The organism is Nocardia sp. NPDC088792 (genome assembly GCF_044750615.1).
Taxonomy (GTDB): Bacteria; Actinomycetota; Actinomycetes; order Mycobacteriales; family Mycobacteriaceae; genus Nocardia.
In genome coordinates this window covers 794,590-846,296 of sequence record NZ_JBIVKC010000003.1, presented here as the reverse complement: position 1 = coordinate 846,296, position 51,707 = coordinate 794,590, and the positions used below count along the sequence as shown (strand labels likewise).

Below are 51,707 nucleotides of genomic sequence, written 5' to 3'. Positions count from 1 at the left end.
GGGTTATGCGCGTTACGGCGCGCAGGGCGGCGACTTCGGGTCCTTCGTGGCGCCGCAACTGGGCCGGATCGCCCCCGATCGGGTGGCGGGTGTGCACCTGAACGACCCCATCACCACACCCTCCTGGAACGACGACGGTTCCTCCTACAGCGCAAGCGATCAGGAGAAGCTGGCCTACATCCGGGACTGGAGCAGCCGGCAAACCTCCGGGTACGCCGGAATGCAGTCCACTCGCCCGCAGACCCTCGCGCCGGCGGTCTCCGATTCGCCGGCGGGGATGATGGCCTGGGTGCTGGATGTGGTGAACACCTTCAAGAGCCCCGCGAAGGCGACGCCCACCGATGCCATCGATCGCGACATGCTGCTCACCAATCTGTCGGTGCTGTGGTTCACGAACACGACGGGCTCGTCCATGCGGCTGTACAAGGAAACCCGCATGTGGGGTGCGGAGCTGTCGCCGTCCGGGGTGCCCACCGGTATTGCGCTCTTCCCGGGCAATCACACCATTCGCGGCGTCGCCGAACAGCAGCACAAGGTGGTGCACTGGTCGGAATTCGATCGTGGCGGCCACTTCGCCGCGATGGAGGTCCCCGATCTCCTGATCAACGACCTGCGTGATTTCTTCCGCACGCTGCGGTAGTCCGTGGCGCTGCCGGGTTTCGCGGTGGCTCTGCCACGTTGTTTCGTGGTGGCTCTGCCACTATTGGCCGCATGGCGATCGTGCACGACACCACCATGCGGCCGACGAAACTCGAACTGCTGACCCGCTGGCTGCCCACCCGATCCTGGTTCGAGGGTGGGCGGCCGCCGGTCCTGGCCAAGGCGGGCGGGTTCCGCATCGATGATCCGGCGGGGGAGGTCGGGATCGAATTCATGTTTCTCACCGACAGTTCCGGCTACGAGCCGACGGCCTATGCGGTTCCCATGACGTACCGCGGTGCGCGGCTGGACGGTGCGGACGCCGCGTTGATCGGTAAATCGGAGCACGGCGTGCTGGGTACCCGGTGGATCTATGACGCGACGCGTGACCCGGTTTTCCTCGCGCAGGCCGTGGACCTGCTGGCCGGCCGTGCGATCGCGCAGGATCAGAATGCCAGTGATACCCCCGATCCGTCGGTGCGGATCGAGGCCATCGAGATCGATACTCCGCCACCGGCCTTCGAGATCACCCCGGTCGATGATGACCGGCACACGGAGATCGACCTCGGCACCGGCGTGCTGGTGCTGCACCGGGTGCCGAGTCCCGCGGACATCACCGGGCTACCCGGCCACGTGCACGCGAGTTGGACGCTGCCGGATGGTGAGCCGGTCAGCGGCATCGTCCTGCACGCGGTCGCAGTCTGACCCCGGCTGGGCACGGCAAGCTCATTCGAGCTGTGCGGCAATCTCTTTCAGCTCACTGCGGGACGTGATACCGAGCTTCGGGTATGCCTTGTAGAGGTGATAGCCGACGGTGCGGTGGCTAAGGAACATCTGGGCGGCGATATCGCGGTTGGACAGGTTCTGGGCGGCCAGGCGCACGATCTGCAGCTCTTGCGGGGTCAACCCGGCCACAGCGCGGTCCCGGGGCCGTTCGCCGCCGTCGGATACGCCGGTGGCGGTGAGTTCGTTGCGGGCGCGCTGCGCCCATGGGGTCATGCCCAGCTGCTCGAAGATCGTGAGGGCCTCGGTGAGCTGCGTACGGGCCTGGGCCTTGCGTCGCTCCCTGCGCAGCCATTCGCCGAAAAGCAGTGCGGTGCGGGCATATTCGGCGGGGCGGCCGTCGATATCGTGTGCCGCCAGCGCCTCGCTGTACAGCCGTTCGGCCGCTTGGTCGTCGAGCTGTGCGCGGCAGCGCAGGATGAGGGCGTCGGCCCAGGGCTGACGTACGGATTCGGCCCAGCGTTCGAAGCGGGCCAGTGGCGCCGTGGCGCGTGCGGGGGTTCCCGCCCGTACCGCCGCTTCTACCAGGTCCGGGACGGATCGGAGCGCACTGAATTGGTGCTCGAACGGGTCCCGGTTGAGCCGCTCGAATTGCCGCACGGCGGCTTCGCCGTGGCCCAGCCCGAGTTCGAGCAGGCCGAGCGCCCAATGTGCCCACGGCGCACCGGGTGTGCCGAATCCCCGGGAGTGCCCGTCCAATCCGGCGGCGGCGAAGTCCCGGCAGCGCTGCTCTTCGCCGTTCTGGGCATACATGTAGGCGAGCAGGCTGCTCAGCTGGCTGACCCAGTGCTGCTGTCCGGTATCGCGGGCCAGGTCCAGGGCCTCGCTCGCGGTGGTGATCGCGGCCCGGAGACGGCCGGTGACTCCGTCCAGGTCGGCGGCGAAGCCCAGGACGGTGGGTAGCCGGCGGGCCGCGCCGCTGGTCCGGCATCGCTCGATCAGCGTGGTGGCCAGCGCGTAGGCCTCGCCGTCCTGGCCGCGGTTCATTGCCACACCGCACAACATGACCAGCACCTGGTCCGAAACCTCGCCTCGGGCGCGGATTTCCGCGAGCGTATGGGTCAGCGAGAGGGGTTGTGCTCCGGGCCCGGAGTCGAAGAGCTGCGCGATGTAGGCCGCCGCGGGGGCGATCGGATGTTGCTGCGGCAGTTCCAGAATCCGCAGGCGGTCCCGCACCTCGGCCAGTGCGTCGTCTCCCAGATACCACCCGGTGTGGACGGCCTGCAGCAGCTGCACCGCGGCCCGGCCGGGATCCGATTCGGCGATCAGGTCCGAGCCGTTCAGCAGCAGCCGGTGCGCGGCCGGAAAGTCCCGCTGCCAGAAGCTCGCCAGGGCCTGCACGTGAATCAGATTGGCGCGCACGGCATCGTCGTCCGCTCGGCCGGCCGCGCGGTCGGCCAGCCGACGGGCGCGGTCCAGATCGCCTGCTTCCAGCGCGGTTTGGGCGGCCAGCGCCTCGCGGCGGGCCTGGAGATCGGGTTGCGCGCTGAGCCGGGCGGACCGCTCATAGGCCGCGGCCGCCGCCTGATATCCGCTGCGCTCGCGGGCTCGGGCCGCGGTGTGCTCCAGCAATTCGGCCACCTCGGCATCCGGTCCGGCGGCCGCCGCGGCGAGATGCCAGGCCCGCCGGTCGGCGTACTCGGGCGCGGCCAGCGCGTCGGCCAGGGCGCGGTGCACCGCCAGCCGCCGCCCGAGGGGTGCGCGGGCGTAAACCGCGGCACGGATCAGCGGGTGCCGGAAGACAATTGCCGATTCCGCGCTGTCCCCACTACCGACCTGCCGGAGCAGACCCGCGCGTTCGGCCGGCGCCAGATCGTCGATATCGACGCCGAGCACCTTCGCCGCGTGCAATACCACGGCGGGCTCCCCGGTTTCTTCCGCTGCGACGATCAGCAAAAACCCTTGGGTCGCCGTGGGCAGACGACTGACTTGACCATGGAAGGCCAGTTGCAGCCGATCGGTCAGCGGCAGCGCGTTGGCCCGCAGGTCCGCGGCGGGCTCGGCGGCCATCGCGATCGGCAACTCGCGCAGGGCGAGTGGATTGCCATGCGCCTCGGCGAGCAGCCGATAGCGCACGACCGGTGCGAGGTCGTGGCCATCGAGCAGAGCGGCCGACGCGTCGGGCGACAGGCCCGCGAGGCGGCGCTCGGGCAGGCCGTCCGCAGTGAACGCCCCCTCGTTGTCCCGGGCCGCGAAGATCATCACCACGCCCTCGGCATAGAGCCGGCGCGCGGCGAACAACAGCGCATCGCGCGATGCGCGGTCCAGCCAGTGCGCATCGTCGACCAGCACGACCGCACCGGCGTCGCCCGCATATTCCGCGAGCAACGAGAGCACCGCCAGCCCGACCAACATCGGATCCCGGCCGGCCTCGGTGCTGAACCCCAGCGCGGTCTCCAGCGCGGCCCGCTGCGGTTCCGGCAGGCGCGCGAGCCCGCCCGTGCCCGGCTGCGAGCGGGGCGTTCCCAGTGCCGGACGCAACAGCAATTGCAGTCCGGCAAAAGGCAATTCGGCTTCGACCTCGATGCCCGCGCCGCGCAGCACCCGCAGCGATCCCGCGGACGCGGCCGCATGGTCGAGCAACGCCGATTTGCCGATGCCGGGCTCGCCGCGCAGCACCAGCGCGGCGCTGCCGCCCTCGCGAGCGCGGTCCAGTAATGCGCCGATCGCGCCGATCTCCGATTCCCTGCCGCGCAGCTCCACTTCCGCATCATGCACGACCGAACCAGAGTTCACACCCAGCGATCCCACGATCCGAACCGGGGGAGCGTGGCGGCGGCCGGCGGCTTTACGCCCAATCGCTTCAGGAGCCGACGAATTCGCGATCGCCGTACTGCAGGGTGGACGGATCCCATTGTCCGCCGAGGCCGGTGACGAAGTCGCGGACCGTGTCGAGGTCGGCACGGTCGGCCACCAATACGAGAGTCCCGGACTGTGTGACCGAACCGCCACCGAGTCGATCGCGCACGACAGGGTCGGCGACGAGCGCATCGTGGAAGCGGGTGCGGTCGATGCCCGGCACGGACACGGTGAAGCCGTTCGCCTGCGGATCGCCGGCGGGCAGGAGCAGGAAGCTCAGTACCGATTCCTGGTGGTATCGCACGCGCAGGTCATCGGCGATCCAGAAGAGGTTCTTGGCGTCGGTGCAGGCCAGGCGGAATTCGCGGGAGCGCTCGTAGGTGGTCTGCCCGGTGTCGGAGGACCAGAAGATGCCGTCGAGCAGGTCGGAGCCGACCGGCAATCCGAGTTCGGTGAGCGCGGTGGCATCCACCTCGATCTCGAACTGCTGCAATTGGTCTCCGAGCCGGGGATCAGTGGGATCGGTGATGGTGGCGGTGTTGTCGGTCGCGAACAGTTCTGCCGTGGGCTGCAACGGGTTTCCCGGTACGCACGAGGCCGGTCCGTAAGCCTGGGCCGGTGCGGCGGGGCTGATGACGGCGGCACCGGTGAGGGTGAGGGCGAACGCAAGGGCGGCGGTGATCCTGGCTGCGATCATGAATCTGAGTGTGCCTGGCCAACCGGGCCGAGCGCGCGGGAGTTTCGAATTTTTGCCGCTACGGTCAGTGCTCGCGCGGTTCTATGCCCAGGGCCGCGCAGGCGCCGTTCACGGCTGCCCGGCGTAGTTCGTCCTGCGGTACGTCGGCGAATTGGATGGTGCAGTCCTGAAGACCGCCGAAGGCGATCACGGCCCGGGTGGCCTGTGCGAGCGTGGGTTCGGGGCCGTACAGCAAGGTCACCAGCCGCGCGCGCCAGCCCAGTGCGCGGTCGATCAGGCCCAGATCGGCGAGGGTGGTCAGCTCGCCCAGCATGAGCACCATGACGGTGCGGTGGCGGTAGTGGAAGTCGAAATAGCCCTCGAGCAGCGCTTGCGGCTCGACTCGGTCGAGCGCCTCCTGCCCCTGCAGGAAATCCTCTTCCTCGTCCATGACCGGCTCCACGATGCTGCGGACCAGTTCCTCACGTGACGAAAAGTGGTAGTAGAGCGCGGGTTTGGTGATGTTCAGCTGATTCGCGATGTCCTGCAAGCTGGTCCGCTGCACACCCCGCTGAGCGAAGAGGTCGCGCGCGACCTCCTGGATCCGCTGCTTGGTGTCCGAGGGGCGAGGCATAGTGCCACTCTAACTTACTTAACGATCGGTAAGGAGCCATGTTAAGCTTACCTATCGTTAAGTAAGGAGTGATCCCCATGCGGATTCTCATCTCCGGCGCCAGCATCGCCGGTCCCGTACTCGCGTATTGGCTTACCCGACACGGCTTTTCGGTCACCGTCGTCGAGCGCGCCCCGAGTCTGCGCAAGACCGGCGGCCACGCGGTCGACCTCTTCCGTCCCGCAATGGACATCTCGGAAAAGATGGGCGTGCTCCCGCGCGTCGAAGAACGCGCCACCGGCACCAGCCGGATGACCCTCTGCCCGGAGGGCGCCGGGCGTCCTGTCCGAGTGGACCTGTCCAAGATCTTCGACGCCGCCTCCGACCGCCACGTCGAGGTCATGCGCGACGACCTGAGCGAGATCTACTACGACGCCACCCGCGACGACGTCGAATACCTCTTCGGCGACTCGATCACCGACATCTCACCCGACGGCGACGTCCGATTCGAAGTCTCCCCACCCCGCCACTTCGACCTGGTAATCGGCGCCGACGGCCTGCATTCCAACGTCCGCCGCCTCGTCTTCGGCGAAGAGTCCGACTTCACCAACTACATCGGCGCCCACCTCGCCGTCCTGACTCTCCCCGGCACCTTCGGCCGCGACGGCGAACTCCTCATCCACGTAGGAGTAGGCCGCACCGCCGGCATGTACTGGGCCCGCCACCTCGACGAGGCTCGAGCCCTGTTTCTCTTCCGCAGCGACCACGAACTCGACTACGACCACCGCGACATCCCACACCAGAAGTCCCTGCTACGCACCGCATTCGCCGACTTCCACCCCGAAGTGGCCCACTGGCTCACCGAACTCGACCACACCCCCTCCTTCTACTTCGACTCCATCACCCAACTCCGCATGACCACCTGGTCGAAGGGCCGCGTAACCCTCGTAGGCGACGCAGGCTACTGCCCCGGCCCCGCAGTAGGCGGCAGCACCACCCTCGCCATAGTCGGCGCCTACGTCCTCGCCGGCGAACTGTCCCGCGCCGACGGCAACCACGAAGTTGCCTTCCCCGCCTACGAACGCGCAATGGCAAACCACATCCAAGGCAGCCGCGAAGTAGCCCTCAGCGCCGCCAAAACCCTCGTCCCTACCTCCCGCCTGGGCGTATCAGCCCTGGTCCAGGCCACCCGCCTCATCTCCGCCCTCCCCGCCGCCCCCAGCCGAGCCTTCCTCCGCCTCACCACCAAGAGCGCCCGAGTCTTCAACGCCATGACCGTCGACGACTACGCCCAGTCGACAACTCCGGCATCTCCGCGGAGCCGATGAAACGTGGGGGCGTACAGGAATTTCAGCTGACTCGGCGCGCGACTGCCGACCGGTCAGTCCGATCTGCCGGATTTGCCTTTGGTCTGGGGTACCTGCAGGTGAACGAGGCCGTTACATGTATTCATGGTTCGCCCTGTGGCTTTGATTGTTTGAGACGCTCGTCGGTCCGCCAGTCCGATTTCTACGGTGGCGCACTCATATCGAATAGCCAACTATCAAAGTCTCGAGTCGTTCCCCGAAAACTGCAGAAGTCAGGCCGAGTCTTCGCAGTTGCAAAGCCACGAACTCCGGGTTGCGGAGCATCGCGAGCAGAAGGTGATCGAGTCCTGCACTGAACGACCCTGCTGCGGTAGCAATTTCGTCGGCCGATGTCAGCAGCGCGTCCAACTGCAAGGAGACAGCGTAGGTCTTGTCATGCAGGAACACGACCGGACTGACGGACAAACGTTCGTAGGTGGCTTCGGGGCTGAGCGTGATCACATCGACCTGCTCACGGATCGCGCTCGGGATCGTGCCGCCGAGGTGGTCTAGGCTCGGCACTATGAGCGTGCAGGCGCGCAGGCGTGAGAGCTGGACCCGCAGGCGCCGGATCGGACGCTCGACATGCTGGTCGAATGCGATGATCTTGCGCAGGTCCAGGTCCAAATTTATTGCCGCACTGTGTAAATTCGCTCCATCCCACTTCTCGCTCGCACCGGATACATCGGTGCGCATGTATCCGACAGCAGTCCGTTGCATGGTCATGGCGTCCCCTCTGAGGCGCGCCGCAGGGCGGCGTGGAAATGCAGGCGGCCGTCTCGGCCAGGCCACAGTTCGGAGTTGATGGGTGTAGGCCTTGATCGGTGATGTGCGGTGCTCGCCAGGAGTTTTCGGCGACCTGGCGGTTGGGGCTCTCCAACATGCGGGAGCTGATATGACCGTAAGCCCGCTTTAGGCACAACAGGTATCACTGACAGTGATACCTGTGAACAGGATTCTCGGTACGCTCGAAACCAGGGGTATCCCAGCCAAAGGAACCAGAAATGGACGAGACGCTCGGCGCACGCATCAAAGGGCGTCGTGGTAAGGCGATCACTCAGGCGAAGCTCGCCGAACAGGTGGGGGTCAGCAAGTCGATGATCTCCCAGATCGAACAGGGCCTGAAGACACCCTCCATCCCGCTTCTACAGAAGATCGCGACTGCGTTGGATACCGATGTACGTGATCTCCTGGGGACCGAGAAGGCCATGTTCTCCGCCGATCCTGACGCCGGGATCGTCGCGATTCGACGGGCTCTGACGCCTGTCGATGACTTGATGGACATCGCGGACGAGGACCTGCACATCTCATTGGCCGATGCCCAGCGAACAGTCGACAGGGCATGGGGTGCTTACTCGTTCGGGCGATTCGAAGTCCTGGCAGGGCTCCTGCCGTCAGGCATCACCCAGGTTCGTGCCACCGCCCACGCTGCACAAGGCCACGAGATCGCACCTGCCCACGAGCATCTCGCACGAATCAATTGGGTCGCGGGCTGCGCACTGGTGCACTACGGACAGCCGGATCTCTCCTCGCTAGCGATTCGTGACGCGTTGCGCGCGGCGGAGAAAGGTAATGACGAGCTGCTGGTGGCCGCACTGCGCGGCAGCGTCTCGTGGCAACTTCTTGTCTCCGGACGGTTTGAGGAGGCGCACGGCGTCGCGCTGAAGGCCGCCGCGTCGGTCGAGCCTCACGGTGATGTCTCCGAACAGCAGCTCGCCGTTCACGGTGCACTGCTGCTGCAGGGTGCAACGGCGGCTGGTCGCTGGGAACGTATCCATGAGGCGCTGTCATTGGCGGAGGAGGCCGGCGTGGTCGCCGGGCGAATCGGACGCGATACCAAATGGTACGAAAACGACTTCGGGCCAAGCCAGCAAGTGATGCAGACAGTCGATATCAACATCTCGAATGAACGCTTCCCAGAGGCCTTGGCAGTCGCCAGGAAGATGCCCAACCGCGGCACCGGCCTAGCACCCGTCGCTCAGGGCCGGCATCTGGTCGACAAAGCGGCCGCGGCCGCTCAGATGGGTCAGTATCAGCTCGCACTCGATATGTTGCTCACCGCTGAGCGTGTTGTCGGCAAAGAGTGGGTCCGATACCAGACGTTGCTGCGGACGGTGGTTGGCGTGCTGCTGCGTCACGACCGGCAGAACGCGCTGCGGGACTTCGCACAACGAGTTGGAGTCACCGCGTAAGGAGAGCCCTCGAGGAGCTCAATCCGGTCAAAGTAGGAGCCGGGTGAGAATCCGGCGGTTCTCGATCATGACACCAACGCCAAGAACAGCTCAAATGACCAAGAGTGGGCATAGCATGTTGCTATTCTCGGCAATTTCGGGAACTCCTGGCTATCACGCCGAATTCATTGCGCGGCCTGCATATTCGATAAATTCCGAACTGCCCGCGCCTGCCCTACTCAACCCGCTTCCGCCCGCGATTTCCGCCCCCATTTAGGAGGCAATCGTGGAGCGCATTGCCCTGCACTGCCCGAGGGAGTGGGCCTTGATGATCTGAATCAGACCGCCGCGAAGCGCCCGCGTCACACCTTTAGCCTAGCGCTACCGCGGGGGTCTTCAAGCCGTATCGCCGGCTGCCTGGATACCACCCGATCGGCGTGTCGAATCCATGACACGCCAACGGGTTTGCATGCGAAGCAATCTGACAGCTAATGCACTTTGCATCCGAGGAGCAGCATGAAGCTCGATGACCTGATGGACCCTGCACCCCGAGTTCCGCCCCCGAAGTGCCCCAACCTTCGCGAGTGTCAGTGGTGCGGTGACCGTTACCGCGTAAGTCACGCGAACATGCCGCCCTTGTACTGCCGGCGCACCCACAAGACCGCGGCCGAGAAGCAACGAAAACGGGCACGCCAGCGCGGAATCCTGGCGTGCCCGCAGCCACACCTGCCAGCTGAACCGCACCGCGGACACGCCATCGCCGCCGCACGCCGCCTCGGCACCCACTACGACGAATGCGTCTGCGGCAACTACCACTTGGCGCAGGCCCCAGAACCCGAAGGAACAGCAGCATGACTTCCAGCGAGACTGTGCATCTCAGCATCGGCATCCCGAGCGATCCCGAACTGTGTCCACGATGCCACCACGTCACCTCGGTGATCTTCCCGGTCGTCGGATTCGACGAGTCCGGAGTGCGACCCCTCGGCACGATAACAGCTTGCCGCGAATGCGACTCCACACCGAGAGTCGTGCACGAGTTCCTGCGAAGCCGCGGCTGGTTCGACCGCTCAAAGTCTCACGGAGAAAAGGGATCCCCCGCATGAACCAGACCGAGGTTCGCCGCGCGCTTCCTGGCGAGCGCTGCACCTGCGGCCGGCAAGCCGTGGAAGTGTTCATCAGCGATCACGGCGAGACCGGATATTGCGGTCTGGCGGACGGCGGGCAGGAGGGGCCGTGCGTGTTCTGCGGGAGCGAGGAGCGCGATCATGGGCGCTGCCCGCAATACCAGCTCCGGGTCGGTGAGAACGAGGAAGGACCACAGGCACGAGCCCACTAATCCGGCGAGCAGCTCGGTGTCTGGGGGGCGCTCTCCGCACCGTCAACGTCGCGTCGAGGGTTCGACCGTATAGTGTCGAGCCGGGTGAACGATGTCGGGGCGAGGGGGTGTGGTGGGCGATCACCTGAGAGTGGATCCAGAGCGGCTTCGGGAAGCGTCGCGGTTCGTGGCCGGCAAGGCGCAGCTGCTGAGGGAGCGTCTGGACAAGCTGGACGGCACGATCGGCAAGCGCCTACTCGAAGAGGGATGGACGGGGAAGGCCGCGACGGGCTACGACGGGTCGTGGACGGATTGGAAGAAGGGCGCGGACGCGATGATCGCCGCGCTGGACGAGTCCGCGACCAAACTGGCTGACGCTGCGAATACCTATGTTGCGCAGGATGATGCCAACCGTGACACCTTCACGGGGTTGAACCTGCCAGATCCGTTGACCGGGCGGGCATGATGAGTGGCACGGGCGACCGGTACAAGGTCGATCTCGAATTGCTCGATGAAGCGATCACCGCGATGGCCGGCTTCGGTGACGACGCGGACGCCATGATCGCCGAAATCGATGCCCACATCAACGATTTGCACATGTCCTGGGACAGTCAAGCGGCTCAGGCGCAGCGTGAGGCGCATCAGAAGTGGGTGAGCGGGGCGCGCGAGATCCGCGAGAACCTCGACGATCTGCGCGGTGTCGCCAAGCGCGCGCACGCCAACTATTCGGCCACTGTCGAGACGAACACGCGGATGTGGCCGTAGATGGCACCGATCGACGTCGATCCCGACGGGTTCAAAAAAGCCGCTGACGTGTACGCCACTGTCCATGACACGTGGCTGGTGCCGGCGATCACCGCGCTGAGCAATCTGCTGAAGGACTGTGGTGGTTCCGCGGGCTCGGACAACGCCGGGTTGAAGTGGTCCACCGATTACGACCCGGTCGCCTACGACGTCGTGGACTCGCTCGGTGATCTGGCGTTGGCGTGCGGGCAGATGCATGACCTGCTGCAGTACACCGCCGCTAATCACGCCAACGGCAACTCGCAGTCGGTGCCCGATCCCAAGCCCGGTGACCTGATCTACCCGCCGGGGTCGCTGAGCGTGTACAACCCGCCCGAGCCGCCGTTGTTCTTCGGTGGCGACGACCCCGAGCCGACCGGCTGGCATTGGATCAAGGGCTACGTCCAAGGCGAGCTGTGGCCCAATGGCGACCCCGGCAAGCTCCGCTCCGCGGCCGGCGCGTGGCGGTTGATGGCCACGAAACTGCGCATGGCTACCCTGCTGCTGCCCGGCGCACGAACATCGATCCAGGCACAGCAGTCCCCGGAGACCCCGCAAGCGGTCGAGCAGGCTGACAACGTCAAGGGCCAGTTCGACACCCTGGCCGGTGCTTGTGATGAGCTGGCGAAGTCGTGTGATTCCTACGCCGACGCGGTGGAGACCACCAAGAAGGCCATCCTCAAGGCTCTGGTCGAGCTGGTCGCGATCATCGCGGTAGATCAGCTGATGGGCTGGCTGGGCGCCGCGGTGACCGGCGGCGGGTCCGCGGTGGCTGCGCAAGGCGGAATGGCGTTGGCCATCAGCATGTGTGGTGCCCGTGTCGCCACCTTGATCCGCACGTTGATCGGTCTGGCTGAAGTCACCCGTGTCCCGGTCGCGGTCTCGCAGGCTATCGCGCGCGGTAGCGAGGTCTTGATCCCGCTTCTGCGTGCTGAGCCTGCTTTGGCCGCGGCGGACGGCGCGGTCGCACCGGGCGCGTTCACCTCGTGGGCCAAACTGCGTCGCCCTGCCCTGACTCAGGACACCAAGGACGCTATCGTCAAGAACACCGACAGGTGGAAGCGGCCCGGTGACGCCAACGAGGAGTGGTTCATCGTCAAGTCCGAGGACGAGGTCAAGGTCCCGATCAACAAGTCCTACGACGACAAACCGTGGGTGAAAGATCTGCCCAAATCTCCCGACGGCAAGTACTACGTCGACGCGGCCAACAACTCGCTCTACCCGGTCAACCCGAACTGGGAATTCGGGCACAACAGCGGGTTCGAGAACCGCCGCCTGCTCGCGCAAGCCCAGACCGATGGCCTGACCCAGCAGCAGTTCACCCAGCGCGTCAACGACCACCCCGAGTGGTTCCACGTCGAAGACCAATACGGCAACCGCAGCCACAGACGGGAGAAATAGGTGAGCGACACAGACGAATACGGGCGTACCGCACTGCATTACGCCGCCGCCAACGCCGACCTCGCGCAAGTCGAACGACTGCTGGACACCGAAGATGTCAACGCCACCGACCATGAAGGCTGGACCGCGCTGCATTTCGCCGCGCAAGCCGCGGCACCGGCGATCGTCGCCCGCCTCCTCGATGCCGGCGCCGATATCGCCGCCGTCACCGCGAAAGGGCACCCCGCCATCTATTGGGCGACCAAAGCTGACAGCGGCGATGCACCCGCGACCATTCGGCTGCTCCGCTCACGCGGGGCGGATCCGACCCAGGCGACCATCGCCACCTACTTCGGACCACGCAGCACCCTAGACATGGTCAAGCAGGTCTCCAACAAACCGCATATCCGCGCCGAGTTCGAGGACCTGATCAATGACTGACGATCGAGATCTCGACGCCGCCCTCGACGAGATCCACTCCCGCGCAGTAGAAGTGCAGGCCGCTCTCGCACAGGTCCGTGGCACTGGCACGGCCGCGAACGGCACGATCATCGCGACGTCCGACGCCGCAGGCCGGCTCCGAGATCTCAAACTCCCCACCGACGTCGCTCGCCTGGGCGCCGAGCTCGCAGGGCTGATCATTCAAGCCACCACCGCCGCTCAACAGGACGCCCAAACCCAAGCCACCCGTGCTCTGCTGCCATTGACCGGCGATGAACGAGTTCAGGCCGGACTTAATGCGATCCGCGAGGACTTCGACACCCTCACCCGAGCACAAGCCCCGAAACCGATGACGACAGAGGAAACTCAGGCCGCCACCGAAGCCGCCTTTCAGCAGAGGAACCGCACGGGCTGGAACTACTCATTGTGAAACCGGGGCCGACGACAGGCGCGTAGGGGGTCTGCATGAGCTGGGCTGACGAGAGTCCGTGGGATCCTGCGCCCCGGATCGAGGACGGCTTGACCGATGACGACTACGAGCGTGGGCTCATGGAGCGTGATGCCACGCTGAGTGCTGATCTTGCCGGGATCGATGAAGCTCAGCTGAGGTGCGGTACTTCGAGCAGCACGTTGGCAGCCGAGGAGTATGAACGCTTCGTCGCCCGAGTGATCGAATCCGAGTCCGCGCCAGGGAGTCCGTAGCCGGTCCGGCTACTCCATCTCACCGCTCCAGTGAGCGCGGTTGTTCTCCTCGAACTCAATGCGGCATTCAGGGCAGATGATGCCGCCGGGGCCTACCGGGCGTTCGCCGCAACGGCCGCATAGCTTGGATTCGCTGGGTTCGTCTGACACGTCACGAATCCTATTCCGGCAGATTGCCTGAGCCTGCGGTGTCCTCCCGGAACACACGCAGGCCTTCACCGATCTTCCCGGCAGCGATCTGTAATTGCTCGGGCGTGAGCGCGCCGCCGGACGCAGCAGTCCTCAAGAGCTGATCTCGGACCTGAGCCAGGTTCATCGTGGCCCAGTCGCGGCGTGAGAGTTCGGGCATGCCGCAAGCATATCTCGAGTCGAACGCTAGTTCGAACTGATTGGTCTATTTTTGGTGAATATGTTCCTGAACAGCGATTACGCCACCCATTCGCGGGTGATCATCTGAGATAGATGCACTTCATCAAGCGCTCGGAGGTGGTCATCATGGGCCGCAAAGTGCACATGACCGGCAGGGTGAACACCGGCGGCAAAGTCGAAGTCGTCACCGGGAATGGCACCACCGAATGGATTCTCCACTGTGACAAACCCGTCCAGCGCATACAGTCCATCGGCCAGTTCAGCGGAGGCTTCGACTACAGCCTCACCTTCTTCGATGGAACCTCGGACCTCGTTGTGGGCGGCGTCATCGAAGTCCCGGAGTGACCTAATCTGCTGATGTGGACGATGACGACCTCATGTCACCGCGGCAACGCCACCTCATGCGCACCGTCATCGCCGCACTGGAACAAGGCATCGACGTTCACGCGCATGTGGCCGCGCGGATCGCGCCGACACCAGCACGCGAAGACATCGACACCGTGCTGCGCATCCTGCAGCTCGATACGATCGCTTACCGACGTGGTGAGCCGGCCGCCGCGATCATCGGCCGCGTGATGGACCTCCTCGAATCCGTCGCCGAAGGCGAAGCGATCGAGCTGCGCGAGCCGGAACGGGATGGGTACTGACCACCCCGCGCAAGCTGACAGATCCAGCAAATGGCGTTGGCGTCTTCGTCCGCATCGTGGCGTCCGCGGTGACCCGAGGGCGCTTCGTCTTGCACGTGGTCGCCTCGACAGTGCAATTACGCGCATTGGCCGCCGTCGCCACCGGCTTCGACGATCTTCTCCGCGTCGCGAGCTCCGGCGATCATCCCGGCCTGCTCGTCAGGCGATGAGTTCACGAACGCTGGGTTGTTCGGTTCGTCGGCGATCAATGCCTCCAATGCACCGTGCACGGTCCATGTCGGGTCGCCAGCATTGAGTTGGACCGCCGCCGCCAAGAGCGGCACCATCCCTGCGCAGCCGTCATGGCGTGCCTTGATCGCTGCCGGTGAAGCCAGACTGCCACCGGAAACGTCCACCGTCGTCGTAGCCGCAAGGTCCGACGTGGAGGTGGCGGCAGTCGTCGATGGCATCGCTGGCCTGGATGTTGCGACCGCAACGGCAGTGGTGGACGGCACTGACGGCGCCGAGGGCCGCGCGCTACACCCACCGGCAGCCGCCACAGCCACAGATAGCGCGGTCACCCCGAGAAGAGCTTTCACGGACATTGATTGCCGATCCCCCTGAATGAGCTGATTCGATCCGCGGGGAATATTAGCGCCTAGATGGTGAAGTGGTTGGGTAACAACATGTTTCGCTGCGACAGAGCCGAGCCGTCATCAGAGCTCGCCCGGAAGCGAGCTGGACACTGCATCAGGCTGCCACGTCTGGTAGACACCAACAGGTGAAGTTCAGAGTGCTTGCCGCCGTGTCGGTTTCGATTGCAGCGATGTGCGTGGCTGGATGCGAATCCAGCAGCACACCCCCTGCTCCCTCGACGACGCCCCCGCTGATGCCGGACACCACTGTCGAACTCAGCGGCGGCCCGTCCGGCAACGGCCTGGGTTACGAAATCTGCCGATTCAACAACAAGGGCGGCACCTACTACCTCCAGGTGATAAGCCGAACCGACAACAATCTCTCGGCCTGCAACGGCGGCACACCCTACATTGGGGACCTGGACGACCTGTTCAACACAGTCACGGGCTTGGACCGCCGCTGCCTGATGAACAGCCCCGAACAGCTGCAACTGTTCGACGCGAATGTTGCTATCTACAGCTCCTCGGCAAGGAACGACATCGACGCCGCCAAAACGCAGTGTGACGCCTATGGAGGCAACCATGAATAGGAGGGCGCCGCTACATCTCTGCCCGCAGTGGGCGCAGCTGCATTCCTCGACCCAACTCCGAACACGTACCGCGCACCTTGGCTCGGCCAGGGCTACGACGAAGGAGTGGAAAGCGTTGGTTGCCGCTCATTCCATTGGTAACGGTCCCGCCCGATTTTCACACAGTACTTGCTGCTAGATAGTTCCCTCAGCGCTGAGCGCACCTTGTCGCGGGCGTCGCCAACGGGCTTCCATCCGTCAGCTAGGAGCGAATCGGCTATTTCGGCGGTCGTGAAGGTCAAGTCCGGGCACGCCCTCAGAGTCTGCGTAACCAGGGTGACGATGGGGGTTGCGGGGCCGTTAGGGTCGCAGCTGATCCGCCGCGCTCGTTGGGCTCGCTGCCGGGCGGCCGCGATCTCCTTGAGATCGTTCTCAAGGCCGACTACCAGCAATCGACGCGACACGCCGATTAGGCGCTCGCATGCAGCCCGCAGCTCAGGTGCCGGCCCGTTGCTGACGCCGAGGGATTCCAGCGCTTCGTAGTAGCCGCATAGGGCGGTCAGATTGGTGATCACTTGCTGTGTACGTGCGGCTACCGCCTGTTGCGGAGACTGGGGTACAGATGCCAATGCCGTTGTCTCTCTCCGTTTTGCGAGGTCCAGGATCTGCGCAATCGCATCACACCAATCGGTCTGTTTATTGCCGACGCGCCGCCACCAGATCCGTTCAAAGTCCACACCACAGTCAGCGTGAAAACCCGCACGGTTGACCACCATCTACGACGTGATCAACCCTGATCACCCCTGCGCAACGTTTCAAGTTCACCAACCCAGCCAAACATGGGTGCGCGAAAATCCTCGCGCCTCGCGGTCCCGCGAAGTACGACAATCGGCAATCGGGTTCGAGCCATCTATCGGGTACAGGCGGCTCGGCTAGCATCGGCATCCATGGATCGGGCCGCTATCAACATGGCAATCGCGCTGGAACTGCAGGAGCGCCGAAAAGCAGCGGGCCTCACCGCGGAGCAGATGTGGACGGCACTGAAGTGGAAACGCAACACCTACCGGCGCACCGAAGACGGCGTGCGTGATGTGCCAGTGCGGGAGCTCTTCCAGGTAGCGGCCGTCGTGGGAGTCTCGCCGGAGGCCTTGTTCAGTGCAGTGATCAAGCGGATCCAAGCCCACTGACCCCCGACGGCGCCGTGGCGCTCACGCCGCGAACCGTTCCGCGGTGCGCTTGTACGCCCGCAAACCGGCCTCGATCGCGCCCCGCCCAGACAGGTCCGCCGGATATGCGCACACCTCGATCGGGCGCCCGGTCGTACGATGCCGCGTCCACACCCGCGGCGGCTCGCAACGATGCTCGGCGCGCCACACTTTCGCGACCGCCTTACCCGCCGGGCTGCCGTAGGAGTGGATGAACTCCGCGTCGTAGCCGGCGTCTTCGAGGACGTCACCGATGAGGATCAGCTCGTGGTGGCGCAGCTGGCGGTCGGTGGTGGCGCCGTTGCGGACGACGCATTCGATCGGTGCAGCGAGTTTGCGGGCCGCGGCAACGGCCTTGCGGGCGACGGGGATTACGGCGGCCTGGATGGCAGCGAATGCGATTTTGCGCATGGTGAAACCTCGATCAGGGGGGAGTGGTGAAACAGGGTTCGAGCGGTCAACACCGTGACCGGGCAGGCCGGGCGCGATGCAAACAACTCGGACGTTGGCGTTAATCAGCGGCTGGCATCGTCATCCCATCCGACCGGCCGTTTGTCTTCCGGCAGCGCCTCCACGGCTCGCGTGACGCGCCGTGCCGCAAGACACATCAGCTCCTCGGCGTACTCCACCTGCGCGGCCGAATGCGCGTGCTGACGCGGATCGAGCTGCGCTTGCACGTAGCAGAGGGCGGTGTGCGCCAACTCGTCACGTGCGGTGACGAACTCGCCCATCACCTCGGCGTTGTGGAGGTACACCTCCTCGGCGGGAATGAGAACACGATCGTTGTAGGCCAACGTCAGAGCTTCATCCCCGGGCAGCGGCTCACCGTCGTCCAAACGGGCTTGCGCGTCGGCGAACTCCTGCGCGGTGGGTGTAGGTACGGCCGGGTCGGATCGGTCGCGATTGAGCCAGTCGGCGAAGGTCATCGGTTCTCTCCTGCGGTCTGGTGGGCGACGATGGCGTACTCGGCGGCATCGCGGGCGTCGTCCCCGTCAAGGCCGATCCCCTCGCCAATCGTGTTGCCGATGTAGTCGGTGACGCGCCAGGGCAATTCGATGTAGCTGTTCGAGTAGTCGATGGTGGCGTGGTAGCCGTCGCGGTGAAGGTGCGAGGTGTCGGCGTCGACGACGCTCCACCCAGCCGGGTAGCGGTGACCGTGTGCGGCGAATTCGTTCGCCCACACCCATAGATTCGCGTGGCTGACCTTATTGCGGTGGCGGATCATCTCGGCAGCCATGTAGGAGGCGACCGCGGTATTGAATCCGGCGTCCGCGAACGCCTTCTGCCGGGCCGTGTAGTCGACCCGCTGGGCATCGGTGAAAGAGGCGATGAAGTCGTCGGTGGTGGTGTTGCAGCCGTACGCGAGGTAGGCGAGATGGGCGGCGATCGTGGGGTGGTAAGGCTCGGTCATGCGAATCTCCGTGGGTGAGGACGTGCCGGCGATCAGGGCTCTACGGCGAGCAGTGCGTCGTCCTCGTCGTCGAGGCCGTCGATGTAGTCGGAGGTGTCGTGGGAGCGGTGCGGCGAGTCGTCCTTGTCCGGGTCGCCGCCGTTCAGCAGGATCGTGCGCCGGGACGCGCACCCGGGGCAGCCGTGATCGGACTCGGGGTCGAAGGTGTCGCCGTCGTACCAGCCGACAGTCCACAGCTGGGTCTCGGTGCGCTTGTACACGTAGCTCATGCGGTTCTCCTTGTGCGATATGGGTTCTAGCGGTCAGCACCGGGCCCACCGGAGTGGGTGCGATGCAAACGGCTAGACGGTGACCGTGACGTCTTTCCATGGACCGTTGCGGGTCGCGGCGCGGGCGATGTCGCCGTTGTCGTCGAGGCTGAGGAACAGCAGGGTCGGCTGGCCGAGTTCGTTGACGGTGTCCGCTACGGAGCAGTACTCGTATTCGGGGCCTTCGCTGACGGTGTAGTCGTGGCCGTTGTAGTGGATGACCTGGCCGACGTAGTCGGTGGCGGGCTTGATCATCTGAATCCCTATGCCTAGGTTTCGATCTGCTGTTGCGATATAAGGTAGCGCAACCGATACTTGTATCGCAACCCTGTATCGCAACCTCGATTAGCATTGGAGACGTGACCGCAGAGATGGAACGACTGACCACGGCCACCCGGACCTACCGACGACTGGCCGACCGCGCCGAAGAAGCGCGCAAGGAAGTACTCGACGCCGCACTCGGAGCACTCCGTGCCGGCGAGCGACCTACCGATGTGGCCGACGGCTCGCCGTTCACCCCGGCCTATATCCGTCGCATCGCCCGCGAGAACGGAATCGAACCGGCAGCACCGGGCCCAAAACCGAGCCGCGGCGAGTCCGAAGCAGGAGGATCGAAGTCATGAGCAACGATCCGAGCTCTCTCAAGGATTTCGCCGAACGATGGCTCGCCTCGAAGTCACCATCCCGGATGGCACCGAGCCTGAATATGGGTTTCCTTCAAGACATCCCGATATCCGAGATCTACGCGGCCGATCTTGAGGTGTGGTTCGAGATGCTTGAGGAAGAGCTTGCCCAGCGGAAGAGGCCGCGGCGTGAACGATGAGGACGTGGACCGCTGGCTTCGTGAACGGCATGACAAGCTCTTGCACGATCTCGGCGAGATCCTGGATCTCGACGCCGGCCTCGCGGAGATCCTGAACAAACACAAAACGACATGACGCGGAGACGTGGCCGTGCCAAACCGCACGCACTGTCGCCGCGATCTGGTCCGGTCACCCCGACTACCGCCCCGCGTGGGTCATCGAGACGGAAGGAATGAACCCGTGAGCGACAAGTCCATGTCCCTGGAGATCCGCACCAACGACGAAGCCGCATTCGAACACTTGTTGGGCGTGCTGAAGACGGTGCACTCAGCCGCACTCGGTGGCGGCTGCATGTCGTGGCTGATCGTCGATGGTCAACCGGCCGAGGAATAGCGCGGAGGATCAAACCCATGAACGACGCCACCAAGAGCTTCCACATCGGGGACATTCTGAGCGTTCTTTCCGGCCGTCTTGTCTCACCGCGCCACATGGATGGGCTCTATGATCTGCTCGGGTGGATGACCGGCGACAAGCCGATGACAAACCAGTTGCCCCGGTTCGCCGACGAGTGCGCAGATTCGCTCCGCCGGCAGTTCCCCGATCTCGCCGCGTTGGACGTGCCAGCAGGGCTGAATTCCGAGGCAGCCGTGCTGTTCTGGCTTGGAGAGCAAGAGCCAAAGTACGGGGTGCGGCGAAACGTCGAGCCACTCCCGCCGAGCGATCACACCTCGATCGATCCCATCGCCGAAGTAAAGATGAAACGACCGGGTATCAAGATCGTGGAACCCTGACTGTCCGAGCTAAAAACCGGCTCGAGTTCCGCGTCATAGTCGTGTACCTTGGCGCCTGTCACAAAACACAGAGCGCGGCCCGCAATCCGCATCGCTCGGCGTAGGCCGGTCCGGAATCCCCTTCCCGGACCGGCCTACGCTGTTTCGTCCAACGGCGGTGCTCAACGTCCAGCGGGACACGTTGCTGGACAACACGAGTCGTAACATTCGCCTCGGAATGCTCCCGTTGGCACAGCCGAGCAATCCTTCACCCAGATGGGTGCTGGCTCCAGCCGGCACCCATCGCTCGCGTCGGCCCTCGCGGGCGCAGCATCCGTGATCAAGATCGGTAATCGACACCCCCACAAATGGTTTGGCATCCCTCGGCAGCGACCGCTACAGTCGAGCTACTTCCGGTGCGGAAGCCCGCGGTTCCTTCATTGCTGGTATGAAAAAGACACCGCGGGCGCTTATTTCTCGGGAGCACAACTTCAGAGCGTGTGATCGCCCGGTGCGCAGGCGAGGATTGCTTCCTTGTTAATCAATGGGTTGCGGGTTCGAGTCCCGCCAGGAGCCTGCTCCTGTAGCTCAAGCGGTAGAGCAATTGAACGAATCTCCCCGCCGACTCTTCCTCGGGCGATCAGCACCTCGCGTGAGGGCCTGGTGCGACGGGATCGAGGGTTACTTCCCTTCGGAAATGCAGGTTCGAATCCTGTCACGCCCCTGCCGAAAGGTCAGGGCGTGTCGCTCAATTGGCAGAGCAAACACCTTCACCCACCTCTTTCTCAGGCCCTTCACACGCGCTCTGGACGCCGTGCTCCCTTTCTGATGAAGGGTTAGACGTGGCGAAGTTCAACACTGCTACTGCTCGTGCTGTCGCGCACGGGCCCATCCGGACCGATACCACCGCGACCGGCCGTACCCATCAGGGTGCACCCGGCTTCGCGCGTGATGCACAGTCCGAACTCTTCCTTCTCGCGGTCACGAACATGGTGGGCGAGAAGACCTTCTACGAGACCGCCGACCAGCGGGACACGCGATTCGAGGCGCTCGTACGCGAGGTCGCGCTGACCGACCTCGACTGGCTCACCCGTTTCGCGCGCTGGTTGCGGCTGGAAGCGAACATGCGCTCGGCGTCACTGATGCTGGCGGCCGAAGCAGCGAAGGCGAGCGTGGACGCCGGCCAAACCGGTAGCCGCACAATCATCGACGCCGTGCTACAGCGGGCCGACGAACCCGGCGAGATGCTGTCGTACTGGATGAGCCATTACGGCAAGAAGATCCCGAAGCCCGTCAAGCGCGGCGTCGCGGACGCAGCAGCGCGTCTGTACAACGAGAAGTCGTATCTGAAGTGGGACAGTGACGCACGCGGTGTGCGCTTCGCCGATGTCATCCAGCTCGCGCACGTCCAGCCCAAGGGGCCGTGGCAGTCCGCGCTGTTCCGATACGCGATCGAAGACCGTCTCGGCATCGATGGTCTGGAGATCCCCACCGCGCTGTCGACCCTCGCGGCGAACGCAGACCTGCGCAAGCTCAGTGGCAGCGACATCGACCGAATGGCCGCGGACGGCGAGCTTGCGGCAGCGCTCGCCGAGTCGGGCGCGACCTGGGAGCAGTTGTCCTCGTTCGGCGCGTGGAGTGCGAAGCGCTGGGAATCGGTGATCCCGTTCATGGGTCTGATGGCGCTCACGCGCAATCTGCGCAACTTCGACCAGGCCGGCGTCTCGGATGCGGTCGCGACGGCGAAGGTCGCTGTGCGGCTGATGGATCCCGAGGAGGTCGCCAAGTCCCGGCAGTTGCCGATGCGGTTCCTGTCCGCCTACCGAGCAGCACCCTCGCTCCGATGGGCGTACCCGCTGGAGCGGGCACTCGAGGCGTCGGTGTCCAACATCCCGGAGCTCGCCGGCCGCACGCTGATCCTGGTCGACACCTCCGGCTCGATGGACGCTGGTTTCAGCAAGGACGGCACGCTGATGCGGTGGGACGCGGCAACGATGTTCGGTCTCGCCCTGGCACGCCGCTGCGCACATGCCGACCTCGTCTCCTACTCCGACGCGTTCCGTGGCACCGCGCACGGTCCGCGCGGCTATGGCTACTACGACATCCCCGCATCGCGAGCCTTCCCCGTGGTGGCGGGGGAGTCGTTGCTGAAGTCGTTGGAGCGGTGGAAGTCCGGGGGCTACTTCCTCGGCGGTGGCACCGACACCGGTGGCGCGGCGCGTACCCATTTCAAGGGCCACGATCGGGTCGTCATCTTGACCGATGAGCAGGCTGGCGGCGGAAACGCCGATCCCGGATCGGTGATCCCGAAGTCGGTGCCGCTGTACACCTGGAATCTGGCCGGCTATCGGATGGGCCACGCGGCCGGAGGACCGAACCGGCACACCTTCGGCGGACTGTCGGATGCGGCGTTCTCGATGATTCCTTTGCTGGAGCGCGGACGCGACGCCGACTGGCCGTTCTGAACCGTGCAGGATGTGAGAGTAGGAGACCACCGGGTGAGCGTCGACGGATTGATCGGGGACATCATGGGCAACCCTTGGCCGGGCGAGCGAGACAAACCGATCGGCCACGACTACGAAGTGCTGCCGGACGGGCGGATCCCGTTGTGGGTCATGCTCATCATCGGCGACGACGCGCACGTGGTCACGCCGTGGGACGACCACGACAACCCCAGGATCGTGTCCGCGAGCGCGATCGGCCGCGACTGCACGATGCCCGCCGGCGAGTGCATAGGCCGCGAGTTCACAGCGACCGGCGACCGGTACGGGCTTCACGATTTCCGCCTGGTGCACGATCCACGCCTGTAGACGCGAGAAAGGCCGGGGGAGCGGGGTTTCCGCCCTCCCGGCTTTCGCTTACTTCTGGCCGTCTCGATCGAGAATGACCAGAGCTACGTGGAACCGCATGAGCGCTTGGTCGACAAGCTCGCCGTGGATGGGATCGTGGCTGGTGTGCCACATCCGCGCCATGTACAGGGCGTCGAGCCAGTCGAGGATCAGGTAGACGAGCAACGTGTTGGTGTAGTCGTCGCCTGGCATGTCAGCGAGCACTTTTCGTGCCCGCTTGACCGACTTTTCCGCGTCGACCGGTGCGATATTGCCCCATGTTTCGGGGATCTCGATCATGATCGGCGGGATGAGTAGTAGTGCCTTCCGTAGTGCCGTGTAGGCATTGAGGACTTGGCGGTTCCGATCGTCAGGTTCGGCCATTGGCCACTCTCCTTGGTTCCTGTGGAGAATCGATGTCGGCGAGCGCGGGCTGCGTACGCGTCCGCAGCCCGCGCGCCTGGCACATCGGGAGAGTTTGTGGCTGGTGGTGGGGCGAGGGATCACCTCGCCCCACCGAACTCTGTTAGCTCTTACCCTTTCCGGCGTTGATGGCGTTCACTGTTGCGGCGAACCGCGTGAATGCCGCGTCGGCGAGGTCCCCGAAGATGGGGTCCTTGATGCGGCGGGCTGTCCTGCACATGTACAGGGCGTCCAGCCAGTCCAAGGTGAGCTGTTCGACCAGTCCGAGTATCCATGGGTCCGCAGGCATGTCCCGGATGATGCGTCGGGCGTACTTGACGGAGGATTCGGTGTCGATCTTCTCGAGTTTCGTCCCTGGGTCGGGGATCTCGATCCCGGCGGGGATCTTCTCGAGGAGCATCTTCCTCAGCACCATGTAGGTGGAGAGGAGTCGACGTTCCCGGTCGGAGTTGTCAGCCATGAGGCTCTCCTAATCACTGTTGTGTAGTTATCGATGTGCTTGTCAGTGGGTTCTGACTCCCTCTGACATATATCACTATACAGCACTCATGCATCATTACGCAACACCATGGTCGCTGAAACCCGAGAAATCCCAACACGATCCGACCAGCCGGCCACATCGATCAACTTGACTTTGATTCAACCGCTGGCACGCTGATCAGGTGAGCACGCCCCCGCACGAGACCACATTCGCCGAGGCCGCCGAGGCAGTAGCGCGATGCCGAGGCATCACGACGGCCGCCTACGACCGACTCGACGCGCTCGGTGACCTCGCCGCGAATTCGGCAGGGCTCGCAGCGATTTCGGCACACAGAGTCGCGATAGGCAGAATTCGCGTCGCGAACCAGCTACTCACCGAGGCTGAGACCGCACTACGTCAAGCCCTCAACCCGGAGCCTGAACCGTGGCCGCACATCGCCCCAGAGGGGCCCCGCGAATGAACGACTCACGCCGAACCGACGTGGCTCGCATCCTCGTCTGGGTGACGCTGCCGATGGTCGCGGTCGCCGCGCTCACTGTCGCCCACCATCCCCGATCGACCGTCATCGTCGTGGCTCCGGGGATGGTGCTGCTCGTATCGGTGGCGGCATATGCGGTCCGCCGCCGCATGCGAGCTATCTGGCGACCGCTCGAAGCCTCCCTCGACCAGGCTGGCAGCTAACGCCGGCGCGGCCGGCGCTCGGCCATCTTCGCATCGACTGTCGACCGCTTCCACCGCCGCACACCATGCGCGTCGTCATCCGGGTCTCCGAATCGGCCGCGGCTGATATCCGCGCGAACCGTGCCAGGGGCAAGCCCGGTGTACTCGGAAATCTGTGCGGGCGTGAGTAACTCGTCAGGGTCGCCCACGGTGGTGGTGTCGCGGCCGAAGTTCTCGCGGTATGCCTGCTCGACGGCATCCGCGTCGAACTCCAGCCAGCGACCACGCTTCTGAGGCAGCGGAGCCGGCCACGCGTCCGATGTCATCCACCGCCGCACCGTGACCAGACTGCGCCCGTACTTCTCGGCGATCTCGGCGGCGATGAGCGCCTTCGGCTGCGCTACCATGGTCGCGACTCCTTCACTGTGGGTCGATGTGCTGGCCGGCGGGGTTTCTGACCTAGAGGGTTCGCCCTTGCCCCGCCTGCCGCGCCAGCATTCGAATATCATTATGCAACACTTGGCGCATCGTATGGCAACGAGTGTGCGGTCTTGGTAACCACACGAAGGTGCGAGACCGAGCGCGCCTCTGCTCCGCGGACCGAACGAACCGCCCCGATTGAACGGAACGGGTGATAGTCGCCGCCCGCGAGCACGATGATGGCCCGCATGGGAAAAAATGAAGGCGTAGACGTTTCGAGGATCCTTGAGGAACTCGGCGAGATGCCCGATTACATCAAGGAGCGTGTCTTCCCGCTCATCCGCGAGCACTACCGGGAACATCCTGAGCGACTCGCGAAGCTGGTGAGGCGGACCCCAAAGCCGATCAGTTGATCGTAGGCCTCTTCCTCGGCCAAACCGCCAGCGGCAAAGTCCAATCCGGCGGCGAGGGCTGAGCGTCTCACCACACTCGCCGCCATTCGAGCATGACCGTGGCCACGAAACCGGCAGGTGCGGTGCAAACTGCGGCTGACGCACCCAACCTTGTTCGCTCCACGCCTGTGTCCAGCTTCTCCCCGCCCGTAACGATCTGGACACGCGACCAGGCGTGATCTCGCGTGCTCCCAATCGTGATGCCATGAAACGGGCAGTGCCTGAACGTTTTTCATTCAGCGCTTCGGTGAATGTGATGGCAGACTCCATGGGCGGCAGCCTGTGACGGGTGCCGCAATCGCCTGTTGCGTTCTCCACTTCCCATGCCACCCTCAGGAAAGTTTGCTGAAAGTTGTCTGAGTGTGGAGGGGAATCCCGTAGTGATGATTCGACCGACCATCACGGCCGGTGTCGGCCTGCTGTCCACAGCATTGCTGGCCGGGGTATGGGCGGCCGGTTCGGCCGGTGCCGACGCGATAGCCGACAAGTATCGACAGACCGTCACCGATGACGGCTGGACCCTGGCGGTCACCAAGACCAGCGAGAACCTGGACCGCTGGCCCAACCTGGCCGGCTCTCCGGTCAGCCGGGAAGGCTTCGTCAGCCTCAAGGCGATCGCCGAAGTGACCGGCCACGGTTCCCAGCCGATCAGTGCCGGCACCCTCACCCTCGGCTACCAGATCGGGTGCGCCGTGGACGTATCCAACGGCCTCACCCTGGGCCTGGGGCTCTCGATCGGCCCGAACGCCAGTGTCACGATCTCCCAGTTCCCCGGTGTGAACATCGGCGGGCAGGCATCGGTGAACCCGAACATCTCCACGACGCTGCAGCCCGGCCGCATCACCACCATCGCCTTCGGGTCCAAACCCCTGGCCGGGCCGCGGGCTTCGATCACCGCCGAGCAGGTCGAGATCAAAGTCGACGCCTGTGCCGGGCCCGTGACCATCCGCTCCTTCGCGACCGCCGCGGTCTCCACCCCGGGCGCCGACAACAACATCTCCGTGTACGGCGATCCCATCTGGCTGTGAAATCCCGAGTTCCCCAACAGCTTTACCGAGCGACGTCGTGCGCTGGACCAGGAAGGTAGACCACCGATGAACGACTCCACTCCCGCTGTCGAGACCGCCGCTGCGGCACATCCCGGCGACCCCGCGCCGGAACCGTTGAACCCGACCGCTGTCGCACTTGGTGGCCTCGTACTGGGGCTGCTATTGCTGATCGTGGCGTTCGCGAACCTGAACCGGATGCCCGGCTGGGCCGACGACTACGGCGCCATCCTGGTCTATCTGGCCTTCTTCCTCTATATGTCCGTCGCCGGGCGGCTGACCTGGTGGGGCATCGACACCCTGCGTGAGCAGGCCGAGACCCGGCGAGGGCGCCGATGAGAGGGCGCCTCGCGCGGCAGACCGCGCTCGTCCTGGCCGCGGCTGCCACCGGTCTGGGTATCGGTGGCTTTGTCCTTGCTGGTTCCCCGGCAGCGACCGCGCAGGGGTATGTGCCATGCGAGCAGTGGCAGGCCATGCACCCTGGCTGGCCGTGCATCGACGTCCCCACCCCACCGCCAGGCGGGCCGCCGACTGTATCCACCCCACCGCCACTGCCCTCGCAACCCCCGGGAGTACCGTCTCAGCCCGGCAGTGGTGGCGGTATCGGCGCAGGCGCGCTCACCCCGCCACCCATTCCGCCTGGCAATGGGACACCGATCGTGCCGGCCCCCGGTGCCGAGACCCCGATCCTGCCCGGCAATGAACCACCACAAGCACCCCGACAGCAGCAGCCCACGGGCTCGATTCCCGCCGCACCGCCGGGACCGCCCGCACAGACGGCACCACCGCCTTCGGGTGACCCGATACCACCGGTCACCACTGTTTTCGCGCCCCCGCCCGATGCCGGATCGGTCGCCCCCACCCAGGCACCAACGGTCGAGCGCGACACCCGGCGCGAAGCTGCGGCACTGCCCAATTTCACCTCTGATCCGCGGATATTGCTGCTGCTGGTCGCCGGTACCGCGGGCTTCCTCGCCGGTATGCGCCGGCCAGCCGCCCCGACCACGGTTGCGCGTGCATCCTCCCCGATGTTGGCCCCAACCGCGATGGTCGCGCCGACACAGCCTGATCAACCGCACAACAACGACGCGCACGATCCCACACCACCACCACAGAACAACGATGCACACCAGAACTACCCGCCCCCTCCGCCCCCGCAGAGCAGCAGTCCTGGTCCGTCGTCGGGGAACTCGGCCCGTCCCGGGGACGACTCGCCCCCCGCGTCCGGCACACCGCAACCCTCGACCGGTCAACCGGGCACCGCAGGTTCAGGAAACAGCGGGCAGACAGGCCTCGTCGGCGGTGGTGGTGAGGGCCAGGCACCCTCGGCGCCCGAACCCACCGAGCCGGCCTCACCGAGCCCGATGCCCAAGATCTCGCTCGCGTTCGCGTTCATTGCGGCGATCGCAGCTGCTCTGGCCGCACCGGAAGTTGCGATAGCGCTGGGGATACTCGCAGCCGCAGGGCTGCTGCTGTGGATGCAGATGCATCCCGAGGAAGCTGCCGACATGGTCCGAAAGATGCTCGGCCCGATCCTCAACGGCATCGACAATCTCGGCGAGTGGCTAAGCGAACAGATCAGCAAGTGGTTCAGTAAGAACCACCCGCCGCAAGGTCCTGGTGGGACCGATCGGCCGCAGAAGGTCCCGAGGCCCGGGTCGGGTAAAGACCGCGCCAATGACCCTCCGAGTTGGGCGAAGGGTAACCCGCCTTATGTGGGAGAAAGCGGAAAGGACTATGCGCGCAGAATGATGGACGAGCATTACGGACCCGGAAACTGGGATCCGAAGGATACCGGTCCAGGCAGCGAATATAATAAGATCAAGAAATACGGGGACAGGGCATGGCAGGATCCGAACCCGCCCAAGAAGAAGTAGACACTAGGGGAGTCGATGGAAGAGGTATATTTGCTGCAGCATTACTATGAGCTGGCGGACGGTACCGAAAAACTCCGAACTATCGGCGCGTATTCGTCCGAAGCCAACGCTCAACGTGCGATGGATCGCCTGGTCGAGTTGCCGGGGTTCCGGGATCGCCCCAAAGACTTTCATATACTGAAGCACCCTCTGGACAAGGATTACTGGACCGAAGGCTACTTCACGGCATGAGCACAGCTCGAGACTCGAGGAGGACCGCATGTCGTCCGTATTTCTCGTAAACCATGAGTATGAACTGAATGAGGGCGAGGACGAAATAAAGAGGATCGGGATATACTCGTCCGAGGCGGAGGCGAAGAATGCGATCGAGAGACTTCGCCAGCAGCCGGGATTTCGCGATCGACAGGATTGCTTTGTCATTCATCGTTACGATATCGACAAAGATTACTGGACCGAAGGTTACGACAACTCCGGTGAGACGGCGTGAGGGATAGGGCGAACACATCGTTCTCGGAGGTAGCGACATCGCTGGGCCCGATCGCCCGGCACCCGCGCGCCGGCTCGAGATCGTTCGCGAACCTTCGTACCCTCACCGGTATGGGTGACAGTATCCGACCGTGCACGTACCCGAACTGCGGTGGCCGCGACAGCGATCCCGCACTCACCGGCCTCGGCATGTGCGAGCACTGCCAAGCCCAGTTCGCGCGCTTGCTCGGTCGGCTCGTCGTCGACTGGGTCAACCTCGCCACCAACCTCCCCACGCCAGCACAGCGCGCTCGGGAGCGCCGCAGCAGTCAGCAGGTGTACGGGCATCCCGCCGAGTGGGCCTCCGACACCGCGGCCGAGATCGCGACCGTGCTGAACGAAACCCATGACGCGCTCGCCGATTACCTGATCCAGTCGCCGGCACCGCATCCGGGAACTGGTGAGCTCGTTCGTGTCCGAGCAGCATGGAACTTCCTCGAATGCCGAATCCCTGACCTCGCCATGTATCCCGGTGGCGAAGACGCGGCAATCGAGATGATCGACCTGCACGGCAAGATTCGATCCCGGCTCGGACTCAACCGCGCACGCCAAATCCTGCCCACCCCATGTCCATCCTGCGAGCTGCGCACCCTGTTCAGATCCGTCGACGCGCACACCGACAGCATCGAATGCGGCGCGTGCGGTCACGTCATCCGCGAAGACCACTACCCGTTCTACACACGCCTGGTGCTCGACACGATCCTGTCCAGCGAACCAGCAGCATGACATAGAGCGGACGACCTGGTACTTTCACAGCTGACCAGTACATTCGTCATGCCCAACCCCCGAAACCCGTTCCGCGGTGAGGGGGTTTCGTCGTCTCTGGAGGTGGATTGAGCATCACCTACGAGACCGACGGACTCGAAACCCAACTCACCGCTGTCGAAGCGTCCGCGATCTTCGCCGTCACCGCCGCGACCATCCGCAAGTGGGCATCCCTGGGCAAACTCAACTCCGTCGGGATCGACCGCCAAGGACGCAAGCTCTACCGGCTCCTGGACATCGCCCGCTGCGAAAAGCAAACTCGGCACGCCGCCGGCCGCGACTGATGACCGCTCGCACCCGTTCGAGCCACCGATGGAGCCGCAGTCGCGCAAGCGATGACCGAATCCCACTGACGGCGTCATCGGCTCTGGGTACGTCGAAAGCACTGAAGCCATTCCGGCGATCTTCGGCGGCTGCACCTACTACTGGCCCCACGGCTACTGGACGCCAGCGCCGGGCGGCTCGCGGCTCTTCGATCAGCTGAAACTCATCAATTGCGAGGAGTCCTGATGGACCTGAACTGGCTGCTGCCACTGTGGATTCACCACCCTATCGCTCATATCCCGTGGGTGTTTTGGGCGCCGTTGAAGGTGTGGCGCTGGTGAGCGTCCTCTTCGTCGGCGTCGATGGCTCGGAGTGGCTGCTCAGTGCGGACGTCGCCGACGAGGGTGTGCTCTTCGATGCGTAAAAGCGTGGCTGGCGCGCTGATCCGCCTGGCGCACCGCATCTACCGGCCGAACGTAACCGAGGTGAGCCTGTGTGATCTGTTCGAGGGAATCGAGCTCGACGACTTCCAGGGCGCCAGGGAGCGATTCCTGAAGGAATCAGGATATCGGCCTGTCGCGCCATACACCTACCGTGAACAGTTCGGGCACCCGCAAAATGCTCGATAAGTGCAGGTCGCATCTCCATGACTGCCTGGAATCCGCGTGGGGATCCCTGATGTACCGCCTCGCGCGCCGACTACGCCTGACGCGCTACTGAATCGACCTTTCATGGCGGGCACCGCCATTCAAGTTTGACGCCCCCGTCTTTCATCCTCGCCCGGAGGTTCCACCATGTCCGCTCTGCTGCCCATCGTCGCTACTGCCGTGTGGGATGTCGTGTCCGCGAACAACTTCGCCCTTGTGCACGCGGTCGTCAACCTGATCGCCAGCGGGTCTGCGTAGGCCGACACTTTGAACGCGCTGCGAGCGAAAACGGCTCCAGCAGAAAGCGAACCAGTGACAGCTGACCCGGATCGGCGAGAAAGCGCACGGTCGATGTCGGACTGGCGCGAATTGCTGCGGCTACACGAGTCCCATCCATCATCCGCCCAGATGCGCTACGGCATCGGCTACCTCATCCAACTGGTGGGTGAGGGTTTCGAAAAACTACAGGAGCTGATCATGACCTCTGCACAGTCCACTGACGCCGCCCTCCAGGCCGTCACCGCCGACATCGTCTCGTTCGAGACCGCTGCTCAGGCGACCCTCACCACCATTCAGGCGGACCTGGCTACCGCTGTCGCTGACATCAATCAGGTTGTCGCCGGCGGTGGTGCGGTCCAGGCCTCCACTCTGACCGCGTTGCAGAATGCCGCAACCGCTCTGGGCACTCTCGGCACCGGTCTGTCGACTGCGGTGACGACTCTCGACCAGGCTGTTAATCCGCCCGCGCCGACTCCGCCCAGCGGCAGCTGATATCGGTGTCGAGCCGGCCGCGCCAGAGATCGGTGCGGCCGGTCTCGTAGCCCCCAACTTCGAGTTCCAGCCGACCGAGGAGATCTGAAATGCATCATCTGTGCCCATCGTGTAACCGGCGCGTCGCTTACGGCATGCGTTGCTGCGGCAACCCCATCGCCAACATGGTCGTGATGGAAGGCATCCTCTCCAGCGACATGGGCGAGGTCGTGGCCGGCGAAATGCTGGGCTCGGACATCGGATTCGGTGAAGCCCTCATCGCCGAAGCGATCTTCGACGACGGCGGGTGGTGACCCAATGGGAGCGAGCCCTCAGGCTACCGCGTCAGCGTCATCAAACGGGATCGGCTTCACCGGCACCCTGTTCATGCTTCTGCTGGCATTCAAACTGCTGCACGTGATCTCGTGGTCCTGGTGGTGGATCACCGCACCGCTGTGGGGCTCCGCCGCTTTGGTGACGGTGCTGCTCGGGTTGGCGTTCGCCGCTGTGATCGTGAAGTGCTGGTCTGAGTGAGATTTACGGCAGCCGATGACCACGACTCACGATCGCGTCGATCTGATCCGCACGGCCGTATACGTGGCAAACATGCAGGTCGTACCGATTTTGTCGGTATGTTTTGTGACAGGAGAGGTTTCACGTTGAATGCCTGGACCACCCTGCTACTCATCCAATGGCTGATGCACCTCGTCCCGCCCGCAGGTGCCCTGTGACCTATTCATGGGAAGTCGCCTACGACAACCACTCCCAGAATGTGAACACGTGGGACTCGGGCAGCGATGAGGTCGAAGCCGACACCATGCAGCTTCGTGACGGCACACTGAAGTTCCTCAACGACGACACCGAGGCTCCCGTCGCGGTGTACGCGCCCGGCTACTGGCAGAAGGCGCACCGAACCAGCAAACCCTGACTCCTCACCCTCGTGTGTGTCTCCCTGTCACAGGAGGCCGGTTGTAGACCGCACCGGGTGAGGACAGATCCCGCTCGCCGCTTCTCCTCGGTCGCGGCGAGCGGGGTCACCCCCACGAGTCCAGTGCCCCCACGATTCGGCGCCTGGCGCTGAACACAAAGGGAGGCAACTCTATTGGGCAATGTCCAAGGCAGCTCGACACCCGCACACCAACAGAAGCATTCGGCCGAGAAGATCGAGCGCGCCGAGAAGATCGCGACCGCCCTGCGGATGCGGGTAGCCGGCAAAACGCCCGACGAGATCGCCCTCCACCTCGGAGTTCACAAGTCCACCGCGTACCGGCTGATCAAAGACGGCATCCGGCGCACCATCGGCGAGCCCGCCGAAGAGCTCGTCGCCCTGCACATGCTGCGCCTGGAGAAGATGCTGGCCGGAGTATGGCCTGAGGCCACCAGCGGAGACGTGAAGTCCATCAACGCGGCGCTCGCGATCATGGCCAGGGAAGCGAGACTACAAGGTCTCGATCTGTACGCGGCACAGAAGGCACTCCAGGAAGGCCGCGAGCTCGCCGCAGTCGATAAGTGGCTCGAGCACATGGTCGGCAAAGCCATCACGGACGCGAAGTGACCGACTGGCAACCCTTGGTCGGCAAACAAGCCCTGGCCGTGCACCATTCGACCGCGCGCATCAACTTCTACGACGGCTCGGTGCGGTCCTCGAAAACCGGTACCTCGCTTGTGGACTGGATTCGGTACTGCCGGCGTGCCCCTGCGGGCCCGTTGCTGATGACCGGCCGCACCGAACGCACCGTCCTGAACAACCTCGTAGAACCGTTGATGGAGATGCTCGGCACCGGCCGCGTCTCGATCAACCAAGGCAATGGCACCGTCACCATCTGCGGCCGCAAGGTACTGATCGTCGGAGCCAACAACGAAGCCGCGCGCACGAAAATCCAAGGCTTGACCCTCGCCGGCTCCTACAGCGACGAAGTCCCCACCATGCCCGAGTCGTACTGGAACATGCTGGTGTCCCGGCATTCGGTTCCGGGTGCGCAGATGTTCGCCACCGGAAACCCTGAGGGACCACGACACTGGGCGAAACGGCTCTGGCTGGACCGGGCGAAACTCTGGATCGATCACGACGGCCAGATCCACGACCGCACCACCGATTTCGAGCGCCTCGAGGACGGTGACCCTGACCGCCCGCTGAACCTGCACCGGTTCAGCTTCACCCTCGACGACAACCCGGCCTTGGATCCGCAGGTCGTCTCGGACCTCAAGAACTCCTACACGGGGGTCTGGTACCAGAGATTCATCCGCGGCCAGTGGGTCGGCGCCGAAGGCGCGGTCTACGACTGCTGGGATCCAGCCAAACACGTGATCCCCTGGTCCTCACTGCCGAAGATGACCAAGATCCTGGGGACCGGTGTCGACTACGGCACGACCAACCCGACCGTGGGGATCATGCTCGGCATCGGTGTCGACCGCCGGCTGTACCTGATCGACGAATGGCGATATGCACCGAGAACGGACGCTGAGCGCCGGAGCGACCCGAAGCTGTCGTTGGGGTTTCGTGAATGGCTGGCCCAGGACCACCTGCCCTACCGCAACGCCCGAGAACACGGCAACGTAGTGGTGGATCCCGCGGCAGCGTCGTTCCGGGTCCAGCTCCGCGACGACGGCCAGGAAACCGACCCTGCGGAGAACGACGTCGTCTACGGCATCCGCACCGTGCACAGTTTGCTGGCGACCGGGAACTTGCTCGTCTCGGATCGTTGCCGCGGCTTCATCGGCGAGGCGCCCGAATATCGATGGGACCCGAAAGCCACCGAACAAGGCCAAGACGCCCCGATCAAGATCGACGACCACAGCGCCGATGCGGTCCGCTACATCGTGACCACCACCGAACGGATCTGGCGCCAATACGTCAACCTCACCAATCTGGCGCAAGCCGCGTGAAACCCCCAGGGCGGCACTGGGTTATCAACCGCCGCACCACAACTCAATAGCGCCGATCCGGGATGCGCACCCGCGATCGGGCAATAACAGGTTGCCGGCAACCCGTGGCGGCTCGTAGCGTTTCGCTACCGGAGTGTAGGGAAGTGGTCATCCCGCCTGCCTTGGGTGCAGGAAAACGGAGGTTCGACTCCTCCCATTCCGACGCGATGCCCGCTAGCACAACTGGTAGTTGCATCGGCCTCTGATGCCGAGGGTTCCAGGTTCGAATCCTGGGCGGGCAGCTCTGGCATGGGGTAACCAGGCAGCCCGGAGTCCTTTGAAGTCTCAAGTTCAGGTTCGAATCCTGATGCCAGAGCCAGGAGAACGTTGACCGCTATCGATCTCGTCGAGTACACCGACGGCATCCATGTACGCCTCACGCCCCGCGAGAACGCGCCGCCGGCGCCGTTTCTGCCGGGTGATCTGTTGCGCTGCTCGCATGCCGCACCGTTGATCGTGGACCGCCATCAGTACGGCTACCGGCTGGCGATGACACAGATCGGGGGAGTGGACCTCGTGCGGGGTGTCGCAGCACATGAGGCGCCGAAATGCGGCTGCTGGATGTTGGTCTTCTCGGGGAAGGTCGAGCCGCTATATCAGCGGATGAAGGTGACGAAGCTGGAGGCCAAATGATCGAGCTGCCCGAAGGCTCTGTGGTCGTCAACCGTATCGAGATCGTCGAATATCTGGATGCGAACGGTGATCGCGGAGTGGAGTACCGGTTCAATCGCACTTCGGACGCCGATGACTCCCGGATGGCGTTGAAGGATCTGGTGTGGCTGCTGGAGGAGACCAAGATGGACGCCTTCGAGGTAGCTCGGTGAAACGCCTGCGCTACAAGCTTGCCCGAGTCCTGTTGAGGCTGGCGTTCAAAGTCGACGGCAGCGCGTGGCCGGCGTCGCCGACCGCGGCGCAGCCATCTGTCTGGGTGAAACGGGTTCCCGTCCACACGGGCGCGACGCGGGGTAGAGCAGCCCGGTAGCTCGCCGGAGGTCGCATGTTCGAATCGTGCCCCCGCGACCAATTATGTTCCAGCACAACTTCATAGGAGCCACGATGGCCGCACCACTGCGAAGCAAGGGGGGCAACCCCACCAAGGCCGCGCGTGACAAGCACGGCATGAGCGATGGCGCGTTTCCCGTGTGGGACCAGCAGTCTGCCGATTCCGCGATCAATCTGCGCCACAACTCCCCGGACCATTCCGCGGCCTCGGTGCTGCGGCATGTCGCCCAGAAGGCGGCGAACGTGCCGGGAGTGGCAGACAAGCTGAAGGCAGCGCGCGCCGAGGACCGCAAGAACAAGAGCAAGTGAACGGCCACTGGCATCTCCATCCCGGAGTCCGCACCGGCGACCAGCTCTCTCTCAGTGAACGATCCGCCGACCGTGCGGTTCGAGGCATGGGCAGCTGGGTATACCTCGGCATCCAAACGCTGTTCGTCGCCGCCTGGATGCTCCTGAATGTCGTTGGCATCTGCGAGCATTGGGATCCCTACCCGTTCATTCTGCTGAACTTGGTGTTCTCGATCCAAGCCGCCTACGCGGCCCCGCTGATCCTGCTTGGGCAGCGGCGATCCGACGCCCACAACGCCGAGGTCGCGACCCACACCCTCGACAACACGAACCGCCTCGAGGAGTTGCTCGCCGCCAACACCGAACTCACCCGCGAGATCCATGCACTGACCCAGCAGGTTCACGACCTGTTGGCCACGCAGGCCGCGCCGCAAGGTCGTGGATGACTCCCGCGGAATGGTCGTGGGTGTGCGCGGCGGTATCCGTCCTGGGCTGCTGGATCGGCGGCCGCAACCCCCGATGGGGTTGGACATACGGAATCCTCGCCCAAATCGTGTGGGTGGCATACGGATTAGTGACGAACCAGCCCGGCTTGATCGCTCTCTCTGTCGTGTTCGCCGCCCTGTACGGCTGGAACCTGCATCGCTGGGACGGCACCGACTTCCAGGCAGTCCGCAAACACAGCATCCGCCGATAGGAGACTCGCGGTGAAAAAGTATCGCCTCGGCCTGCACGAACCGCGCCCGGACATGGTGGCGCTCAAGCTCAAAGACTACTTCGACCACACGCTTGTCCTGCCGAAGATCCCCGACCCGGACAACTTCGGCCACACCGCCGAGGTCACGCAGTGGGGGATGCTCGGCAACGGACCCGACGGCAACGACGCGGACGTCCCGGTCGGTGACTGCGCCTTCGCTGGGCCCGAGCACATCATCATGGGCTGGCTCGCCGCCGCGAACAAGCCGGCGGTGCCGTTCGATTACGCCTCCACGATCGCGATGTATTCCGAGGTCACCGGCTACGACCCGAGTCAATACGACCCTGCGACGGGTGAGAATCCGACTGATCAGGGCGGCGACATGACCTCGATTGCTGAGTTCTGGCAGGCCACCGGGTTCACGGCCGCAGACGGATCGACGCACAAGATCGGCGCCTACCTGGCGTTGGAACCCGGCAACATCGACCAGTTGACCGCCGCTCTCTACGTCTTCGAGGCAGTCGGGATGGGATTCGCGTTGCCGTCGTCTGCTGAAGACCAGTTCGAGAACGGCGAGCCGTGGTCAGTGGTTGCGGACGCCACGATCGAGGGCGGTCATTTCGTGCCGCTGTTGGGCAAGTGGAATGGGTTGTGGCAGGGCATCACCTGGGCGCAGCCTCAGCTGATCGAGACCGACTTCATCAGTACCTACACCCAACTGCCGATCGTCTACTTGTCCCAAGAGTTCATGGACAATGGCGAATCACCCGAGCACTTCGATATGGCCCAGCTGCAAGCCGATCTAGCTGCACTGAATGCCGTTGCCTAGCTTGAGCATCGTCGACCGCCTCAACGGATTGCGTGCCGGAGTTCTCGGTGCCAGCGATGGCATCGTCTCGACCGCGGCCACCGTCATCGGCGTTGCCGCGCACCACGCTGACCGCAGCTTCGTCGCCATCGCCGGACTGTGCGCACTACTGGCGGGGGCTTTGTCGATGGGCGCGGGGGAGTACGTGTCCGTGGCAGGCACCCGTGACGCGGAACGGCAACTGGTCAAAGCAGGGCAGATGCAGCGGTCCGCCATGGCGCGGCCGTGGCCACCGGCGGGTGCCTCGGGTGGCGCGTTCACCGCCGGCGCGAGTATTCCGCTGCTGGCGATGGTGTGCTCGCCGATCCGGGACCGCGTCACCATCACGTTCCTCGCAGTCCTCGCCGCGCTCACGCTCACCGGCGTCATCTCGGCCCACCTGGGAAACACCCCGAAACTTCGCCCGACCCTGCGCGTCCTGTGCGCGGGAGCCCTGGCGATGGCGCTCACCTACCTCGTCGGATACGTGACCGCATAACCAAACACCCTCTCCGAAAGGACATTCCTCATGCTTGCTCTGATCGTTGCTGCCCTCGCTGGTGGTCTGACCGAACTCGGCACCGCGGGTGCTGCGATCATTGCGGCCCTGGCATCTGCGTCGGCCTGATGGCACTGCTGCACGTATTCCGTTGGCTGCGTGCCGAACACGAACACACCCGTCCCTTCGGTAACGACCGCTTCGCACGCGACACTCTGGAGAATCTCGTGAGCATTTTCGACACCATGAAAACCGACATCGAGACCCTCCTGGCGAAGCTGGGTCCGCTCGTCGACAAGCTCGGCCCCGCACTGGCGCAGTTCACTGCCGGGGGTACCGCCGATGACCTCCTGCTCACTCTGGAGGCCCTGCTGCCGCCGGATGTGAAGGACGAGCTGGTGAAGCTGCACACCTTCGTGGAACAGATCGCCCAGTTCGTAGACAACGTCACCCCGGCACAGTCAGCCCCCGCGCCGGAAGGTTCGATGCACGCCGAGGTTGAGGTGGGACCGACCGAATGATCCGGACCGACCGGCTGATCCGGGTCGAAACGGATGGTTTCCTGCTGCCGGACAAGATCGCACGGCAGGGATTGCTGATTCTGCGCGACCGCATCACACAGCCGTTGAACGCGGACCTGTTCAGCAGGTTCGCCCCTCAGTTGCCCGGCAACGTGGTCAACGTATTCAAGGGCAGATCCGCCGAGGACGTCATCCCGGTGACACTCGACACCATCGGGGATGTGAATTTCTCCGTGACTGCGGCTGACCTGAGGCAGCCACTCGCCGACTTCTCGGCAAAGTTCCTTGCGCCGGCATGCATGGTCCTCGCTGAGCAGATCGACACCCACATACTCGCTGCCGGCCCCGGAGCGCAGTTCGTGTGTGCTCCTCAGGTCCTGCACGACGGGATGTTCGGGGAAAACGAGACAATGGACGGTCTGTCGCTGCGTGTGGTGTACCAGTTCGAACTTTCCACACTCGAATTCACCGTCAGCACTGACATTCTCTTCGGCGTGCATCCGGCTGTTCCTGAAATGAAAGTGGCCTGACCATGGCGAGCCTGAAGAAGCTGTCCAAACCACGACCACCCGACCAGAACACACCGCCACCTGCGCCAGCGACCGGGCCGAAACCCGACACGTTGGGCCCGAACATCGGCGGCGGTCAAAAGCCCTGCAAATAGCGGTTCTCACAACTTAATAGAGGAGGGAGGGTGCATTGACGAACCCGTTCAATCCGACGCCGATCGCCATGTACTCCTCTCCACCTCCGGAGATCCCGTACGGGCCGTCGAAGAACGGGATGCCCGATTACGGGGACCTGTGGCCGCCGCATCCGTTCGATATCTCCCAGCGTCAAATGGATGTTTGGGATGCGTGGTACAGCTCGAATGTTCCTGCGCTGGAAATGATTTACATCCAGCAGAACAGAGTTCGGCAGGGCGCGTTCACTGGTGGCCTGATCGGGCGCATCCAGCGGTTCTTCTGGGGTAGGCCAAATCTTCAGGACAATCCGCGCCTGCATGTCCCGGTCGCCGCAGACCTCGCACGCACATCGGCAGATTTGCTGTTCGCCGAGCCCATGACAATCACCATCCCTGACGGTGGCGCGAACAACCCCGAGTTGGCTGATGAGCGACTGCAGTTGGTGTTCGGTGGCGATGACACGGTGGCGTTGCTGCTCGAAGCGGCCGAGTTGTGCTCGGCGTTCGGTGGCGTGTATCTGCGCCTGTGGTGGGACTCCTCGATCAGCGACCACGTCATGGTCGACAAGGTCTCCGCTGATGCCGCTATCCCTCAATGGAAGTACGGCAAGCTCTATGCCGTCACCTTCTGGACAGTCGTCAGCGTCAAGGAAGACCGCTACGTCCGGCACCTGGAACGCCACGAACCCGGCCGCATCCTCCACGCATTGTTTGCCGGTGACGAGGAATCACTCGGCGAAGAGATCTCGCTGGAGGATTCCCCAGAGACGGCATGGGCGGCCGGCTTGGTCGATGCCAATGGAGCGATCCCTACGGGCTTGAAGACGCTGACCGCTTGCTATGTGCCGAATGTGCGCCCGAATCGGTTGTGGCGGCGCATGGTTGGACTGTCTCCCCTGGGACGTAGCGATTACGACGGTTTGGAGCCGTTGTTCGATCAACTGGATCTGGCGTACTCGAGCTGGATGCAGGATGTGGAGCAGGGCAAGGCCCGGATCTTCATCGACAAGTCGATGCTCCAGAATCAAGGCCCCGGCAAGGGTGCGACGTTCGACTCCGAACAATCGGTCTACGTCAAGGTCAACGGACCGTTGAGGGCGTCGGTCAACGACAACGGGATGCCGATCACCGCAACTCAATTCGAGATCCGGTGGCAGGAGCACTCCCAGACCTGTGCCGAGCTGCTGAACACGATCCTTCGCGCGGCTGGTTTGAGCACAGGCTCATTCGCGGATTCCTCTCTGACAGTGGGTGTTCCGACCGCCACGGAGATCAACTCCCGAGACAACTTGAGTGAGAGAACCCGAACCAAGAAGATCAACTATTGGAAGGCGTCTCTGGGGCCGCTCGCGCAGACCGCGATGGAGCTCGACGCGAAGGTCTTCGAGACCGGCGTCGTCCTGTCCGAGCCTCCGGTGATCCAATTCCCGACCAGGACGATGCAGGCACCCGCCGAGATGGCGCAGACCCTCGCGGCGCTGCGTGCGGCGCGGGTGATCTCGCTGAAGCAGTCGGTCATCAAGCAGAATCCGAACTGGTCGGATCAGGAAGTCGACGACGAGGTCGCGGCGATCGAGAAGGAATTCGCCGGCCAAGCCGCCCTCGACGATCCCGAGGAACTCCCCGGTCAGGAAGACGACAGTCCCCCCGCCGATGAGGAGCCCTCAGCCGACATCGACGCGGACGCCTCGAACGCCGACATGGACCACAACGAGATCGAGTGAGCATCTCCTGGCGGCGCATCCGCGAACACCCCACACGCCAGCACGCGGCCGACCTCGAACATCAGCTGATCGCCGACGCCGCCGACGCGGTGAAAGCCGCCTCGAAAGACACTGGCGGATGGTGGCAGCTGAACCGGCTACGTCAACGCTCGACACACCTTGTACGCCAGTTCCTGTCCGGTGCCGTCGCCACCGCTCGCACCGCAGTCGCAGCAGCGGCCAGAACCGGCAGGGAACAAGCTGAAACCGATCTGCGGAAACATCACCTCACTGTCGTGCCGACGCATACGGACATCCCGGTGGCAGCGAAAGCCGAACACGAAGTCACTGAGGCGATCAAAGCGACTGCGCCGCACGCTATTCGCTCCGGGGATCGGCTCTACACCGAGGCCTTGGCGGCGATCCTCTCCCAACCGGCACAGTCCGAGGCTCACCGGTTGCGGGTCGCTCAGGCTGTCCTGGATCGGCTTGCCGGCGAGGGGATCACGGGATTCCAGGACAAGGCGGGACGGAACTGGAATCTGGTCAGCTACATGGAGATGGCGACGAAGACGACGGCGATGAACGCCATGCTCGACGCGCACGTGCAAACCCTCTCCGCGCACGGGCAACACCTGGTCGTGATCGACGGAGCTGTCGATTGCTGCCCGGTCTGCGCGCCCTGGCACGGTCGGCGAGTCAGTATCGACGCCCCGGTCGAGGGTGTCCCTACTCTCGCTGACGCGCGCGCCGCCGGAGTGTGGCATCCACACTGCCGCTGCTCAGTCGAGTTCTGGTATCCCGGCGACCCGCTCCCGAACGTCCCGCAACCCGATCCGCAGCTCTACGCCGATCGCCAGCACCTGCGCTACCTCGAGCGTCAGGTGCGTGCGGCCAAACGAGTGAAAGCCGCAGCGCTCGACGACCTTTCACTGCATGCAGCGAACATCCGCATCCGCGCATATCAAGCCAAGATCCGCCGGCACGTATCCAGCTCCGGTCAGCGCCGGATTCGGCGCCGTGAGCAGATCGGTCGCGCGCTGTAACCAGTCTTCCGCCCGCGTGGGCGGTGTGTCAGAAACCCCGGTCCAGGTGGCTGGGGACTTCAATATTCCCCCGTTCCAGGCGTTCGGGGGACAAGCCAAGACCCGGCCAGGAGCCGGCAGAAGGGCAATCCTCATGACCGATCCCGTCGACACCCCCACCGTCACGCCGGACGAACTGCTCGGCTCGCTGCAACCCGCCACTGCGTCTACCCAGACCACTGCGTCCAACCGGACCACCGCCGCGTCGGCATCACCGCCTGCGCTGTCGATCGATGAGACGGCCGAGAAGGTGATCCGCAAGCTTCGCGACGAGGCAGCGGCCAACCGGGTCAAGGCGAACGAGGCTCAGGCGGCCAAGGAAGCCGCGGATGCCGAATGGGCTACGAAGGTGGATGAGGCTGCCCAGGCGGCGGCCAAGCAAGCCACCGACGAGATCGCCCAGAAGTTCGGCAAGATGTTCGGCCTCGTCGACGACAAGACCGAACAGACCCCTGAGCAACTGCTTGCCCAGGCTCAGGCGAAGGCCGCAGAGACCGAAGCACAAGCCGCAGCCAAGATCGCCGACGCCGAACAGCGAGCCGCCGAGAACGAAGCGAAGGCTCGCGCGAAAGACGTCGCGCTCACCGTGCATCAGCACGCCGGCGACGACGTCGATGTCAGAGGGCTATTGGACTCGGTGGAATTCAACGGGCGCATCGCGAAACTCGACCCGACCGCTGCCGACTTCGCGTCGCAGATGGACGCCGAGATCGGTTCGTTCTTGCAGGCCAATCCCCGGTTCCGCAAAACGGCCGGTCTGGCGACCACGATTCCGCGCTCGGGCGGCTCCTTCGACGCGGGCAACGCCGCACCTCCTTCTGCGGGTGAACCGTCGGTGGATCAGCTGCTCAAGCAGGTGCAGGCGCAGCGCGGCCCCGGCAACCGGGCATCGCGCTCTTTCCGAAACGAGTAACCGGCCGACGCCCGATCAGGGGTGCGGCGACACGACAACTGAATAGAGGCCCCAGTGGCGAATACTCTTCTCACACCGTCGCTCATCGCGAAGCAGGCGTTGGCGACGTTGTACAACAACCTGGTTATGCGCCAGCTCGTGTACACCGACATTTCGTCGGAGTGGGCGGCCCAAAAGCCCGGTAACACGATCATGATCCGCAAGCCGGCGGTATTCACCCCGCAGCGGTTCATCTCGAACGAGACCGGCATCGTCGTTCAGAGCGCGGTGGAAGGTTCGGTCCCGGTCACCCTGGACAACCATTGGGATATTTCGTTCGCGATCACCTCGCAGGAGCTGACCACTGAGGTCGTCGACTTCAACAACCAGTTCCTGGCTCCGGCGATGATGGGATTGGCCGAGCAGATCGACCAGTCGATTCTGTCGCTGCGCTCCCAGATCACCCAGACTGTCGGCACCAACGGCTCGCTCACCTGGAACACCCCCGGCGCGCTGATCGACGCCGGCCGCGTACTGAACCTGGCCAAGGTGCCGGTCCCAGGTCGTTCCGTCGTGGTGGGCCCCACCACCGAAGCCAACTGGCTGACCTCGAACCTGCTGACCACCGTCTTGGACAGCGGCAACACCGACGCGCTGCGTGAGGCGTCGCTGGGCAAGCGGCTCTACGCCTTCAGCCCGTACCAGACTCAGAACGTCGGCCAGCCGCCCAGCGACACCGCCGCGGGTTTGCCCACGACAGAGATCAGCGTCGCATTTCACGAGACGGCGTTTGCTTTCGCTTCTGCGCCTTTGGAATTGCCCGCCGGTGCTATCGCGGCCAGTGTCGAGTCCTACGACGGCATTTCGATGCGCGTCGTGTTCGCCTACGACGAAAACGAGAAGACGATGGTCTGTTCGGTGGACACCTTGTTCGGTGTGACCTGCCTCGATCCGACTCGCGCTTGCCTGATCCAGGGCGCGCTCACCACTTCCTAAGGAACCCCGTATGGCTAAGTATCAGAACGTGAACACCGGCCAAGTTGTCGAGGTGGCCGAAGGGTCGGAGTTCGAGCATTGGACCCCCGACAACCAGGGCCACGATCCCGTATTCGCGATCAAGCATCCGAACATGTGGCAGCCCAAGCCCTGGTGGAAGTGGAAGCAGTGGACGCAGGTGCACGACTCCACCCCGGTCACCGCGCCGACTCCGAAGCCGGTCGAGGAAGCACCGATCGGGGATGCGCCGGCGAAGGCGACCGCCCGCAAGTAGAAGGGGTGCGGTGTGAGCTATCCCTACAACCCCAGCTTGCCGTATCCGGTGGGGATGCTCGTCTACGCCCAGGTCTCCGACCTGACCTCGGTGTCGCCCACCACCGGAATCCAATGGATGAGCGCCGCACCAGCGAATGCGGCGGCGCTCATCCGGCGCGCGTCGAACCTGGTCACCGAAGCCACCGAGCAGGACACGTACTACGCGTATCCGCTGCCCGCGGGTCAGATCGCCCCGGATATTGCGCCGTGCGGGACAGCGCAGGGGATGCCCGTGTTGCCGTATCAGGCGCAAGCCTTCCAGGACGCCACCTGTCAGCAGGTTGTCGAATGGGCTACTGCCGGTGTCGATCCGGACGCGGGTTTGATCGGCCAGCCGCAGGTGATCGGCCAGCAATCCGTTCCTGGTGGGGCGGTCACCTACGTGGCCGATCAGACACAGGACTGGCAGCAGATGAGCGTGGATTGCCTGTGCGCGGCGTCGTGGCGGATCTTGCGCAACGCCGGGCTGGCCATCAACCGTCCGTACACGCTGTGAGGCGACCATGACGCAGCCGATGGAGATCACATCCCCGCTGTATTTTCCCGCCGGCTCCATGTTGGGGATCATCCGCGCACCGACCTACGATCCGTTCGGCGACGGCGACCGGGTGCCCAACCACACCATCGGCCCGTGCGATATCCCGTACAACGCCATGCGGATGCGGCTCGGGACACGATCGAGCCGTGGCAAATCCGTCATCGATATCCGGGCACCCGCCGGAAGTGATGTCCTCAAATCGGATTGGGTGTCGTTGCCGTCGGGGCTGCTCGTTGCCGTGGTCACCATTCCCGAGTACCCCAAGAATCCGTTCACGGGGTGGGCGCCATTCATGCACTTCCAGGTCGAGGAGGTGTCCTGATGGAATACGACCCCGCAGGCAATGACCTGTATCGGGTGACGCGTCCCGGCAACCACAAGCTGAAAGCTCTGGTAGACGCGAAAGCTGAAGCCGGCGCCCGTTTCTGGACGAACAACTCGGTGCGCCGCACCGGCTACAACGCCGAGCACGTCACCATCGTCGACGGGGAAAGCGACGACGGCAACGATCAATCGATCATTCTCGCCACCGGCTACTACGCGAAATGGCGCGTTCTCGGTTCCCGCTATGCCGGTGCCTCCGCACCGGAACGGACCTTCGAGCGAGCTATCCCCGAGATCCGGGAGGCCGGTACGTGACGGCCCCGTTCATCGGCAGCGGTACGACCACCGCGACTGTCTTCGTCCCGGGCTTCGCGTTGTTCGGCGGGAGCGGGGATCTGTCCGGCACTGCGACAGCGACCGAACCACTGGTTGAAGGCCTTTCGGGTTCGGGGTCGTTGTCGGTGCTGCTGGGCGAACCGTATCCGGCTCTCGGTGAGTTCCCGGACTGGGAACGGGTCGCGATCGACGGACTGACTCCGATCACTTACACGTGCTCGACGCTCCCGCCGACCGATGACCTGTTGCAAGCGGCGCTGCCCCTGATCCAGGCACGCCGTATCGGCGGCAAGCTCGACCTCAACGCCATCACCGATACGGCGATCATGAGTTTCGTCGTCTACTCGCTCAAACGCTCCCAAGCTCAGCAGATCGCCACCCAGATCCGGGAAGCGGTCCTGTCGTGGCCTGGAACCAGCGTGAATGGCGTGTTGGTGGATTGGGCCGAGGAGCGGATCGGCAATCAGGAAATCGCCGACATGGACCAACTCAACCGCACTGTCGAAGTCTGTTTCCGCCTCGACGCCCGACGGCAATAGCCCCACCCACAGAAAGAAGGCCAGTCATGGGCCAGACCGCAATCCCCGCACCGCAACTCAACACCCGCGCCATCACCGACCCGCCGGCGCCCACTGTCAACATCATGCCCGCCGACGACACCATCTCGAAGGCGCATACCTCCGACGCTGTCCCGAACCCGTCGGGGCCTGCGGTGTCCATCGTCGGCGACGACGGCTCGATGTAAGCCCCTACTCCGAGATTGGACAACTGAATATGGCCATTCAGGCATCGCTTCCCGCGCAGACCGCGGGCGGCTCGACCTCGACCACGATGCTGGGTGTTTTCGAGGTCTCGCACTTCGAAACCGACACGGTGCAGGAGGTCACTCTCACTCCGCCGCCCGGTTATACGACCATCAACGGCGTGGCCACGAACAATGTGACGTTCAACTTCAGGCAGCTGCGCGCCGGGGTCGCGGTGCAGACCTTCGCGTCGATTGCCCTCACCGCGGGCAACAACCTGGTCGCCGAAACTCCACTGCAGGTGCCCATCACCGTGCAGCCGGTATTCGAATCCAATGACGTGGTGGACGTGCAGATGGTGCAGAACGGCAGCGGTTTGGCTGTCGTGATCGGTGTCGTCGCCGCAGTCACCGTCAACTGATCCGCGATCCCCTCCCGCACTTGTGAGGGATCGCGGCTGCTCGAAGATCGACCAAAATAATTGAATAACAACTGAATAGAGGCCAAGTGACCGGGACAACCCTCACCGCGCTGAAGGCCGCGCAGCTCGGTCTTATGCTCAAGCCACTGGATGCTGCCGTGTTCGTGGCTCCGTGGCTCACCGCGCCGCCCACCGCATTCACCTCGAGCTCGTCGCTCCTGCAGCCGCTGCCCGCCGGGTATGTGTCGGTGGGAACGATCGACAAGAAGTCCGGCATCACCTTCGCGCGCGCGATCACCGATGCCCCGATCGAGTCGTATGGCTATCTGCAGCCCACTCGCGACGACATCACTACCGATATCACCACCATCGAGTTCGAGCCGCAGCAAACCAACGCGCTGACGCTGTCGCTGACCACCAGCGCGGCGATCGGTTCCATCACTGCCAACGCCTCGAGCGGTGAGGTGTTCTTCGCCCAGCCCTTGGACGAGGAAATCACCTACTACTCGATGATCGTCATCGGCAAGGATGGCAACAACGCTACCCCGACCTACATCTTCAAGGTGATGCCGAAGGTGGCGATCACGAAGCTCGGCGGCGAGCAGTGGACTCCGACCACCGTCAAGTCCCAGAAGCTCACTGCCACAGCGTTTCCCGATTCCACCGTGGGTTACGCGGTCGCGCACGGTTTCGGCGGCACGGGCTGGACCGCGCAGCTGGCCAACACCGGCATCACGTACACGGTCGCCACCCTCACCGTCAGCCCGTCCAGCATCAACGTGGTGCACACGGCGGGCGCGCAGGCCCCGCTGGTGGTGATGGATCAGTTCGGCGGCATCGTCGCCACCAACTCCAACGGCACCCTGTCCTTCACCTCAGGCACCACCGCCACCGCGACGGTCAACTCCAGCACCGGTGTCATCACGCCGGTCGCGGCAGGCACCACGGTGATCACGGCCACCTGGACGCCGACCTCCGGGTCTCCGGTGACCGGGACCTGCAACGTGACCTGCACGTAGAAAGGCGCACCATGATCCCCCTGCATTACCCGGTCACTATGACCGACGACTCTGGTCGCGAATATGAGGTCCACAGCGCCGCGGAGTACATCTCGGCGCGGTGGCGCCGCGGCCACCAGGAAAAGCCCGCACAGCCTGCCCCCAAACCGGTGCCCACCACTCCCGCGGCTCCCGCGGTCAGCTCGGCGCCGGCGCTCATCCAGAAGTCGAAGGAGATCTAGTCCTGAAGGCGGCGAGTCCATCTGGCAGCGGTGCCCTGCCGACGGGGTCCCGACAGGTGGACCCGACCACCCTCAGCGTGATCGACGCCGACGGCGCCCTGTGCGCCCAAATCCCCACTACCCCCGGAGTATCAATGCCTCCACGCAAGAAGGACGCGCAGCCCGAGGAAGCGGTCGAGAGTGGCCGGTTCTACGAACTGCGTGACCAGGCCGCGGGTGCTCGCCGCGGCCCGTACAAGCTGACCCAGGACATCGTCTTTCCGGAGATGACGCGGCGACTGCTCAAGGACTATGCCGCCGCGCCAACTGAAGAGGAGAAGGCGAAGATCCTGTTCGGTGGATACGTCGATGCGGTCGAAGCCCTCTACGACGACCGCCCGATCGAGGAATGGCGGGCGTTCCTTTCCGACGTGCGGGCGCACTACTTCGGGCAGGGAGCCGCCGAGCTGCCGGGGGGATCCCAAGGCTCGTAGCGTTCTGGCAGCGATACGGTCCCGCACTCGACTATGACCTTCTCGAGCGCGGGATCGACGTGCGGGACTGCTTCGGGCCCTGCCATTTACGGACCCGGGATTGGCGCACCATCTGGTCGTTCAAAGACCGCCTGCCGCGCGGGTCGCGGTTCAAGGCTGCGCTGCTGATGGATCCCCAGATCGCCGAAAGGATGCTGGCCGACGAGGAAACCGATCCCCTCGCCGCACCAGCGGATCCCACACCGGAGGAATACACCACCGACACTCATGTGCTGCTCGCGATCGCGGACGGCATCGGCTACCTGCGGTCCGCGGTAATCGCCGCGGCCGGCGTCGACCCACCCCGGGTCGAGCCGATGCCGCGCCCGGTGACCGCGTTGGACGAGATCCGGGAAGCCAAGCGGCGCACAGCGATCGACAAGCTCATCGAGGACTTCACGCCCCGATGAACGCACAACAACGTCAGCTGATCCACGGCCGCGGCGCTACACACGGATGCGCCCAGAGCGAGCCGGTCAATGCTGGCAGGCAGCCTCGGCCGTCGCTTTCATCTGATTGACGTTGTCGACCGCCTGGTTGTAGGTCGTCACCGCCTGCTGATAGTTGATGAGATCGATGTCCTGATGCGGGTAGCCGTTGGTCGCCGCATCCAGGTAAACCTGCTTCGCCCCGGATACGCCCAGAGCCGCGTGCTGCTCTGCATATTCCGCGTTCGCGAGTTGGGCGTTGTAACCGCAGCTGGTTTGCCCGACAGTATCGGCGTGGGCCAGCACCGGCGCTGCGAACAAGCCGAACGCAGCAAATGCGATGGCGGGGACACGCTTTCGCATCATGACCACCTCTGCGGCTGGAGTTGCTGAATGTGGCTGGTCCATTGAATTCCGTCCCACCACTGCACCAGTCCAGGACGCCCGGGAGAGGCATACCATCCCGCCGGCACGGGGGCCGGTCGCACCGGCTGGGCGGCACGGACGGACGCTGCTAATTGCCAGCGTTGCAGGTTCACTTCGGTGGCCTGCAATTTCACCGACTTGCGGGCAGCGTTTCGTGTCTGGCGAGTGAAGCGGGCGGTGCGCTCCTGCGGGGTGCGGAAACGCACCATCCCGACAGTGCTGACACTCAGCGTTTTACGGAGCAATCCCATGGTGGTCTTTCGTGAACGGTGAAGGGCCGCCCCAGAATAGAGCTCGGTAGCGGGCAGCACTACGGCACCGGAAAACATCCGGCACATCCAGGCGGCCGGAGGTCATTTCGCGCTGCCAGGAACGGAAATGTTCCAGAAAAAGGCTGTCCAGTCCCGCAACGACGTCAGCTCGGCAGGCTATTCGGCGGGGACCACCCACATTGACTCAAGGCTGTCGCGGCGGTCCGGTTCAAGCCTTTTGGAGCTCCACCCCTAAATCACCAAGGGGCACAACTGAATAGAGAGGTGACGGTGGCATATGGCAGTCGATTATTCATCCTATGATGCCGGAACCGCCTACCTCACCGTAGAGCCCAAGCTTTCCGATACCTTCGAAGCCGATCTCGCGACGATGGTGGCCGCGGTGCCGCCTCTCCCAGTCGCCCTGACAACCGACCTGGATCGGTTCGCCCAGGATCTGGAACGCGAATGGAATGACAAGGGCTACAAGCTCCCGGTCGTCCTCGATCCTCAACTCAGCGACGACGCGGTCTCCGGGTTAGCTGACCGGCTGCGCGAAGCAGGTCCGTTCCAGCTGCCACTGACCGCCGATCTGAGCCAGTTCGCCAACGACCTCGATCAGCGGTGGCGCGAAATCGCCAGTGAGCACGCCCTTCCCGTACGGGTCACCGCGGACTTCGACGGCAAAGCCCTAGCCGACGAACTGCCCGGCTACACCCGCATCACGGCGGATCTGAATCTGGAACGCGCCAAAGAGCAGTTGTCGGCATTCTTTTCGTTGATCCCGATCTACCGCATCCCGGTCGAGTTCGATTTCGATGCCGCGGATGCGCAGATGGCTGAATACCGTGCCTCGCGCGTCCTCGACGAAACACCTTCCCGCAGCAGCGGTAACCGTCGAGGCTCCGGCTCCTCCCGCGTCAATTACACCGACCAGCAAGACCGTGTCCGCACCGGCAACCAAGCCCGTGAGGCACAGCAGTACGCGGCCGAACGGGACGCGGCTCTTACTCGTGTCGCGAAGCAGATGGAGCAGGAGGACCGCGAGCCGGTCGGCGCTCAATATCGTGCGGGTCAGCAGCAGATCGCCGACGAGAAAGCTGCCGCCGAGGCTGCGTCTGCCGCTCAGCAGAAAGCCCGCGACGATACCGACAAGGGCGCCAAGGGGCTTCGGGATTTCACCAACGCAGCCAAGGAATCGGACGGGCTGAGCTTCGAGAACCTGATCTCCGGGCTGGAGAAGGTCGGTTCGAGGATCGACGACCTTGGGGCGAAGGCCCTCAAGTGGGGCGGCATCGGAGGCCTGGTCGGCGGTGCCGCCGCGACGCTGGGCGCCGGCGCATTGGCGGGCGTGCTCGGCGCGCACGGCGTGCTGGGCGCGTTCGAGGCCGAGCGCGCTGTCACCCAGGAGAACGAGGATCCCCAGGCGCAAATGGAGCGTCAGGACAAGATCCGCCAAGCCGCTGACCAGCAACGCGAAGCCCAAGAAGGCTTGTCGGAGTCGTTGTGGAAGGTCAGTGACTCGCAGACGGCGGCGAAGCTGTCGTCGATGGCGTTGGCTGACGCCTACAAGGACGTCGGACGCGAAGTCCGTGACGCGACAGACGCTTTGACCGATGCCCAGCTTGCCGAGGAAGGTGCGGCGCTCGGGGTAGCTGGTGCACGTCAGCATTTGATGCAAGATCTGATGTCGGGCACCGCGAATCCGCTGACCATCGAAACCGATGTTTATGGTGTTCAGGCCGCGAATCAGAAGTACAGCGAGTCGCAGAAGAAGACCCAGGACCAGAAGGTCGACACCGCCGAAACCCTGCAGCGCGGGGTGTCGGGGTCGCCGCAGATCATCCAAGCCGAGCAATCGAACATCGATGCCCAGCACGGGGTGACGCTGGCATTGCAGGGCGTGCGTGACGCCGAGATCCGGGTCTCGGAAGCCGCGATCGCCATGCATGAAGCCTTGATGCCCACCCAGGCCGAGGACAAGCTTCAGATCGCGCTCGGCAAGCTGTCGCCGAACGCACGTGACTTCGTCGAGACGATGCACACCCAGTTCGTTCCCGCGATGCACGAGCTGTCACAAACGGTGTCGCAGAACATGTTCGCCGGCCTGGGCGAGTCGCTGATGACAGCGGTCAACGACCAGATGCCTGCCATGAAGCAGGGTTTCGGGCAGATCGGCACCGAGCTGAACGGCTTCTTCAAAGACCTTTTCTCCCAACTGGATTCGATGTTCTCCAGCCTCGAAGCCGACGGCACCATGCAGAAGTTCGTCACCGGCGTCGGCGACGCTTTGCAGGGGCTGGCTCCGCTCATCACCGGCCTTACTACGGGTTTGATCGAACTGGGCGCCGAAATGGGCCCGCACCTGGGGCCGTTGTTCGCCGAGCTGGGCGACTTCCTCTCCCAGCTGGGCCAACCGCTCGGGGAGATCGGTGGCGCGATCGCCGATGCCCTGACCAAACTGGGACCGTCGCTTTCGCCGCTGCTGAATGCCCTCGGTGATGGCTTGTCGCAGATGATCGAGGACCTGGCGCCGGTGCTGCCGAAGGTC

At 64.2% G+C, this 51,707-nt stretch carries 79 protein-coding genes and 4 tRNA genes (2 of these 83 only partly in view); 66 read left to right on the top strand and 17 right to left on the bottom strand.

Annotated features, from left to right (window positions below; genetic code table 11):
• Positions 1-640, top strand: partial view of an epoxide hydrolase family protein gene (locus tag ACIP5Y_RS21900; RefSeq protein WP_400352166.1) — the 3' portion only. The gene continues 497 nt to the left of window position 1, outside the view; the window shows 640 of its 1,137 coding nt (coding positions 498-1,137); its start codon lies beyond the left edge, outside the window; its stop codon occupies positions 638-640.
• A 71-nt stretch (positions 641-711) separates the two neighbouring features.
• A complete protein-coding gene (locus ACIP5Y_RS21895; RefSeq protein WP_400352164.1) occupies positions 712-1,344 on the top strand; it encodes a 1,4-alpha-glucan branching protein in 633 nt (210 codons plus the stop codon).
• A gap of 21 nt (positions 1,345-1,365) precedes the next feature.
• On the opposite strand, the gene ACIP5Y_RS21890 is transcribed toward ACIP5Y_RS21895, so the two are convergent.
• The 3 genes from ACIP5Y_RS21890 to ACIP5Y_RS21880 all read right to left on the bottom strand — a co-directional run bounded on the left by ACIP5Y_RS21890 (position 1,366) and on the right by ACIP5Y_RS21880 (position 5,531).
• Positions 1,366-4,158 (bottom strand): AAA family ATPase, encoded by a 2,793-nt coding sequence (locus ACIP5Y_RS21890; RefSeq protein WP_400352162.1) that lies wholly within the window; start codon positions 4,156-4,158, stop codon positions 1,366-1,368.
• 67 nt (positions 4,159-4,225) lie between these two features.
• Positions 4,226-4,918, bottom strand: a complete 693-nt coding sequence (locus ACIP5Y_RS21885; protein WP_400352160.1) for a hypothetical protein — start codon at positions 4,916-4,918, stop codon at positions 4,226-4,228.
• 64 nt (positions 4,919-4,982) lie between these two features.
• Entirely contained in the window at positions 4,983-5,531 is a 549-nt protein-coding gene (locus ACIP5Y_RS21880) for a TetR/AcrR family transcriptional regulator (RefSeq protein WP_400352158.1), read from the bottom strand.
• Positions 5,532-5,608: 77 nt separating this feature from the next.
• Here ACIP5Y_RS21880 and ACIP5Y_RS21875 point away from each other — a divergent pair, with 77 nt between their 5' ends.
• The gene (locus tag ACIP5Y_RS21875) at positions 5,609-6,838 is read left to right on the top strand and encodes an FAD-dependent monooxygenase (protein ID WP_400352156.1); all 1,230 of its coding nucleotides are present in this window, start codon (positions 5,609-5,611) and stop codon (positions 6,836-6,838) included.
• A gap of 195 nt (positions 6,839-7,033) precedes the next feature.
• Here the strand turns inward: ACIP5Y_RS21875 and ACIP5Y_RS21870 are convergent, their stop codons facing one another.
• Positions 7,034-7,582, bottom strand: coding sequence for a hypothetical protein (locus ACIP5Y_RS21870; protein WP_400352154.1), 549 nt, complete (start codon positions 7,580-7,582; stop codon positions 7,034-7,036).
• A gap of 278 nt (positions 7,583-7,860) precedes the next feature.
• On the opposite strand from ACIP5Y_RS21870, the gene ACIP5Y_RS21865 reads away from it, so the two are divergent.
• From ACIP5Y_RS21865 to ACIP5Y_RS21835, 7 genes are all read left to right on the top strand, one after another.
• Entirely contained in the window at positions 7,861-9,048 is a 1,188-nt protein-coding gene (locus ACIP5Y_RS21865) for a helix-turn-helix domain-containing protein (protein ID WP_400352152.1), read from the top strand.
• Between the two features lie 1,078 nt (positions 9,049-10,126).
• On the top strand, positions 10,127-10,363 hold the full coding sequence (locus tag ACIP5Y_RS21860) for a hypothetical protein (RefSeq protein WP_400352150.1): 237 nt from the start codon (positions 10,127-10,129) through the stop codon (positions 10,361-10,363).
• 112 nt (positions 10,364-10,475) lie between these two features.
• Entirely contained in the window at positions 10,476-10,808 is a 333-nt protein-coding gene (locus tag ACIP5Y_RS21855) for a WXG100 family type VII secretion target (RefSeq protein ID WP_400352148.1), read from the top strand.
• Entirely contained in the window at positions 10,805-11,107 is a 303-nt protein-coding gene (locus tag ACIP5Y_RS21850) for a WXG100 family type VII secretion target (RefSeq protein WP_400352146.1), read from the top strand. The genes ACIP5Y_RS21855 and ACIP5Y_RS21850 overlap by 4 nt, the downstream gene beginning before the upstream one ends.
• On the top strand, positions 11,108-12,526 hold the full coding sequence (locus ACIP5Y_RS21845; RefSeq protein WP_400352144.1) for a GH-E family nuclease: 1,419 nt from the start codon (positions 11,108-11,110) through the stop codon (positions 12,524-12,526).
• Positions 12,527-12,946 (top strand): ankyrin repeat domain-containing protein, encoded by a 420-nt coding sequence (locus ACIP5Y_RS21840; RefSeq protein ID WP_400352142.1) that lies wholly within the window; start codon positions 12,527-12,529, stop codon positions 12,944-12,946.
• Positions 12,939-13,376 (top strand): YbaB/EbfC family nucleoid-associated protein, encoded by a 438-nt coding sequence (locus tag ACIP5Y_RS21835; RefSeq protein WP_400352140.1) that lies wholly within the window; start codon positions 12,939-12,941, stop codon positions 13,374-13,376. Before ACIP5Y_RS21840 ends, ACIP5Y_RS21835 begins: the two co-directional genes overlap by 8 nt.
• A 432-nt stretch (positions 13,377-13,808) precedes the next feature.
• Here the strand turns inward: ACIP5Y_RS21835 and ACIP5Y_RS21830 are convergent, their stop codons facing one another.
• Positions 13,809-13,997, bottom strand: coding sequence for a DUF6374 family protein (locus ACIP5Y_RS21830; protein WP_400352138.1), 189 nt, complete (start codon positions 13,995-13,997; stop codon positions 13,809-13,811).
• Positions 13,998-14,110: 113 nt separating this feature from the next.
• On the opposite strand from ACIP5Y_RS21830, the gene ACIP5Y_RS21825 reads away from it, so the two are divergent.
• Positions 14,111-14,362 carry a hypothetical protein gene (locus ACIP5Y_RS21825; protein ID WP_400352136.1) on the top strand — a complete coding sequence of 84 codons (252 nt, stop codon included), beginning with the start codon at positions 14,111-14,113 and terminating at the stop codon, positions 14,360-14,362.
• 56 nt (positions 14,363-14,418) lie between these two features.
• A complete protein-coding gene (locus tag ACIP5Y_RS21820) occupies positions 14,419-14,664 on the top strand; it encodes a hypothetical protein (protein WP_400352134.1) in 246 nt (81 codons plus the stop codon).
• Positions 14,665-14,780: 116 nt separating this feature from the next.
• On the opposite strand, the gene ACIP5Y_RS21815 is transcribed toward ACIP5Y_RS21820, so the two are convergent.
• A complete protein-coding gene (locus ACIP5Y_RS21815; RefSeq protein WP_400352133.1) occupies positions 14,781-15,113 on the bottom strand; it encodes a hypothetical protein in 333 nt (110 codons plus the stop codon).
• Positions 15,114-15,424: 311 nt separating this feature from the next.
• Here ACIP5Y_RS21815 and ACIP5Y_RS21810 point away from each other — a divergent pair, with 311 nt between their 5' ends.
• Positions 15,425-15,868, top strand: coding sequence for a hypothetical protein (locus ACIP5Y_RS21810; RefSeq protein ID WP_400352131.1), 444 nt, complete (start codon positions 15,425-15,427; stop codon positions 15,866-15,868).
• A gap of 92 nt (positions 15,869-15,960) precedes the next feature.
• Here ACIP5Y_RS21810 and ACIP5Y_RS21805 read toward each other — a convergent pair whose 3' ends face one another.
• Positions 15,961-16,623 (bottom strand): hypothetical protein, encoded by a 663-nt coding sequence (locus ACIP5Y_RS21805; protein WP_400352129.1) that lies wholly within the window; start codon positions 16,621-16,623, stop codon positions 15,961-15,963.
• Positions 16,624-16,794: 171 nt separating this feature from the next.
• Here ACIP5Y_RS21805 and ACIP5Y_RS21800 point away from each other — a divergent pair, with 171 nt between their 5' ends.
• Positions 16,795-17,034 carry a helix-turn-helix domain-containing protein gene (locus ACIP5Y_RS21800; protein ID WP_400352127.1) on the top strand — a complete coding sequence of 80 codons (240 nt, stop codon included), beginning with the start codon at positions 16,795-16,797 and terminating at the stop codon, positions 17,032-17,034.
• Positions 17,035-17,055: 21 nt separating this feature from the next.
• Here ACIP5Y_RS21800 and ACIP5Y_RS21795 read toward each other — a convergent pair whose 3' ends face one another.
• The 5 genes from ACIP5Y_RS21795 to ACIP5Y_RS21775 form a co-directional block, all read right to left on the bottom strand.
• Positions 17,056-17,463: a hypothetical protein gene (locus ACIP5Y_RS21795; protein WP_400352126.1), complete on the bottom strand. Its 408-nt coding sequence runs from the start codon at positions 17,461-17,463 to the stop codon at positions 17,056-17,058.
• 104 nt (positions 17,464-17,567) lie between these two features.
• Positions 17,568-17,978, bottom strand: coding sequence for a hypothetical protein (locus tag ACIP5Y_RS21790; RefSeq protein WP_400352124.1), 411 nt, complete (start codon positions 17,976-17,978; stop codon positions 17,568-17,570).
• On the bottom strand, positions 17,975-18,463 hold the full coding sequence (locus ACIP5Y_RS21785; protein WP_400352122.1) for a hypothetical protein: 489 nt from the start codon (positions 18,461-18,463) through the stop codon (positions 17,975-17,977). Before ACIP5Y_RS21785 ends, ACIP5Y_RS21790 begins: the two co-directional genes overlap by 4 nt.
• A 32-nt stretch (positions 18,464-18,495) precedes the next feature.
• A complete protein-coding gene (locus ACIP5Y_RS21780) occupies positions 18,496-18,732 on the bottom strand; it encodes a hypothetical protein (RefSeq protein ID WP_400352120.1) in 237 nt (78 codons plus the stop codon).
• A gap of 72 nt (positions 18,733-18,804) precedes the next feature.
• Positions 18,805-19,026 (bottom strand): hypothetical protein, encoded by a 222-nt coding sequence (locus ACIP5Y_RS21775; RefSeq protein ID WP_400352118.1) that lies wholly within the window; start codon positions 19,024-19,026, stop codon positions 18,805-18,807.
• A gap of 104 nt (positions 19,027-19,130) precedes the next feature.
• Here ACIP5Y_RS21775 and ACIP5Y_RS21770 point away from each other — a divergent pair, with 104 nt between their 5' ends.
• The 7 genes from ACIP5Y_RS21770 to ACIP5Y_RS21740 all read left to right on the top strand — a co-directional run bounded on the left by ACIP5Y_RS21770 (position 19,131) and on the right by ACIP5Y_RS21740 (position 23,154).
• Positions 19,131-19,394 (top strand): hypothetical protein, encoded by a 264-nt coding sequence (locus ACIP5Y_RS21770; RefSeq protein ID WP_400352116.1) that lies wholly within the window; start codon positions 19,131-19,133, stop codon positions 19,392-19,394.
• Complete coding sequence (locus ACIP5Y_RS21765) at positions 19,391-19,594, top strand: hypothetical protein (protein ID WP_400352114.1); 204 nt, start codon at positions 19,391-19,393, stop codon at positions 19,592-19,594. The genes ACIP5Y_RS21770 and ACIP5Y_RS21765 overlap by 4 nt, the downstream gene beginning before the upstream one ends.
• Complete coding sequence (locus tag ACIP5Y_RS21760; RefSeq protein ID WP_400352112.1) at positions 19,584-19,709, top strand: hypothetical protein; 126 nt, start codon at positions 19,584-19,586, stop codon at positions 19,707-19,709. The genes ACIP5Y_RS21765 and ACIP5Y_RS21760 overlap by 11 nt, the downstream gene beginning before the upstream one ends.
• Before the next feature lie 105 nt (positions 19,710-19,814).
• Positions 19,815-19,967 carry a hypothetical protein gene (locus ACIP5Y_RS21755; RefSeq protein ID WP_400352110.1) on the top strand — a complete coding sequence of 51 codons (153 nt, stop codon included), beginning with the start codon at positions 19,815-19,817 and terminating at the stop codon, positions 19,965-19,967.
• Positions 19,968-19,984: 17 nt separating this feature from the next.
• Positions 19,985-20,365: a hypothetical protein gene (locus ACIP5Y_RS21750; protein WP_400352108.1), complete on the top strand. Its 381-nt coding sequence runs from the start codon at positions 19,985-19,987 to the stop codon at positions 20,363-20,365.
• 821 nt (positions 20,366-21,186) lie between these two features.
• Positions 21,187-22,809, top strand: a complete 1,623-nt coding sequence (locus tag ACIP5Y_RS21745) for a TROVE domain-containing protein (protein ID WP_400352106.1) — start codon at positions 21,187-21,189, stop codon at positions 22,807-22,809.
• Between the two features lie 33 nt (positions 22,810-22,842).
• Positions 22,843-23,154, top strand: coding sequence for a hypothetical protein (locus ACIP5Y_RS21740; protein WP_400352104.1), 312 nt, complete (start codon positions 22,843-22,845; stop codon positions 23,152-23,154).
• Positions 23,155-23,202: 48 nt separating this feature from the next.
• Here ACIP5Y_RS21740 and ACIP5Y_RS21735 read toward each other — a convergent pair whose 3' ends face one another.
• Together ACIP5Y_RS21735 and ACIP5Y_RS21730 are read right to left on the bottom strand one after the other, a co-directional pair.
• Positions 23,203-23,556, bottom strand: a complete 354-nt coding sequence (locus ACIP5Y_RS21735; protein ID WP_400352102.1) for a hypothetical protein — start codon at positions 23,554-23,556, stop codon at positions 23,203-23,205.
• A gap of 142 nt (positions 23,557-23,698) precedes the next feature.
• On the bottom strand, positions 23,699-24,055 hold the full coding sequence (locus ACIP5Y_RS21730) for a hypothetical protein (protein ID WP_400352100.1): 357 nt from the start codon (positions 24,053-24,055) through the stop codon (positions 23,699-23,701).
• 477 nt (positions 24,056-24,532) lie between these two features.
• Between ACIP5Y_RS21730 and ACIP5Y_RS21725 the strand changes: the two genes are divergently transcribed.
• On the top strand, positions 24,533-24,757 hold the full coding sequence (locus tag ACIP5Y_RS21725; RefSeq protein WP_400352099.1) for a hypothetical protein: 225 nt from the start codon (positions 24,533-24,535) through the stop codon (positions 24,755-24,757).
• Here ACIP5Y_RS21725 and ACIP5Y_RS21720 read toward each other — a convergent pair.
• The gene (locus tag ACIP5Y_RS21720) at positions 24,754-25,143 is read right to left on the bottom strand and encodes a helix-turn-helix transcriptional regulator (protein WP_400352097.1); all 390 of its coding nucleotides are present in this window, start codon (positions 25,141-25,143) and stop codon (positions 24,754-24,756) included. The two genes, ACIP5Y_RS21725 and ACIP5Y_RS21720, sit on opposite strands and share 4 nt — an antisense overlap.
• A gap of 261 nt (positions 25,144-25,404) precedes the next feature.
• On the opposite strand from ACIP5Y_RS21720, the gene ACIP5Y_RS21715 reads away from it, so the two are divergent.
• The 43 genes from ACIP5Y_RS21715 (at position 25,405) to ACIP5Y_RS21505 (ending at position 48,461) form a co-directional block, all read left to right on the top strand.
• The gene (locus ACIP5Y_RS21715; protein ID WP_400352095.1) at positions 25,405-25,569 is read left to right on the top strand and encodes a hypothetical protein; all 165 of its coding nucleotides are present in this window, start codon (positions 25,405-25,407) and stop codon (positions 25,567-25,569) included.
• Positions 25,570-25,991: 422 nt separating this feature from the next.
• Positions 25,992-26,636, top strand: coding sequence for an MspA family porin (locus ACIP5Y_RS21710; RefSeq protein ID WP_400353843.1), 645 nt, complete (start codon positions 25,992-25,994; stop codon positions 26,634-26,636).
• Positions 26,637-26,702: 66 nt separating this feature from the next.
• Positions 26,703-26,993 carry a hypothetical protein gene (locus ACIP5Y_RS21705; protein ID WP_400352093.1) on the top strand — a complete coding sequence of 97 codons (291 nt, stop codon included), beginning with the start codon at positions 26,703-26,705 and terminating at the stop codon, positions 26,991-26,993.
• A 1,025-nt stretch (positions 26,994-28,018) separates the two neighbouring features.
• Complete coding sequence (locus ACIP5Y_RS21700) at positions 28,019-28,531, top strand: hypothetical protein (RefSeq protein ID WP_400352091.1); 513 nt, start codon at positions 28,019-28,021, stop codon at positions 28,529-28,531.
• Positions 28,532-28,546: 15 nt separating this feature from the next.
• A complete protein-coding gene (locus tag ACIP5Y_RS21695) occupies positions 28,547-28,762 on the top strand; it encodes a hypothetical protein (RefSeq protein ID WP_400352089.1) in 216 nt (71 codons plus the stop codon).
• A gap of 28 nt (positions 28,763-28,790) precedes the next feature.
• The gene (locus tag ACIP5Y_RS21690; RefSeq protein WP_400352087.1) at positions 28,791-29,018 is read left to right on the top strand and encodes an SPOR domain-containing protein; all 228 of its coding nucleotides are present in this window, start codon (positions 28,791-28,793) and stop codon (positions 29,016-29,018) included.
• Positions 29,019-29,128: 110 nt separating this feature from the next.
• Positions 29,129-29,782, top strand: coding sequence for a hypothetical protein (locus ACIP5Y_RS21685; RefSeq protein ID WP_400352085.1), 654 nt, complete (start codon positions 29,129-29,131; stop codon positions 29,780-29,782).
• 107 nt (positions 29,783-29,889) lie between these two features.
• A complete protein-coding gene (locus ACIP5Y_RS21680) occupies positions 29,890-30,105 on the top strand; it encodes a hypothetical protein (RefSeq protein ID WP_400352083.1) in 216 nt (71 codons plus the stop codon).
• A gap of 396 nt (positions 30,106-30,501) precedes the next feature.
• Positions 30,502-30,714, top strand: a complete 213-nt coding sequence (locus tag ACIP5Y_RS21675) for a hypothetical protein (RefSeq protein WP_400352082.1) — start codon at positions 30,502-30,504, stop codon at positions 30,712-30,714.
• A 369-nt stretch (positions 30,715-31,083) separates the two neighbouring features.
• Positions 31,084-31,503: a hypothetical protein gene (locus tag ACIP5Y_RS21670; protein ID WP_400352080.1), complete on the top strand. Its 420-nt coding sequence runs from the start codon at positions 31,084-31,086 to the stop codon at positions 31,501-31,503.
• 164 nt (positions 31,504-31,667) lie between these two features.
• Positions 31,668-31,796: a hypothetical protein gene (locus ACIP5Y_RS21665; RefSeq protein WP_400352078.1), complete on the top strand. Its 129-nt coding sequence runs from the start codon at positions 31,668-31,670 to the stop codon at positions 31,794-31,796.
• 4 nt (positions 31,797-31,800) lie between these two features.
• Positions 31,801-32,016, top strand: coding sequence for a hypothetical protein (locus ACIP5Y_RS21660; protein WP_400352076.1), 216 nt, complete (start codon positions 31,801-31,803; stop codon positions 32,014-32,016).
• 193 nt (positions 32,017-32,209) lie between these two features.
• Positions 32,210-32,410 (top strand): hypothetical protein, encoded by a 201-nt coding sequence (locus tag ACIP5Y_RS21655; RefSeq protein WP_400352074.1) that lies wholly within the window; start codon positions 32,210-32,212, stop codon positions 32,408-32,410.
• A 174-nt stretch (positions 32,411-32,584) separates the two neighbouring features.
• A complete protein-coding gene (locus ACIP5Y_RS21650; protein ID WP_400352072.1) occupies positions 32,585-33,037 on the top strand; it encodes a helix-turn-helix domain-containing protein in 453 nt (150 codons plus the stop codon).
• Positions 33,034-34,368 (top strand): PBSX family phage terminase large subunit, encoded by a 1,335-nt coding sequence (locus ACIP5Y_RS21645; RefSeq protein ID WP_400352070.1) that lies wholly within the window; start codon positions 33,034-33,036, stop codon positions 34,366-34,368. The genes ACIP5Y_RS21650 and ACIP5Y_RS21645 overlap by 4 nt, the downstream gene beginning before the upstream one ends.
• A 129-nt stretch (positions 34,369-34,497) precedes the next feature.
• Positions 34,498-34,570, top strand: a tRNA-Pro gene (locus ACIP5Y_RS21640).
• A gap of 5 nt (positions 34,571-34,575) precedes the next feature.
• Positions 34,576-34,649, top strand: a tRNA-Gln gene (locus tag ACIP5Y_RS21635).
• 1 nt (position 34,650) lies between these two features.
• A tRNA-Gln gene (locus tag ACIP5Y_RS21630) sits at positions 34,651-34,726 on the top strand.
• 8 nt (positions 34,727-34,734) lie between these two features.
• Entirely contained in the window at positions 34,735-35,040 is a 306-nt protein-coding gene (locus ACIP5Y_RS21625; RefSeq protein ID WP_400352068.1) for a hypothetical protein, read from the top strand.
• Complete coding sequence (locus tag ACIP5Y_RS21620; RefSeq protein ID WP_400352066.1) at positions 35,037-35,231, top strand: hypothetical protein; 195 nt, start codon at positions 35,037-35,039, stop codon at positions 35,229-35,231. The genes ACIP5Y_RS21625 and ACIP5Y_RS21620 overlap by 4 nt, the downstream gene beginning before the upstream one ends.
• Positions 35,232-35,366: 135 nt before the next feature.
• A tRNA-OTHER gene (locus ACIP5Y_RS21615) sits at positions 35,367-35,430 on the top strand.
• 33 nt (positions 35,431-35,463) lie between these two features.
• Complete coding sequence (locus ACIP5Y_RS21610) at positions 35,464-35,718, top strand: hypothetical protein (protein ID WP_400352064.1); 255 nt, start codon at positions 35,464-35,466, stop codon at positions 35,716-35,718.
• Between the two features lie 86 nt (positions 35,719-35,804).
• A complete protein-coding gene (locus ACIP5Y_RS21605; RefSeq protein ID WP_400352062.1) occupies positions 35,805-36,143 on the top strand; it encodes a DUF1003 domain-containing protein in 339 nt (112 codons plus the stop codon).
• A complete protein-coding gene (locus ACIP5Y_RS21600; protein WP_400352061.1) occupies positions 36,140-36,394 on the top strand; it encodes a hypothetical protein in 255 nt (84 codons plus the stop codon). Before ACIP5Y_RS21605 ends, ACIP5Y_RS21600 begins: the two co-directional genes overlap by 4 nt.
• A gap of 52 nt (positions 36,395-36,446) precedes the next feature.
• On the top strand, positions 36,447-37,223 hold the full coding sequence (locus tag ACIP5Y_RS21595; RefSeq protein ID WP_400352059.1) for a hypothetical protein: 777 nt from the start codon (positions 36,447-36,449) through the stop codon (positions 37,221-37,223).
• Position 37,224: 1 nt separating this feature from the next.
• Positions 37,225-37,740, top strand: coding sequence for a VIT1/CCC1 transporter family protein (locus ACIP5Y_RS21590; RefSeq protein ID WP_400352057.1), 516 nt, complete (start codon positions 37,225-37,227; stop codon positions 37,738-37,740).
• 128 nt (positions 37,741-37,868) lie between these two features.
• Positions 37,869-38,261: a hypothetical protein gene (locus ACIP5Y_RS21585; RefSeq protein WP_400352056.1), complete on the top strand. Its 393-nt coding sequence runs from the start codon at positions 37,869-37,871 to the stop codon at positions 38,259-38,261.
• Positions 38,258-38,791, top strand: a complete 534-nt coding sequence (locus ACIP5Y_RS21580; RefSeq protein WP_400352054.1) for a hypothetical protein — start codon at positions 38,258-38,260, stop codon at positions 38,789-38,791. The genes ACIP5Y_RS21585 and ACIP5Y_RS21580 overlap by 4 nt, the downstream gene beginning before the upstream one ends.
• A 169-nt stretch (positions 38,792-38,960) precedes the next feature.
• Positions 38,961-40,670: a phage portal protein gene (locus tag ACIP5Y_RS21575; RefSeq protein WP_400352052.1), complete on the top strand. Its 1,710-nt coding sequence runs from the start codon at positions 38,961-38,963 to the stop codon at positions 40,668-40,670.
• On the top strand, positions 40,667-41,695 hold the full coding sequence (locus tag ACIP5Y_RS21570) for a phage minor capsid protein (protein WP_400352050.1): 1,029 nt from the start codon (positions 40,667-40,669) through the stop codon (positions 41,693-41,695). The genes ACIP5Y_RS21575 and ACIP5Y_RS21570 overlap by 4 nt, the downstream gene beginning before the upstream one ends.
• 133 nt (positions 41,696-41,828) lie before the next feature.
• Positions 41,829-42,647 (top strand): hypothetical protein, encoded by an 819-nt coding sequence (locus tag ACIP5Y_RS21565; protein WP_400352048.1) that lies wholly within the window; start codon positions 41,829-41,831, stop codon positions 42,645-42,647.
• Between the two features lie 54 nt (positions 42,648-42,701).
• Entirely contained in the window at positions 42,702-43,622 is a 921-nt protein-coding gene (locus ACIP5Y_RS21560; protein ID WP_400352047.1) for a P22 phage major capsid protein family protein, read from the top strand.
• A gap of 10 nt (positions 43,623-43,632) precedes the next feature.
• A complete protein-coding gene (locus ACIP5Y_RS21555) occupies positions 43,633-43,896 on the top strand; it encodes a hypothetical protein (RefSeq protein WP_400352045.1) in 264 nt (87 codons plus the stop codon).
• A gap of 12 nt (positions 43,897-43,908) precedes the next feature.
• A complete protein-coding gene (locus tag ACIP5Y_RS21550) occupies positions 43,909-44,433 on the top strand; it encodes a hypothetical protein (RefSeq protein WP_400352044.1) in 525 nt (174 codons plus the stop codon).
• Positions 44,434-44,440: 7 nt separating this feature from the next.
• The gene (locus ACIP5Y_RS21545; protein ID WP_400352043.1) at positions 44,441-44,797 is read left to right on the top strand and encodes a hypothetical protein; all 357 of its coding nucleotides are present in this window, start codon (positions 44,441-44,443) and stop codon (positions 44,795-44,797) included.
• Positions 44,797-45,114 (top strand): hypothetical protein, encoded by a 318-nt coding sequence (locus ACIP5Y_RS21540; protein ID WP_400352042.1) that lies wholly within the window; start codon positions 44,797-44,799, stop codon positions 45,112-45,114. Before ACIP5Y_RS21545 ends, ACIP5Y_RS21540 begins: the two co-directional genes overlap by 1 nt.
• Before the next feature lie 140 nt (positions 45,115-45,254).
• On the top strand, positions 45,255-45,674 hold the full coding sequence (locus ACIP5Y_RS21535; RefSeq protein WP_400352040.1) for a hypothetical protein: 420 nt from the start codon (positions 45,255-45,257) through the stop codon (positions 45,672-45,674).
• A 26-nt stretch (positions 45,675-45,700) separates the two neighbouring features.
• Complete coding sequence (locus ACIP5Y_RS21530) at positions 45,701-45,880, top strand: hypothetical protein (RefSeq protein ID WP_400352038.1); 180 nt, start codon at positions 45,701-45,703, stop codon at positions 45,878-45,880.
• 29 nt (positions 45,881-45,909) lie between these two features.
• Positions 45,910-46,299, top strand: coding sequence for a hypothetical protein (locus ACIP5Y_RS21525; RefSeq protein ID WP_400352036.1), 390 nt, complete (start codon positions 45,910-45,912; stop codon positions 46,297-46,299).
• 86 nt (positions 46,300-46,385) lie between these two features.
• Positions 46,386-47,318, top strand: a complete 933-nt coding sequence (locus ACIP5Y_RS21520; RefSeq protein ID WP_400352034.1) for a hypothetical protein — start codon at positions 46,386-46,388, stop codon at positions 47,316-47,318.
• Positions 47,319-47,356: 38 nt separating this feature from the next.
• A complete protein-coding gene (locus tag ACIP5Y_RS21515; protein WP_400352033.1) occupies positions 47,357-47,539 on the top strand; it encodes a hypothetical protein in 183 nt (60 codons plus the stop codon).
• Between the two features lie 56 nt (positions 47,540-47,595).
• Complete coding sequence (locus ACIP5Y_RS21510) at positions 47,596-48,012, top strand: hypothetical protein (protein WP_400352031.1); 417 nt, start codon at positions 47,596-47,598, stop codon at positions 48,010-48,012.
• A 167-nt stretch (positions 48,013-48,179) separates the two neighbouring features.
• Positions 48,180-48,461 (top strand): hypothetical protein, encoded by a 282-nt coding sequence (locus tag ACIP5Y_RS21505; RefSeq protein ID WP_400352029.1) that lies wholly within the window; start codon positions 48,180-48,182, stop codon positions 48,459-48,461.
• Positions 48,462-48,527: 66 nt separating this feature from the next.
• Here ACIP5Y_RS21505 and ACIP5Y_RS21500 read toward each other — a convergent pair whose 3' ends face one another.
• Complete coding sequence (locus ACIP5Y_RS21500) at positions 48,528-48,845, bottom strand: hypothetical protein (protein WP_400352027.1); 318 nt, start codon at positions 48,843-48,845, stop codon at positions 48,528-48,530.
• A complete protein-coding gene (locus ACIP5Y_RS21495; protein ID WP_400353841.1) occupies positions 48,842-49,114 on the bottom strand; it encodes a DUF2510 domain-containing protein in 273 nt (90 codons plus the stop codon). The genes ACIP5Y_RS21500 and ACIP5Y_RS21495 overlap by 4 nt, the downstream gene beginning before the upstream one ends.
• A gap of 340 nt (positions 49,115-49,454) precedes the next feature.
• Here ACIP5Y_RS21495 and ACIP5Y_RS21490 point away from each other — a divergent pair, with 340 nt between their 5' ends.
• A protein-coding gene (locus ACIP5Y_RS21490) for a hypothetical protein (RefSeq protein WP_400352025.1) crosses the window boundary here: on the top strand, positions 49,455-51,707 show its 5' portion. The gene runs 3,084 nt beyond the window's last position; 2,253 of the gene's 5,337 nt are visible here — the first part of the coding sequence; its start codon is at positions 49,455-49,457; its stop codon lies beyond the right edge, outside the window.

Bases quoted from the DNA above. Each gene is read 5' to 3' on its own strand.
- ACIP5Y_RS21895 (WP_400352164.1), top strand. From the start codon at position 712: ATGGCGATCGTGCACGACACCACCATGCGGCCGACGAAACTCGAACTG.
- ACIP5Y_RS21885 (WP_400352160.1), bottom strand. From the start codon at position 4,918: ATGATCGCAGCCAGGATCACCGCCGCCCTTGCGTTCGCCCTCACCCTC.
- ACIP5Y_RS21880 (WP_400352158.1), bottom strand. From the start codon at position 5,531: ATGCCTCGCCCCTCGGACACCAAGCAGCGGATCCAGGAGGTCGCGCGC.
- ACIP5Y_RS21875 (WP_400352156.1), top strand. From the start codon at position 5,609: ATGCGGATTCTCATCTCCGGCGCCAGCATCGCCGGTCCCGTACTCGCG.
- ACIP5Y_RS21870 (WP_400352154.1), bottom strand. From the start codon at position 7,582: ATGACCATGCAACGGACTGCTGTCGGATACATGCGCACCGATGTATCC.
- ACIP5Y_RS21865 (WP_400352152.1), top strand. From the start codon at position 7,861: ATGGACGAGACGCTCGGCGCACGCATCAAAGGGCGTCGTGGTAAGGCG.
- ACIP5Y_RS21860 (WP_400352150.1), top strand. From the start codon at position 10,127: ATGAACCAGACCGAGGTTCGCCGCGCGCTTCCTGGCGAGCGCTGCACC.
- ACIP5Y_RS21850 (WP_400352146.1), top strand. From the start codon at position 10,805: ATGATGAGTGGCACGGGCGACCGGTACAAGGTCGATCTCGAATTGCTC.
- ACIP5Y_RS21845 (WP_400352144.1), top strand. From the start codon at position 11,108: ATGGCACCGATCGACGTCGATCCCGACGGGTTCAAAAAAGCCGCTGAC.
- ACIP5Y_RS21835 (WP_400352140.1), top strand. From the start codon at position 12,939: ATGACTGACGATCGAGATCTCGACGCCGCCCTCGACGAGATCCACTCC.
- ACIP5Y_RS21830 (WP_400352138.1), bottom strand. From the start codon at position 13,997: ATGCCCGAACTCTCACGCCGCGACTGGGCCACGATGAACCTGGCTCAG.
- ACIP5Y_RS21825 (WP_400352136.1), top strand. From the start codon at position 14,111: ATGCACTTCATCAAGCGCTCGGAGGTGGTCATCATGGGCCGCAAAGTG.
- ACIP5Y_RS21820 (WP_400352134.1), top strand. From the start codon at position 14,419: ATGCGCACCGTCATCGCCGCACTGGAACAAGGCATCGACGTTCACGCG.
- ACIP5Y_RS21815 (WP_400352133.1), bottom strand. From the start codon at position 15,113: ATGCCATCGACGACTGCCGCCACCTCCACGTCGGACCTTGCGGCTACG.
- ACIP5Y_RS21805 (WP_400352129.1), bottom strand. From the start codon at position 16,623: ATGGTGGTCAACCGTGCGGGTTTTCACGCTGACTGTGGTGTGGACTTT.
- ACIP5Y_RS21800 (WP_400352127.1), top strand. From the start codon at position 16,795: ATGGATCGGGCCGCTATCAACATGGCAATCGCGCTGGAACTGCAGGAG.
- ACIP5Y_RS21795 (WP_400352126.1), bottom strand. From the start codon at position 17,463: ATGCGCAAAATCGCATTCGCTGCCATCCAGGCCGCCGTAATCCCCGTC.
- ACIP5Y_RS21790 (WP_400352124.1), bottom strand. From the start codon at position 17,978: ATGACCTTCGCCGACTGGCTCAATCGCGACCGATCCGACCCGGCCGTA.
- ACIP5Y_RS21785 (WP_400352122.1), bottom strand. From the start codon at position 18,463: ATGACCGAGCCTTACCACCCCACGATCGCCGCCCATCTCGCCTACCTC.
- ACIP5Y_RS21780 (WP_400352120.1), bottom strand. From the start codon at position 18,732: ATGAGCTACGTGTACAAGCGCACCGAGACCCAGCTGTGGACTGTCGGC.
- ACIP5Y_RS21775 (WP_400352118.1), bottom strand. From the start codon at position 19,026: ATGATCAAGCCCGCCACCGACTACGTCGGCCAGGTCATCCACTACAAC.
- ACIP5Y_RS21765 (WP_400352114.1), top strand. From the start codon at position 19,391: ATGAGCAACGATCCGAGCTCTCTCAAGGATTTCGCCGAACGATGGCTC.
- ACIP5Y_RS21750 (WP_400352108.1), top strand. From the start codon at position 19,985: ATGAACGACGCCACCAAGAGCTTCCACATCGGGGACATTCTGAGCGTT.
- ACIP5Y_RS21735 (WP_400352102.1), bottom strand. From the start codon at position 23,556: ATGGCCGAACCTGACGATCGGAACCGCCAAGTCCTCAATGCCTACACG.
- ACIP5Y_RS21730 (WP_400352100.1), bottom strand. From the start codon at position 24,055: ATGGCTGACAACTCCGACCGGGAACGTCGACTCCTCTCCACCTACATG.
- ACIP5Y_RS21725 (WP_400352099.1), top strand. From the start codon at position 24,533: ATGAACGACTCACGCCGAACCGACGTGGCTCGCATCCTCGTCTGGGTG.
- ACIP5Y_RS21720 (WP_400352097.1), bottom strand. From the start codon at position 25,143: ATGGTAGCGCAGCCGAAGGCGCTCATCGCCGCCGAGATCGCCGAGAAG.
- ACIP5Y_RS21715 (WP_400352095.1), top strand. From the start codon at position 25,405: ATGGGAAAAAATGAAGGCGTAGACGTTTCGAGGATCCTTGAGGAACTC.
- ACIP5Y_RS21710 (WP_400353843.1), top strand. From the start codon at position 25,992: ATGATTCGACCGACCATCACGGCCGGTGTCGGCCTGCTGTCCACAGCA.
- ACIP5Y_RS21705 (WP_400352093.1), top strand. From the start codon at position 26,703: ATGAACGACTCCACTCCCGCTGTCGAGACCGCCGCTGCGGCACATCCC.
- ACIP5Y_RS21700 (WP_400352091.1), top strand. From the start codon at position 28,019: ATGCCCAAGATCTCGCTCGCGTTCGCGTTCATTGCGGCGATCGCAGCT.
- ACIP5Y_RS21695 (WP_400352089.1), top strand. From the start codon at position 28,547: ATGGAAGAGGTATATTTGCTGCAGCATTACTATGAGCTGGCGGACGGT.
- ACIP5Y_RS21690 (WP_400352087.1), top strand. From the start codon at position 28,791: ATGTCGTCCGTATTTCTCGTAAACCATGAGTATGAACTGAATGAGGGC.
- ACIP5Y_RS21685 (WP_400352085.1), top strand. From the start codon at position 29,129: ATGGGTGACAGTATCCGACCGTGCACGTACCCGAACTGCGGTGGCCGC.
- ACIP5Y_RS21675 (WP_400352082.1), top strand. From the start codon at position 30,502: ATGCGTAAAAGCGTGGCTGGCGCGCTGATCCGCCTGGCGCACCGCATC.
- ACIP5Y_RS21670 (WP_400352080.1), top strand. From the start codon at position 31,084: ATGTCGGACTGGCGCGAATTGCTGCGGCTACACGAGTCCCATCCATCA.
- ACIP5Y_RS21665 (WP_400352078.1), top strand. From the start codon at position 31,668: ATGGTCGTGATGGAAGGCATCCTCTCCAGCGACATGGGCGAGGTCGTG.
- ACIP5Y_RS21660 (WP_400352076.1), top strand. From the start codon at position 31,801: ATGGGAGCGAGCCCTCAGGCTACCGCGTCAGCGTCATCAAACGGGATC.
- ACIP5Y_RS21620 (WP_400352066.1), top strand. From the start codon at position 35,037: ATGATCGAGCTGCCCGAAGGCTCTGTGGTCGTCAACCGTATCGAGATC.
- ACIP5Y_RS21610 (WP_400352064.1), top strand. From the start codon at position 35,464: ATGGCCGCACCACTGCGAAGCAAGGGGGGCAACCCCACCAAGGCCGCG.
- ACIP5Y_RS21605 (WP_400352062.1), top strand. From the start codon at position 35,805: ATGGGCAGCTGGGTATACCTCGGCATCCAAACGCTGTTCGTCGCCGCC.
- ACIP5Y_RS21600 (WP_400352061.1), top strand. From the start codon at position 36,140: ATGACTCCCGCGGAATGGTCGTGGGTGTGCGCGGCGGTATCCGTCCTG.
- ACIP5Y_RS21595 (WP_400352059.1), top strand. From the start codon at position 36,447: ATGGTGGCGCTCAAGCTCAAAGACTACTTCGACCACACGCTTGTCCTG.
- ACIP5Y_RS21585 (WP_400352056.1), top strand. From the start codon at position 37,869: ATGGCACTGCTGCACGTATTCCGTTGGCTGCGTGCCGAACACGAACAC.
- ACIP5Y_RS21580 (WP_400352054.1), top strand. From the start codon at position 38,258: ATGATCCGGACCGACCGGCTGATCCGGGTCGAAACGGATGGTTTCCTG.
- ACIP5Y_RS21565 (WP_400352048.1), top strand. From the start codon at position 41,829: ATGACCGATCCCGTCGACACCCCCACCGTCACGCCGGACGAACTGCTC.
- ACIP5Y_RS21555 (WP_400352045.1), top strand. From the start codon at position 43,633: ATGGCTAAGTATCAGAACGTGAACACCGGCCAAGTTGTCGAGGTGGCC.
- ACIP5Y_RS21545 (WP_400352043.1), top strand. From the start codon at position 44,441: ATGACGCAGCCGATGGAGATCACATCCCCGCTGTATTTTCCCGCCGGC.
- ACIP5Y_RS21540 (WP_400352042.1), top strand. From the start codon at position 44,797: ATGGAATACGACCCCGCAGGCAATGACCTGTATCGGGTGACGCGTCCC.
- ACIP5Y_RS21530 (WP_400352038.1), top strand. From the start codon at position 45,701: ATGGGCCAGACCGCAATCCCCGCACCGCAACTCAACACCCGCGCCATC.
- ACIP5Y_RS21525 (WP_400352036.1), top strand. From the start codon at position 45,910: ATGGCCATTCAGGCATCGCTTCCCGCGCAGACCGCGGGCGGCTCGACC.
- ACIP5Y_RS21515 (WP_400352033.1), top strand. From the start codon at position 47,357: ATGACCGACGACTCTGGTCGCGAATATGAGGTCCACAGCGCCGCGGAG.
- ACIP5Y_RS21505 (WP_400352029.1), top strand. From the start codon at position 48,180: ATGGATCCCCAGATCGCCGAAAGGATGCTGGCCGACGAGGAAACCGAT.
- ACIP5Y_RS21500 (WP_400352027.1), bottom strand. From the start codon at position 48,845: ATGATGCGAAAGCGTGTCCCCGCCATCGCATTTGCTGCGTTCGGCTTG.
- ACIP5Y_RS21495 (WP_400353841.1), bottom strand. From the start codon at position 49,114: ATGGTGCGTTTCCGCACCCCGCAGGAGCGCACCGCCCGCTTCACTCGC.